The following is a 57671-nucleotide window of genomic DNA, read 5'->3' as shown; positions in this document are numbered from 1 at the left end:
CATTCTGACCGGCACCGTTGGTCCCGATGTTATCGACGTACGCGGCCTGACTGCCACCGGACGCTTCACATTCGACCCAGGCTTCATGTCTACCGCCTCATGCGAATCGAAGATCACCTATATCGACGGTGACAACGGCATTCTCCTGCATCGCGGCTACCCGATCGAACAGTTGGCCGAGCAATCGGACTACCTGGAAACCTGCTACCTGCTGCTCAACGGCGAACTGCCAACCGCCGAGCAAAAAGCCGAATTCGTCGTCACCGTGAAGAATCACACCATGGTGCACGAGCAACTGAAGACCTTCTTCAACGGTTTCCGTCGCGATGCCCACCCGATGGCCGTCATGTGCGGTGTGGTCGGCGCCCTTTCGGCGTTCTACCACGATTCCCTGGACATCAATAATCCGCAGCACCGGGAAATCTCCGCAATCCGCCTGGTCGCCAAGATGCCGACCCTGGCCGCAATGGTTTACAAGTACTCCATGGGTCAACCCATGATGTACCCGCGCAACGACCTCAGCTACGCGGAAAACTTCCTCCACATGATGTTCAACACGCCGTGCGAAATCAAACCGATCAGCCCGACGCTGGCCAAGGCCATGGACCGGATCTTCATCCTTCACGCCGACCACGAACAGAACGCCTCGACGTCCACCGTGCGCATGGCGGGCTCCTCGGGCGCCAACCCGTTTGCCTGTATCGCCGCCGGTATCGCCGCACTCTGGGGCCCTGCCCACGGTGGCGCGAACGAAGCTGTGCTGACCATGCTTGATGAGATCGGCGATGTGTCCAACATCGACACCTACATCGCCAAGGCCAAGGACAAGAACGATCCGTTCAAGCTGATGGGCTTCGGTCACCGGGTTTACAAGAACCGCGACCCGCGCGCCACCGTGATGAAGCAGACCTGCGACGAAGTCCTGCGCGAGCTGGGCATCACCAACGACCCGCAGCTCGAACTGGCCATGCGTCTCGAAGAGATCGCCCTGACCGACCCGTACTTCATCGAACGCTCGCTGTACCCGAACGTCGACTTCTACTCGGGCATCATCCTCAAGGCGATCGGCATCCCGACCAGTATGTTCACCGTGATCTTCGCCTTGGCGCGAACCGTCGGCTGGATTTCCCACTGGAAAGAAATGCTGTCGAGCCCTTACAAGATCGGCCGTCCGCGCCAGCTGTACACCGGCGAAGTGTCACGGGACATCGTTCCGCTGGCCGAGCGCAAGTAACTCGGTAGCACCGACGAAGACACAAAAAAGGCTGCCCTCGGGCAGCCTTTTTTGTGGTTGGCTGTGGCTCGCAAGCGAACCCGTCAGTTCTTCTCGGCACGCTCCTTGAGCGCCTTGAGCGTGTTGAACGGCGCGTCCACCACGAACTTGTTCGCCAGCCAGGACGGAACGCTGCCGCCAGGCTCGGTATGCACCTGGTAGGTGACCTCGGTCAGGTTGTCGCCCTTGGGTACGAATTTCCAGAACCCCTCGACCTGGGCCACCCGCACAAAGCCCTTCTCTTCCGGAATGTACTTTGGATCACCTTCCAGCTCACGGGTCACGCTGCCGTCGGCGCCCTCCACCGTGGTCACTTTCAGCACCGAATCCCTGGGCGTCACCGGCCACGGCGTATTGAACTGGGAGTAGGTCCAGGTCTTGTCGCCCTCGTGCTTGAGGATCTTCTGCAGCTTGCACTCGTGAATCCAGGCACAAGCGCTGACCACGTCTTCCTGCAAGGCACGGAGCTTGCCGATGCCCGCCTTGATGGTGGTCACACCCTGATAGGCCTTGTACTGGGAACCTGGAAATTCGCTGAGTGAGACCTTGATCCCCTCCTCGTTCTTCGCGACTTTCCACTCCTCAGCCTGTGCTGAAGCTGCCACCCATACAGTCAGCCCCAATCCGAAAGCAATGCGGTACAGCGAACTCATACGTTGTTCCTTATTGTTGAAGTTCAGTCGTGCCAAGGCCGCGATTCACGCGACCGATGTCATCTTTTCCCACCAGCCAATCAGACGGATCGCCTCCTCGGGATCGTTGCCACACACCTCAGGCTCAGCCGCGAACTGGCCGCACACCGCCGGCCTCCCCGGCTGCCCGAAAATACCGCAGAGCATGTCCAGCGAGAGGTGCAGGCAGCGCACCCCTGCGGGCTTGCCGTCGGGCATGCCGGGAATCGGTGAGGTAATGGACGGCGCTATGCAGCACGCGCCGCAGCCTGGACGGCATTCCATGAAGAGAACCTGTGTGTCATTGAGAACGATGGCCGGATCTTACGCGCTAAAACACACGTTTGAAAATCGGACGTTTTTGCACTGCCCGGCCAACATTACTGTTTGAATTTGAAATCCAAGGCAGCGCCTTCCACTTCCTTGCGCGCCTCATTGCGCAATTGCAAATCCATTTCATTGCTCAGCAAACGGCCATGCATCTGGAAATCAGGGTCGGCGTTCGCGTCGGGAAACATTTTCGGCAGGAGCGGCTTGGCACCGGAGGACTGGGCCTTGGTCTTCGACGCGGAGGTTATGACGTTAGCTGGCGGGGTCAGTTGCTTGACCATCTCGGGCGGCAGGCTCAGGTCAAGGGGCACCTTGTTCAGGCGCGTTTCCTTGACCACTTGAGACGCTGACTTGCTCTTGCTGGCAACGGGCGCCCGCCGAGCGACTTCGGCATTATCCGCTTTAACCTTGGCGGATTTGGCATTGGTGCCCGAGGGCTTGGCGTCAGCCGCTGTAACGTCAGTGACGTTTCTCGGCGCTACAACCGACGCCTTGCCCGACGCGACAACGGGCACGGTCGTGATATTCGGCGCGAGGGAATGGACCGCTGGCGCGTCCGCAACAGGCTTGTCCGCTGACGCAGGCGCAGACTCAGGTGCTGGCTCAGACCCAACGACGGACTTGGCAGCCTCTGGCAGTGCGTCGGAACGCGCGGCAGGCGCCGAAGCGGTGGCTTTCGCCGGCGGAGCGGGCGCTTTCTCGGCATCACAGCCGCTCAGCAACACCAACAACATCACACTTATACAACGCAGTGATTTCATAGTCTGAACGGCAGTAAGTAAGACAGGGGCCATATGCTGGCCCTTTGCACGGCGGCTGACAAGCTGTCCTGTCCGCCTCCCCCGTTTGTATGGAAAGCGGGTAACTCTACGAGTTCACCAGGATTGCCCGGCATCCTGGCATAACTGTTTAGCCAGCATGCCCACCGTCATCAACGCCCTTTCCGCTTCACGGTTCCACGGCAGCCCGCAATTCAGGCGAATGCAGTGATTGAACTGCTCCGTGTTACTGAAAATCAGGCCCGGCGCAATGCTGATGCCCTGCTCCAGGGCGCGCACGTGCAACTCCTGAGTGTTCACCCGTCCTGGCAGACTGATCCATAGAATGAATCCGCCCGCAGGCCGGCTGATCTGGGTGCCTTCGGGGAACATCTGCTGCACCGCCAGCTGAAACGCGCTCAGATTCTTGCGGTGCTCCTGACGGATAAAGCGTAAGTGCCTGTCATATCCGCCATTTTCAAGGTAGGACGCTACCGCCATCTGCGTCACGCTGCACGCCGAGTGGGTCGTGAAGGTTTGCAGGCGCTGGATTTCCGCCTGGTACTTGCCGGCGATCATCCAGCCAATCCGCACCCCCGGCGACAGGGTCTTGGAGAAGCTGGAGCAGTAGATGACATGGCCCAACCGGTCGAAGGCCTTCAACGCCTTGGTCTTGTTCTGGTCGTACATCAACTCGCCGTAGATGTCGTCTTCCACGATTTGAATATCAAAGTCCGAGGCCAGGCGCAGCAGGTGTTTCTGCCGCTCTTCCGGCATGGTGCTGCCCAAAGGATTGCTCAGCCGCGACGTCATCACCAGCGCCTTGATCGACCACTGGTTGGCCGCCAGTTGCAGCGCTTCCAGGCTGATCCCGGTATTGGGATCGCTGGGGATCTCAATCACTTTCAGGCCAAGCAGATCAGCCAGTTGCAGCAGGCCGTAATAGGTCGGGGATTCTGCAGCGATCAGGTCGCCCGGACTGGTCAGCACCCGCAGCGACATCTGCAGCGCATCGACGCAGCCATGGGTGATCACCACCTCCGAGGGGTCGATCACCACGCCAGCGTCACGCATGCGAATGGCCACCTGACGACGCAGCGGCTCGAAGCCTGGGCTGAACATGTAATTGAACGCGCGAGGGCTCTGAAAGCGGGTGACCTTGGCCAGTTGCTGATGCAACGCGCGCAGGGGCAGGTAATCGATATGCGGCACCGCAGCGCCGAACGCGAACACCCCTTCCCGTCGGGCTTCGACCAGCACCTGTTGAATGATGCTGGCGCGGGTGACCAGGCCGGGGCGCTCCACCCGGGCGATATCGGGGGTCGCCGCCGTGAGGGCCGGAGTTTGATGCACGTAGTACCCGGACTGCGGCCGCGCGCGGATCAAACCCTGGTCTTCAAGGTTGGCGTAGGCCTGCAGGACGGTGGCATGACTGACGTTGAGCTGGGAGCTCATCTTGCGCACGGAGGGCACGCGCTCGCCTGGCTGATACACGCCCCGGCGAATGTCTTCGGCCAGCTGTTGGGCGATGCGTTGGTACAGCAACAGACTGGTCATTTCGCGTCCCTCGATCCCGTGCTTTGATCATGCGTGCGGCGATCAGAGAAGCAGGATCACCGGAACAGTTCGGAAGTGTACGGTGACAGTTCCTGTTCCGGCTAGAGGGGTCGGTGTTTGAATAGCGGGATTGACAGCTTGGTTAGTTGCCGTAAGAGCCGGCTGGCTGGCGAATGCGGTAGATCACACCCCCTTTACGCGCCTGATCGAATGCGTTCGCCAGCAAGCCGGCTCCTTGACTCCGAAGCCGGGATACCCTGCAAAGCCGACAAAAAACACCACACGTTGAAAAGCCGGGCCAGCACCGTCAACCCTCTCAACGCGGCGCGCTGAGATGGCCCTTGTCGTCCGAGAAGACGATTTCGACACGGCGGTTCTGCGCACGTCCGCTTTCCGAGGTGTTCACGTCGACGGGGTACTGATCGCCGTAACCTTCAACCTGAATGCGGTCTTCCTCGATGCCCAGGTCAGACAGCACGTCAGCGACGGACTGGGCCCGGTCTTTCGACAGCGTGAGGTTTTCCTGAGCGTCGCCGGTGCTGTCGGTGTAGCCCTCGATGCGCACCACGCGCTTGGGATTGAATTGCAGGAACTGCACGACCTTCAGCACCGTGCGGTTGGCCGAGCTTTTCAGTTCGGCGCGACCGGTATCGAAGAGCATGTCGCCCAAGGTCATCACCAGCCCGCGCTCGTTCTGCTGCGTCGACAGGCTGATCACCTGATCTTCGGCCCACTTGCCCTGTTGCTGCGCGCCGGCCAGCTTGGCCTCACGCAAGGCCAGTTGCAGACGCTGGCGTTCCAGCTCCAGTCGCGCGAGCTTTTCCTGATTCAGCAGGAGCTTGCTGTGCTCGCGGGCGATCGCGCTGTAGCGGCTGCTCAGGTACGCGTAATGACTGACGTCGTCAGCGCTGCCGATGTAGCTCGACAGGCGCTCGGCCCGGCCCAGCAATTCGCCAGCGCGGATGACATCCTTCGGCGCGCTGCGCAGGACGTTGGTGTCTTCCCGGACCTGCTGGTAGTCGGCAATGGCCCCCTGCAACGCCTGCTCACTGCTCTGATGGCCGGCACAGCCAGCAAGACCGGCACTGGCCAGCAAGAGGCCCAGACTGAGGCTTCGCGCAACGGTATTCATTGGCCAGCCCCCAACTGCTTGCGCAGACGCTCGAGCCGGGTGTTGACCTGAGCCACCTGGGCGTCGCTCTTCTGCGTCAGCACTCGGGCCTCCGCCAGACGCGCGTCCAGCTCGGCCTGCTCCGCCTGCATGCGTGCGTCCTTGTAGGACTTTTCCGCCATGTCGGCGCGGGCCTGGGTCAGCTTTGTCTGCGCTGTCACCAGGTCCGCCTCTTCATCCGTAGCGCCGACCGCTGTGGCCTGGGCGACAGCCTGTTCGGTGAGTTTGAGTTGTTCGGTGGGCGCCGGGTCGTTGGCACAGCCGACGAGAGCGGCAAGCACGACAGCGGCGAATACAGGCTGGATTTTCAAAAGAAAGCTCAAAACACATTCCTACTGATGAAGGGCGCTACCGGACTGCTGCAACTGGATTTTCCACAGGTCCAGATTGCGCGTGACGGCTTCACTGGAGCGACCGGAAGCCGCCAATTCTGTCATTTTTTTCGCCAGCTGTCCGCGCAGCCATGGATCGTTGCAGGCGGAGTTGAACGACAGCGCCAGATAAAAGCCCGGGCGATCGAGGGGCATGGGCTGGGTTTGCAGGTCTTTGGCGATGTTCAGCGCCTGGGTCACAGCCATCCCGGCATAGCGACCGGCAAGGACGTAATCGACCTGCCCCGCCGCCAGTTTCTGAAAGGCCTGGGGAAGACTGGCCTGCTTCTCCAGCGTCAGGTGCGCCCTGATCGCCTCATCGAATCCCGCGGTTACCCGGGTTTTTTCGGACATGGCACCGGCACGGCCCTGCAGATCGGCCAACGAATTGAACGGCTGCTCATGGCCGTTGCGGGTCCAGACCATGATTTCGTTCTGGGCAATGGGCGGATGGATGAAATCCAGGGATTCCAGCTCGGCGCTGTTGAGCGGCGTGTCCGCCAGCATGTCCATGCGCCCGCTGCGCACTTCTTCAAGCGCCTGACTGCGCTTGCCGCCATACAGCAGCTCGACCTTGACGCCGATCTGCTGCGCGACCTCCTTGAGCAGGTCGGCATTGGCGCCCATCAGGTGTTTGGGGTCCTGAGGATCCCGCCACAGGTAAGGCGGCGCGTCCGGGCTGCCGGTGACGATCACCCGGTCACACTTGCCCGCAGACCAGCCCAGCGACGGCAGCAACAGCAACCCGCTCAGCAGTGAAGCCAGCGTCCGCTTTGGCGACAACATGAAAACGTCCTTTTTTTGCCCATAAAAAAACCCGTCAGCTCCGACTGCCTGAGCGCTGGCTCATCAAGTGAACGATGATCAGCGCTTGCGACAGCCCGAGCGAACGGGTTCTCTTTATAAGTCAGCGAAGTGGATTAAACCAGCTTCTCCAACTCGGGGATCGCTTCGAACAGATCCGCCACAAGGCCGTAATCGGCCACCTGGAAGATCGGTGCTTCTTCGTCCTTGTTGATCGCGACGATCACTTTGGAGTCTTTCATGCCGGCCAGATGCTGGATCGCGCCGGAGATGCCGACCGCGATGTACAGCTGAGGCGCGACGATCTTGCCGGTCTGGCCGACCTGCATGTCGTTGGGCACGAAGCCTGCGTCGACAGCCGCGCGGGAAGCGCCGACCGCTGCACCCAGCTTGTCAGCCAGGGTGTACAGGTGTTTGAAGTTGTCGCCGTTCTGCATGCCGCGGCCGCCGGAGACGACGATCTTGGCAGCGGTCAGCTCGGGACGGTCGGACTTGGCCAGCTCTTCGCTGACGAAGGACGACTTGCCGGCGTCGTGGGCTGCGCTGACGGCTTCAATGGAAGCAGAACCGCCTTCGGCCGCCACTGCGTCAAAGCCAGTCGCACGCACAGTGATGACTTTCACCGCTGCCGACGACTGAACGGTTGAAATAGCGTTACCGGCATAGATCGGGCGTTTGAAGGTGTCAGCGCTTTCGACCGAGATGATCTCGGAGATCTGATCGACATCCAGGTGCGCCGCAACGCGCGGCAGGATGTTCTTGCCGTTGGAGGTTGCAGCGGCCAGCACGTGGCTGTAGGCCGAAGCCAGCTCGACGACCAGCGGTGCGACGTTTTCCGGCAGCTGGTGTTCGTAGGCTGCATGGTCGGCCACGAGGACCTTGGACACGCCTGCGATTTTGGCAGCTGCTTCGCCAACGGCAGCAACGTTCTGACCCGCGACCAGGACGTGGATGTCACCACCGATTTTTGCGGCAGCAGCAACGGTATTCAGGGTGGCGGGAGCGATTGCGCCATTTTCGTGCTCAGCGATAACCAGGGTCGTCATCAGATCACCTTCGCTTCGTTTTTCAGTTTATCAACCAGTTCAGCAACCGACTTGACCTTGATGCCTGCACTGCGAGCAGCCGGCGCTTCAACTTTCAGGGTCTTGTTGGTGGACGCAGTCGAAACACCCAACGCATCAGGCGTCAGCACTTCGAGAGGCTTCTTCTTGGCTTTCATGATGTTTGGCAGCGACGCGTAGCGCGGCTCGTTCAGACGCAGATCGGTGGTGACGATGGCCGGCAGCTTGAGGGAAACGGTCTGCGCGCCAGCGTCGATTTCACGGGTGACGTTGACGCTGTCGCCGGACACTTCGACTTTGGAAGCGAAGGTGCCCTGGGCATAACCGCTCAGCGCAGCCAGCATCTGGCCGGTCTGGTTGTTATCGCTGTCGATCGCCTGTTTGCCGAGGATGACCAGCTGCGGCTGCTCTTTATCGACAACGGCCTTGAGCAACTTGGCCACGGCCAGGGAGGTCAGTTCGTCAGCGGACTCTACGAGGATGGCGCGATCGGCACCCAGTGCCAACGCGGTACGCAGTTGCTCCTGAGCGGTGGTCGGACCAATGGAAACGACGACGATCTCAGTCGCCACGCCTTTCTCTTTCAGGCGGACGGCTTCTTCCACAGCGATTTCGCAGAAGGGGTTCATCGACATTTTAACGTTGGCGAGATCGACGCCGGAGTTGTCCGCTTTGACGCGAACCTTGACGTTGTAGTCGACCACTCGTTTGACAGCTACAAGAACCTTCATGGATTCCTCGTTTCTCTCCGGTGAAAAGAAGTCGCCAGGCCTTGCCCGGCGATGGGTACTCGTCAGTGTAAAGAACACCTGTGAAAACAACGTATTCGTGGTTGCTGAATGCTGATGTCAGCAAAAGCGGCCACGCTACGGCGGCAATCCAAGCCAGACAGTGACCGCCCGTGTAAACTGCAGCGCGCCGCCGGCGTGGTGCTGGTGGTAGTGCTGACGACTGCGTGGGGGCGATGCTCACGTTGCTTTTACCGGTGTTCTGCTACCGACGGTCTGTGCGCTGCTGCAAACAATTGCGGGACTGACGAACGACCCGGAGCGAGCGCAAAACCGCCCGTATCTTGACCGCAACGCCGGGTCGGGTCAATACGACATAAACGCCAGTCACAAGCCGTCTCACCATGATTTATCAGGGTTTCGGCCGATTCAAACAAACGTTTGTATTGGACCTGCGAGGTGGTGTAGATATAATGCGCGCCTTCAAGATGACACCCCGGGGCAACGACCTTCCCGGTGTCGGTTTAAGCATCTATAAAAATACGCCTAAAAAATACGCCGTTGAGCCTTGAGTAGGAGATAGCCTGTGGAACGCGAATTTATGGAGTTCGACGTCGTCATCGTCGGAGCCGGGCCCGCCGGGCTGTCTGCCGCTTGCCGCCTGAAACAGAGAGCCGCTGACGCCGGTCAGGAAATCAGCGTCTGCGTGGTGGAAAAAGGCTCCGAGGTCGGTGCTCACATCCTCTCCGGCGCCGTGTTCGAACCCCGCGCCCTCAACGAGCTGTTCCCCGACTGGAAAGCCCTCGGCGCCCCGCTCAACACGCCGGTAAAAAGTGACGACATCTATGTGCTGACCGGTGCCGACGCCAGCCAGAAAGTCCCGGGCGCGTTCGTGCCCAAGACCATGCACAACGAAGGCAATTACATCATCTCGCTGGGTAACCTGTGCCGCTGGATGGCGCAGCAGGCCGAGAACCTCGGCGTCGAAATCTACCCGGGCTTCGCGGCTCAGGAAGCGCTGATCGATGAGAGCGGCGTGGTGCGCGGGATTCTCACCGGTGATCTGGGCGTCGACCGTGAAGGCAATCCGAAAGAAGGCCTGTACACCCCCGGCATGGAACTGCGCGGCAAATACACGCTGTTCGCCGAAGGCTGCCGTGGCCACATCGGCAAGCAGCTGATCAACCGCTTCAACCTCGACAGCGAGGCCGACGCCCAGCATTACGGGATCGGCCTGAAGGAAATCTGGGAAGTCGATCCGGCCAAACATCAGCTAGGCCTGGTGGTGCACACCGCCGGCTGGCCGCTGGACATCATGGCCACCGAGAACACCGGAGGCTCGTTCCTTTACCACCTGGAAAACAATCAGGTCGTGGTCGGGCTGATCGTCGACCTGTCCTACGCCAACCCGTACCTGTCGCCGTTCGATGAATTCCAGCGCCTGAAGCATCACCCGGTCCTCAAGCAGTACCTGGAAGGCGGCAAGCGCATCAGCTACGGCGCACGGGCCATCTGCAAGGGTGGCCTGAATTCGCTGCCGAAGATGGTCTTCCCCGGCGGCGCACTGATCGGTTGCGACCTGGGCACCCTGAACTTCGCCAAGATCAAGGGCAGCCACACGGCCATGAAGTCCGGCATGCTCGCCGCCGAAGCGGTGGCCGATGCGCTGTTCGCTGGCAACGAGGGTGGCGACGCTCTGAACGGCTATGTCGAGGGTTTCAAGGCCAGCTGGCTGCACGAAGAACTGTTCGCCAGCCGTAACTTCGGGCCCGCTGTCCACAAGTTCGGCGCGATCCTCGGTGGCGCGTTCAACTTCGTCGACCAGAACCTGTTTGGCGGCAAGATCCCCTTCACCCTGCACGACACCAAGCCAGACTACGCGTGCATGAAGCTGGCGGCCGACTCGAAGAAGATCGACTACCCGAAACCCGACGGCAAGCTGAGCTTCGACAAGTTGAGTTCGGTATTCATCTCCGGCACCAACCACGAAGAAGAGCAGCCGTGCCACTTGAAGCTGAAGGATCCGAGCATCCCGATCAGCGTCAACCTGCCCAAGTACGACGAGCCTGCCCAGCGCTATTGCCCGGCAGGGGTTTACGAGGTGGTGACCCAGGAAGATGGCGCCAAGCGCTTCCAGATCAACGCGCAGAACTGCGTCCACTGTAAGACCTGTGACATCAAGGATCCGTCGCAGAACATTACGTGGGTAGCACCGGAAGGCGCAGGCGGCCCGACCTATCCCAATATGTAAGAGAAGCGGCAAGCTTCAAGCTTCACGCTTTGAGCTGCAAGCTTCCCGGCTAAAGCCGGTCCTACTGACACTGCGCGCGTTCAGTGGGACCGGCTTTAGCCGGGAAGGCGTCAGTGGGCACGCTGCGAAATCGATGGTGATCACCGGCCTCTTCCCGGCTGAAGCCGGTCCCACAAAGACACCGCATAACCTTCGTAGGACCGGCTTTAGCCGGGAAGCTTTTGAGGTTCAGCAATCACCCTCACGCTGATATTTTCAGCCGCTCGCCCTCTTCCCCCGGATTGCGCTCGAAGTAGCGTTTGTACTCGCGGCTGAACTGCGACGTGCTCTGATACCCGACCTTGTGCGCCACTTGCGCCACACCCATGCCCTCGCCGATCAGCATCTGCTGTGCCTTGAGCAGCCGCACGCGTTTCAGGTACTGAACCGGCGACAGCAAGGTGCTGCGTTTGAAGTGTTCGTGGAAGGTCGAGGTGCTCATATTGGCGCAGCGAGCCAGATCCTCGACGCTCAAGGCCTGATCGTAATGGTCGCGAAGGTGCTGCAGCGACGCGGCAATGCGCGCAAAGTGGCCTGTCTGCTCGACCAGCGCCCGCAGCACCCCGGCCTGGGGACCGCGCAATGCGGCATACACCACCTCTCTGACCCGAGCCTGCCCCATCACTTGCGCGTCCAGCGGATCGTGCAGACAGCGCAGCAACCGCTCGACGCTTTCGCGCATTGGCGCATCCAGCTCGGCGGACGTCATGGATTCCGGCGTCTGCGCCTTGACCTTGACGTTCGGCGCCTCGCCCATGGCGTGCACCAGCTCGCTGAGCAGCGTGCGATCAATCGACACCGCGACGCCATACATCGGCGCCTCGGCCGTGGCGAAGGTCTCGCACATGAACGGCACCGACAACGCCTGCACCAGATAATGACCGGCACCGTACTCCAGCGTCCGCGGGCCCAGGCGGGCGAGTTTGCTGCCCTGGGCGATGATCACCAGGCTGGGTTCGTAGATCTGCGGGCTGCTGGCGACGTAGTAATCCCACGACATCGCCTGCACGCCCGGGACGAGGGTGTCGACGAAACCCGGGCGCGGTGCCAGTGGCTTGATGAGGGAGACCAACTCAGTGTTGGCATCGGAATGGGAAAGAGGAGACATGGGCAGCCATACGGAGGATTTGACACCGCTATCATCGCAGATCAGCAGCGTGACGCCCTACCCGATCTGTGAAATCCGGAGGATCAGGCATGACAGACGGAGGAATGACCATGGCCGCCGATGCCCTGCCTGAGGACAATGCATCGCCTCAACCGTTATCGTTTTTGCGAGGTTCTTCATGTACACAGCCATCGGTTACGCCGCCCAGTCCGCCACCGCACCCCTCGCCCCCATGACCTTCAGCCGCCGCAGCCCGCGGCCGGACGACGTGGCCATCGAGATCCTGTACTGCGGCGTCTGTCACTCCGACATCCACCAGGCGCGCAACGAGTGGGGCATCGCTGTATACCCGCTGATGCCGGGCCACGAGATCGTCGGCAAAGTCACCGAAGTGGGCGCCAACGTCAGCAAGCACAAAGTCGGCGATCTGGTCGGCGTCGGCTGCATGGTCGATTCCTGCCGTCACTGCGAAGCCTGTGCCCAAGACCTCGAGCAGTATTGCCTCGAAGGCCCGACCATGACCTACGCCACCCCGGACCGCGTCGACGGCAGCAACACCATGGGCGGTTACTCCAACAGCATCGTGGTCAGCGAGCACTTCGTCGTACGTATCCCGGAAAAACTCGACCTGGCCGCCGCAGCGCCGATCCTGTGCGCCGGCATCACCACCTACTCGCCGCTCAAGCATTACGGCGTCAAGGCCGGTGACAAAGTGGGCATCCTCGGCATGGGCGGTCTGGGCCACATGGGCATCAAGTTCGCCAAGGCCATGGGCGCGGAAGTCACCCTGTTCACCCGCTCGGCGAGCAAGGCCGAGGAAGGTCGTCGTCAGGGCGCCGATCACGTCATCGTCTCGACGGATGCAGAGCAGATGAAAGCCGCTGCCGGTCATTTCGACTTCCTGCTGGACACCATTCCGGTGCAGCACGACTTGAATCCCTACCTCGAAACCCTGCGTTTCGACGGCGTGCACATCCTCGTCGGTCTGATCGAACCCGTCGACCCGGCGCTGCATGCGGCCAATCTGGTGATGAAGCGCCGCGTGCTGGCGGGCTCACTGATCGGCGGCATCGCCGAGACCCAGGAAGTGCTGGATTTCTGCGCCGAGCACGGCATCACCTGCGACATCGAGATGCTGGATATCAAGAACATCAACGAAGCGTACACCCGCATGATTGCGGGCGATGTGAAGTACCGTTTCGTGATTGATATGGCCACGTTGAAGGCCTGATTCGCCGGTTCGCCCCGCGCAATGCGGGGCGACGCACTACCCGCCCAACTCCGCCGACAGCCGTGCCGCCGCGTCCTTGATCACCGGCACCAAGTCGGCCATCTTTTCCAGCGGCATGTACGGCACGGTGCTGGCGATGCTGATGCCGGCGACAATCTGCTTGCTGGCATCACGCACCGGCGCGGCCACGCAGCGGATCGACGGTTCGTTGTCTTCCAGATCAAACGCATAACCGCCCTTTACGTACTCGTGCATGCGCGCCTGCACCTGCTCCCAGGTTTGCTCTTCATGGGCCGGCCACAGCGGGTTCTTGCCGGTGGTCGGCACGCTGATTTCGTACAGCCGTTGCCATTCGCTTTCCGGACTGTCCAGCAGCAACGCCTTGCCGATGCCGGTGCGCGCCAGCGGCATGCGATGGCCCACCCGCGAACGCATCTCCGGGCCATTGCGACCAGGATTTTTATGCAGGTACAAGACCTCGTCGCCGTCGCGCATCGCCAGGTGCACGGTGTCGCCGGTGAGTGCCGACAGTTCGTCGAGAAAGGGTCTGGCCAGCACCAGCAGCGGCACTTCTTCCTGGGCCTGGAACCCCAGCTCGATCAGTTTGGGCCCCAGCACATAACCCGTCTGCGGCAACACCCGCAGGTAACGCTCCTCCACCAGACAACTGGCGAGCCGGTGGGTGGTGCTGCGGGTGGTGCCGATCAGCCGGGCGATTTCCTTGAGATCGCGAGCGCCGCTGGCGACCGCCTGAATCACGCCCAGGCCGCGAATCAGCGTTTGCGTGCCGGTGGGTGCAGGGTCTTTGCCAGTGACGGCGGTGTCGGATGCATCGTGCATGGCGCGCCTTATCGAATCAGAAAACCGGCGACATTATCGTCGCCAGGCTTGAAGCCTGTCCACGCGGGCACAGCTTCACCCAGTATCTGGAGGTGCATCGGTCTTGACAGCTCTTTTTTCTCCGTGGCAAACCTGCCCCCAGGGCTGATGACCGCTTTTCAACATAAACGGGTGCCCGCCGAACATAGAGCTGAGGGTTTGAACACGTTAGGGACGAAGTATCGCTTGCCGTGGCCGGCACTAATGGAAGTTGCGCGAACATAATCACTGCACCACTGTTTCGGGCACCCGGCCTGACCTTATCTAATACAACGGCTGCGCAGTGACGGCTTGCTCGAACGCCCGAGGTTACATGATGATGGCATTGTGACATGGCTAAATAATGGCTCAGACAAAGTTCCCGCTATTTATTACTTGAATATCTCCTTATTACCTGTCCCCCCGCAGGACCTATAACTGCGGAGGTCGCCAAGACCACTACGCCAGATCAATTAAAAAACAACTGATTCCTTGAAATGGAACTAAAAGGCCACTATCCCGCATTGCACCTTAGTTGTGCCTGGACCCTTCCAGATGCCTCATCAGGACGCATTATGCCCTGTGACCTGCGTATTCTCTCGCGGCTGGCTTTGTATCAAATTTGAAACAAATTAGTTGCCATCCCCTCCGCAGCGGACTATTTTCTTACGGCGCTCACTAGGGAGCTAATAAATAAAAAAGGTGTGCAGGGATGCGAAGGTTCAAGCCGTCCAATGCTGTCCGTTATTCCGTTAAACCCGCAACCACGACCGCACTTTGCGCGTTGTCTTTTACCTTTGGCTGCTCGGCTTATGCAGACTACGCAGAACAGGGAAAGTTAGGCAACGCGGCCAGTTGGCGCTCGGAAGAATTTCAGAGCGACTGGGGATTGGGCCGTATCCAGGCTGACCAGGCTTATGCTGCCGGTATCACCGGCAACGGCGTAAAAATCGGCGCGATGGACTCGGGGTTCGACCCCTCACATCCCGAAGCGAGCCCATCCCGCTACCATGCGGTAACGGCCAACGGCACCTATGTAAATGGTTCGCCTTTTAGCATCACAGGTGCCATCAACCCTAATAACGACACCCACGGCACCCACGTGACCGGGACCATGGGCGCGGCCCGTGATGGCGTTGGCATGCATGGCGTGGCATACAACGCGCAAATCTATGTGGCCAACACCAACCAGAGCGACAGCTTCCTGTTTGGCCCGAGTCCAGACCCGCAGTACTTCAAGGCCGCTTATGGCGCGCTGGCCGATGCCGGTGTGCGGGCGATTAACAACAGTTGGGGTAGCCAGCCGCCGGATGTGACCTACGCGACGTTGAAAGGCGTACAGGCCGCCTATGCCCAGCATTACAACCGGGGCACCTGGCTGGATGAAGCGGCTAACGTGTCGCGCAAGGGCGTGATCAACGTCTTCAGTGCTGGCAATACCGGCTATGCCAACGCCAGTGTGCGTTCTGCGCTGCCGTATTTCGAGCCGGACCTGGAAGGCCACTGGCTGGCGGTGTCTGGCCTCGATAGTGCCAATGCCCAGCGCTACAACCAGTGCGGCATTGCCAAATACTGGTGCATCACCACACCGGGGAGGCTGATCAACAGCACCGTGCCTGGCGGCGGCTATGCGCTCAAGTCCGGTACGTCCATGGCCGCGCCCCATGCCACCGGCGCATTGGCGCTGGTGATGGAGCGCTACCCTTACATGAACAACGAGCAGGCCTTGCAGGTGCTGCTCACCACCGCGACCCAGCTCGATGGTTCGGTCACCTGGGCGCCCAATGGTACTGTGGGCTGGGGTGTAGCCAACCTGGAACGGGCCATGCGCGGCCCAGGCCAGTTGCTGGGCACCTTCGATGCCACCCTGGGCGCCGGCCAAACCGATGTCTGGAGTAACGATATTTCTGATCAGGCGTTGATCCAGCGCCAGGCCGAGGACACTGCTGAACAGGCCGCCTGGCAGCAAACCCTGGTCAGCAGAGGTTGGCAGAACGGCGTGGCCAGCACCGCCAGCCAACAGGACCAGACCGACTACGCCGTGGGCACCGCCCGCGCTGCGGCAGCGGCTCAGCGCCAGTATCAAGGCAGCCTGATCAAGTCCGGCGCTGGCCGGCTGATCCTTGAAGGGAACAATACCTATCGCGGCGATACCCAGGTCAACGGTGGTGTGCTGTCGGTCAATGGCTCCCTGGCGTCCGCCGTGCAGGTCAATGCGGGTGGCACCTTGGGCGGCAATGGCCAGGTCGGTAACCTCACCGCGTTGAGCGGCGGGCAGGTTGCGCCGGGTAACTCCATCGGCACCTTGCAGGTGAACGGTGACTTAACCTTCGCGCCTGGCTCAACCTACGCGGTAGAGCTTTCGCCCACGGCCAGTGACCGCATTGTGGCCACCGGCAGTGCCACAGTGTCGGGGGCCAACATGACCCTGGCACTGGACCCGACGCCGATGGCCTTGAATGCCACGCCTGGCCAGACCCTGGTTGGCCGCCAGTACAACGTGTTGCAAACCGCCAACGGTGTGAACGGGCAGTTCGCCGCGGTCACCTCCAACTACGCTTTCATCGGCGGCCGGCTGGACTACGCCGCTAACGGCGTTGCGCTGAATATCGAGCGCACGGCGGCATTCGACAGCGTGGCGCAGACCCCTAACCAAGGAGCAGTGGCTTCGGCCGCCGAGCAATTGGGGGCAGGAAACGCGGTGTACGAAAACCTGCTGCTCGCGCAAAGTGGCGCCTCGGCCCGGGAAAGTTTCCAGCAGCTGTCGGGCGAGATCTACCCGGCAGTCGCCACCCAGTTGATCAACGACAGCCGCTATGTGCGTGATGCCGTAGGCGAGCGCCTGGGCGCCAGCGTGTTCGGTGCCGATGCCAATACCGCAGCGCAAGACAATGTGTGGTTCAAGGCCTTGGGCGCGTGGGGCAAAACGGATTCCCGCAGCGATACGGCTGGCTATACCTCGTCCATTGGCGGCTTGCTGGCGGGTGTCGACGGCGACGTAGGCGAAGCCACACGCCTTGGTCTGGTAGGCGGCTACAGCGACAGCTCGGTCAATATGGGCTCGGGTACCCATTCCCGTGCATCGGTAGACAGCTACCATCTGGGCGCCTACCTGGGTCATGAGATCGGCGCCTGGCGCCTGACCTTCGGCGGTGCCTACAGCTGGCACCGGATCGACGGCAGGCGCGATGTACAGGTCGGCGGCGCCAGTGGCCGGGAGAAAACCAAACACAATGCGCAAACCGCACAGGTTTTCACCGAAGCGGCGTACCGTATTCAGTTGCAGCCCGCAGTGCTTGAGCCCTTCGCCAACCTGGCCTATGTACACCTTGGCACGGATAGCTTCAGCGAGAAGGGAGATGCCGCAGCGCTTGCATCCGGCAGCGATACCCGTGAAGCCGTGCTCGGCACGCTGGGTGTGCGGGCGCTTAAAACCATCGCAATCAATGATCATCAGAAGCTGGACCTCTCCGGCAGCCTGGGCTGGCAGCACAACCTGAACGACACCGATTCAGAGCAGCACATGGCCTTTGCGGCAGGCGGCAGTAACTTCGGCATCGAAAGCTCGCCCCTGGTGCGTGACGCGGCCCTGGTGGGTGCCCATGCCCGCATGGCGCTGAGCCGTGAGGCCAGCGTCAGCCTGGACTACAACGGCCAACTGGCCAGCCGTGAAAAAAGCCACGGCATTGGCTTGAGCCTTAACTGGCAGTTCTAAACGCAAAGCGGCACGGCGAGCCAGGCCTTCGCCCGCCGCTTTCCTGAAGCTGAATGTTTCAACCTACCCAATGTTGGAAAAAGAACGACGCGGATGCCAAGACGGCATTCGCGCGGGGTTTTGTGTGCGCTAACTAAGGACAGTTGTATTTATGAAAAAGCCATCCACCACTCGACAGCTTGCTGTCAGCTCCATTCGGCACGCTATTCGGCAAGCCCATCGCGCTTCTTGCGGCGCCCTGGCCTGTTACCTGGCCACCCTCGGTGCAGCCCAGGCTGCGCCTTACGTAGAAGCCGGCCAGGCAGGGAATGTCGCCAGTTGGCGCAGCCCGGAGTTCACTGCGCAATGGGGGCTGGGCGCGATCAACGCCGACCAGGCCTACGCGGCCGGTTACACCGGCAAAGGCGTGAAGTTGGGGATTTTCGATCAGCCGGTGTACGTACCGCACCCGGAATTCGCCAGCCCGGATAAAGTGATCAACCTGGTCACCAGTGGCATTCGCGAGTACACCGACCCCTATATTCCGGTGAAGGCCGGCGATGCCTTTCGTTACGATGGGACCCCTACCCCTGACTCCAACGGCCGGCTGGGTAACCATGGCACCCACGTAGGTGGCATCGCGGGCGGCAACCGTGACGGCGGGCCCATGCACGGCGTGGCCTTCAACGCCCAGATCATCAGCGCCGACAACGGCGACCCAGGCCCGGAAGACGGCATTGTGCTGGGCAACGACGGCGCGGTTTACCAGGCTGGCTGGAACGCATTGGTCAGCAGTGGCGCGCGCATCATCAACAACAGCTGGGGCATTGGCATTACCGACCGCTTTGACCAGGGCGGTCGCGACCCGGCCTTTCCGCACTTTACCGTTCAGGATGCGCAGCTGCAGTTCAATCAGATCCAACAGATCCTCGGCACTCGCCCAGGGGGCGCTTATCAGGGCGCCATCGATGCTGCGCGCAGCGGCGTGGTGACCATTTTCGCCGCAGGCAACGACTACAACCTGAACAACCCGGACGCCATGGCCGGACTCGGGTATTTCGTGCCAGAGATCGCCCCCAACTGGCTGACGGTTGCTGCCCTGCAGCAAAACCCCAACGCCACGGCCGCTGGCGCCACGCCTTACACCTTGAGCACCTTTTCTTCTCGCTGCGGCTACACGGCCAGCTTCTGCGTGTCGGCGCCAGGTACGCGGATCTACAGCTCGGTGCTTAACGGCACCAGCCTGCAAGACCTGACCGTGGGCTGGGCCAACAAAAACGGTACCTCCATGGCCGCGCCCCATGTGGCGGGCAGCATGGCGGTACTGATGGAGCGCTTCCCCTACATGACCGGCGCACAGGTGGCCGACGTGTTGAAAACCACTGCCACCGACCTCGGCGCGCCTGGCGTGGACGCGCTCTATGGCTGGGGCATGATCAACCTGGGCAAGGCCGTCAACGGCCCGAGCATGTTCGTCACCGAGGCGGATATTCCCGCTGAGTTTCGTATCAGCGGCGCCTATGGCGACAGCCAGTTCGTGGCCAACCTGCCGGGGACAGGCGCGGTGGTCGATGCCGGTAAACCGACCCAGCGCCTCTGCAGCGGGCCACAATGCGGGCGGGACACGTGGAGCAATGACATATCCGGGCATGGCGGCTTGACCAAGACAGGTATCGGTACCCTGGTGCTGACCGGCGCCAATACCTACAGCGGCCCAACCCTGGTCAATGAAGGGCGCCTGGCGATCAATGGGTCGCTGGCCTCGGCAGTGACCGTCAACGACACCGGCATACTGGGCGGCAACGGCCGGGTCGCGTCCCTGGTCGCCAACCGCGGCGGTACGGTAGCGCCGGGCAATTCCGTGGGCACCTTACAGGTGGCGGGAGACCTTAACCTGGCGCCCGGCGCTGTGTATGCGGTGGAGTTGTCGCCCACTGGCAGCGACCGCATCATCGCCGGCGGACAGGCCACGGTCAGCGGTGCGACCATGGCCCTCTCGCTGGAAAACGGCGCCGGCTTCACCACAGGCGAGGTCAACAGCCTGATCGGCCGGCAGTTCAATGTGCTGCAAGCCGCTGGCGGCGTGCAGGGCCAGTTCGGGTCGGTGCTGGATAACTACGCTTTCCTGGATGGCAACCTGGCCTACAGCAGTACGGGCGTTGCCCTGGCCCTGGCGCGCAACGCGGACAGCTTCGCCAGCGCCGCGCAAACCGCTAATCAGGCCAGCGTAGCGGCTGCCGCCGAGCAATTGGGGGCCGGTAACGCGGTGTACGAAGAGCTGCTGTTGAGCCCTGATGCGGCTACCGCTCGGCGTGCCTACACCCAGCTGTCCGGCGAAGTGCATCCGGCCATCGCCACGCAGTTGATCAACGACAGTCGCCAGCTACGCGATGCCGTAGGTGATCGCCTGCGCGTCGACGGGCTGTACGACCAGCCTGCAGAGGGTGTTGAGGGCAACAACCTGTGGGTGAAAGGCCTGGGCGCCTGGGGCAAAAACGCCGGCAGCAGCGACAGCGCCAGTGCAACCTCATCCCTGGGCGGCCTGCTCGCCGGTGTGGACGGCTTGGTATCTGAGCACACCCGGTTGGGCGCCATGGTCGGCTATAGCGATACCTCGTTGGGCATGGGAGACGACACCCATTCCAGCGCCTCGGCCAATAGCTACCACCTGGGTGCCTACATTGGCCACGAGGAAGGGCCGTTGCGCCTGACCGCAGGTGCATCCCATAGCTGGCACCGCATCGACGTCAAGCGAGACCTGCAACTGGGCACCTCGGCCGACCGCCTCAAGGTCAAGCGCGACGCGCAATCGACCCAGGTGTTCACCGAAGCAGCCTATCGCCTGAACCTGCAGCCTTTGGCGCTGGAGCCCTTCGCCAACCTGGCCTATGTGCACTTCGACAGCGACAGCTTTACCGAGAAGGGCGGCGCCACGGCGCTCAAGGGGAAGGACGACACCCGCGACACCGTGCTGTCCACGCTGGGCGCGCGCGCCGGTAGCCGGTTCAACCTCACCGATACCCAGAAGCTGGACGTCTCAGGTACGTTGGGCTGGCAGCATAACCTGAGCGATACCTCGGCCGAGCAGCACCTGGCCTTCGCCAGCGGGGTGAATACCTTTGCCGTGCAAAGCGTGTCCATGGACCGGGACGCCGCCGTCGTGGGCGCCCGCGCCAGCCTTGTCTTGAACCGGGATGCGCGGATCAACCTGGACTACAACGGCCTGCTGGGCGCCCGGGATAAAACCCACGGCGTGGGGTTGTCGCTGAACTGGGATTTCTAACCTCTAGCGCTGCCTGAAAGCCTGCGCCAGCTTGGGTGCTCTCCCCCGATACTAAAACCGTTTGGAGGGTCGATTTTGTCCCTCCAAACGGTTCAGCAGCGATCCAGTGGAGCGCCTGAGCACCCTCTCGAAAGATTGCTCCCTTTGCTGTAGAGAACCTCCCAAGCCCGCTCCTATCAAGGCATCGGCGGCTGCCATGCCTTCCTCAAGAAACGTTCGTCACCGGGCACGTGATTGACGTCCCTCATTACGCATCGACAGGGTCATTACAGCTCGATGCGTTCCACCTTGCCCACCAGCAGGATGTAGGACAACGCCCCGAGCAGCGCCAGAACGGCGATGTAAGTGATCGCTGGCGCAAAGGAATCACCCGACGCCAGGAAGCCGATGACGATCGGCGTGGCGATCGCCGCCAGGTTGCCGATCAGGTTGAACGTGCCACCGGTCAGCCCCAACAGCCGCGCCGGGGCGAGGGTCGACACCAGCGACCAGGTGATCGACGCCAGGCCGTTGCCAAAAAACGCCAGGGCGAGGAAGGCGATCACCAGCGGGGTCGAGTCAACGTAGTTGGCGCCGATGATCGAGGTGGAGATCAGCAGGCCGGCGATGATCGGCGTTTTACGGGCGAAGCCCACGGTGTGACCGCGACGGATCAGCCAGTCGGAGAAGAATCCCGAGCAGAGCACGCCGACGAATGCGGCAAGGAACGGCAGCGAGGCCAGCAGGCCGGACTTGATGAAGTCCATGCCGCGGTATTTGACCAGGTAGGTCGGGAACCAGGTGAGGAAGAACCACAGCGTCGAGTTCAGGCAGAACTGGCCGAGGTAAATGCCCCATAACTTGCGCTTGGTCAGCACGATACCGAGGTCCTGCCAGCTGAAACCGGTTTTGCGTTTGGAGGCATCGGTCTGCATGTCGACCAGGCCACCGCCGTCCTGGATCAGGTCGATCTCGCCCTGGTTGATGCCTTTGAAATCGCGGGGTTCGCGGTAAACCATGTACCAGATCGCCGCCCAGAGCACGCCGACGCCGCCGGTGGCCACGAAGACCATGTGCCAGCCGTAGCGAGTCTGCAGCCACGCGAGCACAGGGGTCAGGAACGCTAGGCCGACGAACTGGCCTGAGGTGTAAAAGCCGACGGCGGTGGCGCGTTCCTTTTCCGGGAACCAGGCGGTGACGACGCGGCTGTTGATCGGATACGCCGGGGCCTCCAGCGCGCCGACGGCCATGCGCAGGACGAACAGGCCGATGAAGCTGCCAACGAAGCCGAGGAAGATGGTCGCGATGGACCACAACGCCAGCGCGACGGTGTATAGGATGCGTGGCGGGACGCGATCCACCAGCCAGCCACCGGGCAGCTGCATGGCGGCGTAGGTCCAGCCGAACGCGGAGAAGATCAGGCCGACATGCACCGGGTCGATGCCCAACTCGCTGGTCAGTGCGGGGGCGGCGATGGAGAGATTGCTGCGGTCGAGGTAGTTGATCACCACGGTGATGAACAGCAGCACCATGATGAAAAAGCGTTTGCGGGTCGGCGTGGCGGTGGTCGCCCGCGCTTGGGAAGCAGTCTGTGTGCGCAAGGGATGTGCCTCTTTTTATGGTTATCTGAGGTCTGGAGTTTTGTGTTTCGTGTGTTTGATTGTTCCCACGCTCTGCGTGCTAACACTGCTCTGGACGCTCTGCGTCAGGCAGTCGACGCCGAGCGTCGGGGATGCATTCCCACGCGGAGCGTGGGAACGATCAGTCGGGCTCAAAGCCGGGGAGCAATCACCACTCGGCAAAGCTGCCGTCGGCGTGGCGCCAGATCGGGTTGCGCCAGCGGTGGCCGATGGCGGCGCGCTCCTTGACGTACTCTTCGTTGATCTCGATGCCCAGGCCCGGGCCGTTCGGGATCTTCACCATGCCCTTGTCGTAGTCGAAGACTTCGGGGTTCTTGATGTAGTCGAGCAGGTCGTTGCTTTCGTTGTAATGGATACCCAGGCTTTGCTCCTGAATGAACGCGTTGTAGCAAACGGCGTCCAGTTGCAGGCACGCGGCCAGCGCGATTGGACCCAGCGGGCAATGCAGCGCCAGTGCCACGTCATAGGCTTCGGCCATGTTGGCGATCTTGCGGGTTTCGGTGATGCCGCCGGCGTGGGACGCGTCCGGCTGGATGATGTCGACATAACCTTCGCTCAACACGCGTTTGAAATCCCAACGGGAGAACAAACGCTCGCCCAAGGCAATCGGCGTGCTGGTCAACGGCGCCAGTTCCTTCAGCGCTTCGTAGTTCTCGCTGAGTACCGGCTCTTCGATGAACATCAGCTTGTAGGGGTCCAGCTCCTTCATCAGCACCTTGGCCATCGGCTTGTGCACGCGACCATGGAAATCGACGCCGATGCCGACATTCGGGCCCACGGCATCACGTACCGCGGCGACGTTGGCCAGGGCCAGGTCGACCTTGTCGAAGGTGTCGAGGAACTGCAGCTCTTCGGTGCCGTTCATTTTCACCGCAGTGAAGCCACGCTCCACCGCTTCTTTCGCCGCACTCGCGGTGTCAGCCGGACGGTCGCCGCCGATCCACGAATACACCCGAATCTTGTCCCGCACCTGGCCGCCGAGCAGGTCGCTGACAGACACGCCCAGCGCCTTGCCTTTGATGTCCCACAGCGCCTGATCTATGCCCGCCAGCGCGCTCATGTGAATGGCGCCGCCCCGGTAGAAGCCGCCGCGATAGAGCACAGTCCAGATGTCTTCGATGTTGCGTGGGTCTTTGCCGATCAAATAGTCGGACAGTTCCTCAACCGCTGCAGCCACGGTGTGCGCGCGGCCTTCGACCACAGGCTCGCCCCAACCGGTGACGCCCTGGTCGGTCTCGACTTTCAGGAAGCACCAGCGCGGCGGAACGATGTAGGTCGTGAGTTTGGTGATTTTCATGTCTTGTCTCTCTTATTCGTAAACACAAGCTCGTTGGCGCAACGAGCGGGTGGGTCACTGATTGTTGGCAGGCTTGTGCTGGTTCCAGGCATCAACGTAGGCCTTGGCGCTCTTGGCCACGTCGTCGGTGCTCATGCCGGGCTTGAACAGCCCCGAACCCAGGCCGAAACCGGACACGCCGGCGTCGAGGAACACTTTCATGTTGTCCGGGGTGATGCCGCCGACCGGGATCAGCGCCGTGCCGGCCGGCAACACCGCCAGCCAGGCCTTGACCACCGCCGGGCCCATTTGCTCGGCAGGGAACATCTTCAGCACGTCGGCGCCTTCGGCCAGGGCGGCGAAGGCTTCGGTCGGCGTCGCCACACCCGGAGACAGAAACATGCCTTCGGCCTTGGCCGCGCGCAGCACCTTCGGGTCACTGTGGGGCATGACGATGACCTGGCCGCCGGCTTCCTTGACCTGGTGCACTTGCTCCGGCGTCAGCACCGTGCCCGCACCGATCAGGCAATCGGCGGGCAGGCTTTGACGCAGCAGGCGGATGCTGTCGTACGGCTGCGGGGAATTGAGCGGCACTTCGATGACGCGGAAACCGGCGGTGTACAGGACATCACCGATGGCCGGCGCTTCTTCGGGGCGCAGGCCGCGCAGAATCGCGACCAGACCGTTTTGCACGAGGGCTTGCTTGAGCATGTCAGTTCTCTACATGAAGGGGCCGGGCAGCGGCCGAAGAGGAGGATTGAATCAGACCGGCCTGCACCGCGACCTGCCAGAGGCCACGCTCGGTGGCCTGCTCTGCCAGGGTCACCTGGGCAAAACCATTGGCATCGAGGGCGCGCTGGTAGCGTGCGATCAGGGCGTCGCTGCCGATCAGGATCACGGCGGGCAAATTCGCGTCGGTCTGGCGCAGCAATTGCGCCAGCGCGACGATTTCATGGCCGATCAACAGGCCGGACAAGTAATCGGACTGCGCGGTGCCGGACAGCACGCCGGTCAGGCCGAGGGTCCGGCAACTGAAGATAGTCGACAGCGGACCCGCCGCGCCATTGGCCGACCGCGACACCGCCACGCCTCGGTCAAACGCTTCGGCGTCGAAGGTATCGCTGCGCTGCATCGTGCGGCCGAGAATGGTGTGGCTGGACAGCGCGGCGTAGACCTCGCCGGTCATGAAAGTATCGAAATGCTCGATTCGGCCGTCCACCGCCCTCACCCACTTCGAATGGCTGCCGGGCAGGCCGATCAACAGGGGTCTGGCGGCTTCGCTGGCGGGCAGCGAGTCGAGAATGCCGAGGACCTGGGTTTCTTCACCGCGCATCACGTTGGGCGGCTCGGAGCGCTGCAGGATGCCGGGAATGATGTGAACGTCGACGCCGCGCACGCTGCGCACCGTGACCAACGCAGAGCTAAGCGCCGCAACGCTGGCGGGGGTCTGCTGATAAACCGCTTCGCGCCAGCCCTGGGCGCTGCCGACCATGCCGCAGGCAATCACCGGCAGCGTCGGTTCGTCGTCGAGCCAGTCGCCGCAGGCTTCGTCGAACGCCAGCTCGAATCCGTTGGAAACCTGCTGCCCGCTGATCGAACGAGGTGTCGATGGCAACTGCATGATGCCCGCGCTGAGCGAACGTTGTTCCAGTACCCGGCCGTGTTCGCCGAGTCGATACGCGCGAAGGGATGTGGTACCCCAGTCGAGCGCAATCAATTGCGCCTGCATGGCTTCACCTGATTGTTATTAATGAGTGAATGCGGGGCGGACTATAAACCGGTTTTCTGGATAATCTCAATATATAACGGCCAATCCCATATATAGGGATTTTACGTATTTTTGGCGCTGACACTTCGGCAGTTGCCTGTTCCGAACGGGGTGGCGGTTCGGGCATACTGCCGCCCGCCGTTGGCAAAACTTTCACGAACCCGGTGTTAGCCTTCGGCTACGAGCGTGCAGTGCGTCACCTCCTGTTCTCCAAACGCCCTCCGCCACTCATCAGCCTCAGTGCCGAAGGTGGTAACTTTCCTGTCTGTTCCTCCCTGTCTTGCCCTGCCCTGCACGCCTGCTGGCGCCGTTCGCGTGCCCGCACGCTTAACTCATCTGAAACAAGGATCATCAAGATGAAGCGATTCCCCGTGCTCGACAGCCTGCGCGGCCTTTGTGCCCTGACCCTGATCGTTCATCACTCGCACATCGAGCGAAGCATCACGGAGCTGTCGTTCTTCCGTAACGCCAGTCAGTTCGCCGGTCTGTTCTTCGTCCTGAGCGGCTTTCTGCTGTACCGGCGCTACGTCGGCACGCTGAACACCTCGCGGCAGCTGGGCGACTTCATGGTTGCCCGCGCCTGCCGGGTCCTGCCGCTGCACATCGCGGTGCTGTTGTTCTTCATCGGGTTCGAGTGTTTGAAGCTGGTGCTGGAGCGCTACGGGCTTCTGTTGAATTTCCCGGCGTTCAGTGGTGACCGCGCCCCTGGGGAGATCCTGCCCAATCTGTTGCTGATTCAGGCGTGGTGGCCGGGCTTCAATGCGCTGTCGTTCAACTACCCGTCGTGGTGGTTGAGTGTCGCGTTTTACCTGTGGCTGATCTTCGGGCTGGTCTGCTATGCGCTGCCAGGCATGGCGCGGATGATTTTCACGCTGCTGGGCGGGTTGGCGTTTGTCGGATTATTCGCGGATTCCGATCTGCTGACGCGCTATGTGTTGTGGGGCGCGGCCTGTTTTTTTGCAGGCACGGTGACGTATCGGTTGTACACGCGGTTGCGGAATTTCACGCCGGGGCTGGCGCTGGGCAGTGTGTTTGAGGTGGCGGTATTGGCGGCGATCGCCTGGCTGATGGTGGACGGCGAAGCCCCGCTGACGATTGAGCTGGCGCTGCTGTTTTGCCTGGCGATTCTGGTGTTTGCCTGGGAGGCCGGGGTGGTTTCGCGGCTGTTGCAGGTGCGGGTGTTTCCGGCGCTGGGGCGGTTGTGGCTGTCGATCTACCTGACCCATGCGGCGGTGATTTTCGTCATTGCGACCGGGCTGACGGTGGCAGTGAAGTTTGGCGGTTATCCGTTGTTGGTGGATAAGCCCGGTGAGATTCCGGGGTCGCTGGTGCGGTATCTGAGCACGGGCAGTGCCCTGAACGACAATCTGTTATTGCTGTTGGTGGTGGTGGCGGTTGTGGTGGTTTCGATGGTGGTTCATCGGTATATCGAAGTGCCGGGCATGCGGTTTGCTGCTGTCTTAAGATCAAGATCAAATTCAAGATCAGAGGCATCTGCCTAGGGGCAGATTGTTTCGCCTTCGGCGAGTTACTTTTAAAAAGCACTAAAAGTAACCAAAAGTGCCTGCTCTCGGTTTGGCCCGACTGCGTCGGGTTCCCTCACTCCGACGACGCTCCGTGGGCCCGCGCCGAACGGACATCCATGTCCTGACGGCGCTCTCGCCGCATCCCTGCGGCTCGGCCCACTCCGCGTCGTCTGCGTTCGGCCTGCACCAAAGTCGCGTTTTGCGGTGTCTGGGCTTTTTGCGTAGGAAGATCAAGAGCAGATCAAGTGCAAGGTCAAAAGCTTCCCGGCTAAAGCCGGTCCCACAGGTGTGCGCGGTGTTTGATCGTTCCCACGCTCCGCGTGGGAATGCATCCTGTGACGCTCCGCGTCAGATAGGTGACTTGATGCCCATCTTCTGCAGGACGCAGAGCGTCCGAAGCGGCATTACCACGCAGAGCGTGGGAACGATCGGTAATCGATCGTGAATGATCCGGCCCCTTCCCGGCTAAAGCCGGTCCCACTAACAGACCGCCCGCACCCGTAGGACCGGCTTCAGCCGGGAAGCTGTTGATCTTGATCTTCTACGCAGGAGTCCAGACGACACAAATCGCGACTTGGGTGCAGGCTGAACGGAGGTCTCGCGGAGTGGGTCGAGCCGCAGGGATGCGGCGAGAGCGCCGTCAGGGCATGGATGCCCGTTCGGCGCGGGCCCACGGAGCGGGACCGGAGTGAAGGAACCCGACGAAGTCGGGCCAAACCAGGAGCAGGCACTTTTGGTTACTTTTGGTTGGTCCGGCTCCCGGCTTTTTAAAAGTAACTCGCCGAAGGCGAAACGTCTGCCCCCAAGGCAGACGCTCTTGATCCTGGCGTACTAACTCACGCCGCAGATCCGGGGACAGATTAATTTACGGTGAAGCTATGTAAATAAATCAGTCCCCTACGAGCAGTGATTACCGCTCGAGCAAAATCCGAAGCATCCGACGCAACGGCTCGGCCGCGCCCCACAGCAACTGATCGCCCACGGTAAACGCGCCCAGATACTGCGAACCCATGTTCAACTTGCGCAAACGCCCCACCGGAATATTCAACGTCCCGGTCACCGACGTCGGGCTCAGCTCCTGAATGCTCGCTTCGCGATTATTTGGCACCAGCTTCACCCAAGGGTTGTGCTGACTGATCATCCCCTCGATATCCGCGATCGGCACATCCTTGTTCAGCTTGATCGTCAGCGCCTGACTGTGGCACCGCATCGCACCGATGCGCACGCAAATACCATCGACCGGAATCGGGCTCTTGAAACGACCCAGAATCTTGTTCGTCTCCGCCTGCCCTTTCCACTCCTCGCGGCTCTGACCGTTCGGCAGCTCCTTGTCGATCCACGGGATCAGACTGCCCGCCAGCGGCACACCGAAGTTCTCGGTCGGAAAACCCTCGCCACGCATCGCGTCAGCCACCTTCCGATCGATGTCCAGAATCGCGCTGGCAGGGTTCGCCAGCTCGTCGGCCACCGACGCATTGATCGCGCCCATCTGCTTGATCAGCTCACGCATGTTCTGCGCACCGGCGCCGGAAGCGGCCTGATACGTCATGACGTTCATCCACTCCACCAGACCGGCCTCGAACAGCCCGCCCAGGCCCATCAGCATCAGGCTGACGGTGCAGTTGCCGCCGATGTAATTCTTGGTGCCGGCGTCCAGTTGCTGGTCGATGACCTTGCGGTTGACCGGATCGAGGATGATTACCGCATCATCCTGCATGCGCAGGGACGACGCCGCGTCGATCCAGTAACCCTGCCAGCCCGCTTCGCGCAGCTTGGGGAAGACTTCGTTGGTGTAGTCGCCGCCCTGGCAGGTCAGCACCACGTCCAGGGTCTTGAGCTCGTCGATGCTGTAGGCATCTTTCAGCGGCGCGACGTCCTTGCCCACCGACGGGCCTTGGCCGCCGACGTTGGAGGTGGTGAAAAAAACCGGCTCAATGAGATCGAAATCCTGCTCTTCCAGCATGCGCTGCATGAGCACGGAACCGACCATCCCGCGCCAACCGACCAGACCTACACGTTTCATCGCAACTACACCTTAATTAAAAGTGGGGCCCCGACCGCAGAGAGCCAATGGGCTCAACCTGACAGTCGTGGGCCCGAGATATTACAGATTGCGCAGCGCGGCGACTACGGCGTCGCCCATTTCCTGCGTCCCGACCCGGGCATTGCCTTCGGACCAGATGTCGCCGGTGCGCAAGCCCTGGTCCAGCACCAGGCTCACGGCTTTCTCGATGGCGTCAGCGGCGGTGTGCTCGTTGAAGCTGTAACGCAGCATCATCGACACCGACAGAATCGTCGCCAGCGGGTTGGCCACACCTTTGCCGGCGATGTCAGGCGCCGAACCGTGGCAAGGCTCGTACATGCCCTTGTTCTTCGAATCCAGCGATGCCGACGGCAGCATGCCGATGGACCCGGTCAGCATTGACGCCTCATCGGAGAGGATGTCGCCGAACATGTTGTCGGTGACGATCACGTCGAACTGCTTCGGTGCGCGGACCAGCTGCATGGCAGCGTTGTCAACGTACATGTGGCTGAGTTCGACGTCCGGGTAATCCTTGGCCACCTGCTCGACGATTTCGCGCCACAACTGACTGGACGCCAGCACGTTGGCCTTGTCCACCGAGCAGAGTTTCTTGCCGCGCACGCGGGCCATGTCGAAGCCGACGCGGGCGATGCGACGGATCTCACTCTCGCTGTAGGGCAACGTATCGTAGGACTGGCGCTCGCCGTTTTCCAGTTCGCGGGTGCCGCGTGGTGCGCCGAAGTAGATGCCACCGGTCAGCTCGCGGACGATGAGGATGTCCAGGCCGGCCACGATCTCAGGCTTCAAGCTGGAGGCATCGGCCAGTTGCGGATAGAGAATTGCCGGACGCAGATTGGCGAACAGGCCCAGTTGCGAGCGGATCTTCAGCAGGCCCCGCTCCGGACGAATGTCGCGCTCGATGGCGTCCCATTTCGGGCCGCCTACGGCGCCGAGCAGCACCGCGTCAACGGCGCGAGCGCGCTCAAGGGTCTCATCTGCCAGCGGCACACCGTGCTTGTCGATGGCCGCGCCGCCGATGACGTCGTGGCTCAGTTCGAAACCCAGTTGATATTTCTCGCTGGCCAGTTCCAGAACCTTGACCGCCTCGGCCATGATTTCCGGACCGATGCCATCACCTGGGAGAATCAGAATCTGCTTGCTCATAACGTCCTCGTTTCAAAATAGATGTCGGCCCGGAAAACGAGGCCGACTCGGCAGCGGCAAGCTTCAAGCGGCAAGCCACGAGTGATGCAGCGCCTGGCTCGGAATTTCTTGCAGCTTGAAGCTTGTAGCTTGCAGCTTGCAGCTTGAAGCTTGCAGCTTGTAGCTTGTAGCTTGTAGCTTGCAGCTTGCAGCTTGCAGCTTGCAGCTTGCAGCTTGCAGCTTGCAGCTTAAGACTGCCCCTCAGCGAAACAGCCAAGGCTGCGAAGCCCGATGCTTGCTCTCGAACGCCGCAATCGCCTCGCCATCCACCAGGGTCAGGCCGATGTCGTCCAGGCCGTTGAGCAGGCAGTGCTTGCGGAAGGCGTCGATTTCAAAGCGGTACACCTTGCCATCTTCGCGGGTCACGGTCTGCGCTTCCAGGTCCACGCTCAACTGATAGCCCGGTGTGGCTTCAACCACTTTGAACAGCTCATCGACTTCGCTTTCGCTCAGGATGATCGGCAGCAGGCCGTTCTTGAAGCTGTTGTTGAAGAAAATGTCCGCGTAGCTCGGCGCGATGATGCTGCGAAAACCGTACTCTTCCAGCGCCCAGGGCGCGTGTTCGCGGCTCGATCCGCAGCCGAAGTTTTCCCGGGCCAGCAAGACACTGGCGCCTTGGTAACGCTCGGCGTTGAGCACGAAATCCGGGTTCAGCGGACGCTTGCTGTTGTCCTGATACGGCTGGCCCACGTCGAGGTAGCGCCACTCGTCAAACAGGTTCGGGCCAAAGCCGGTCCGGCGGATCGACTTGAGGAACTGCTTGGGGATGATCTGATCGGTGTCGACGTTGGCGCGGTCCAGCGGAGCGACCAGACCGGTGTGTTGGGTAAAAGGCTTCATACGGGCTCCTTATGCCTGGCTCATGGTGCGAACGTCGACGAAACGGCCGTTGACTGCCGCAGCTGCCGCCATCGCCGGGCTGACCAGGTGAGTACGCCCACCGGCGCCCTGACGGCCTTCGAAGTTACGGTTCGAGGTCGATGCGCAGTGCTCGCCGCTCTCGAGGCGGTCCGGGTTCATCGCCAGGCACATCGAGCAGCCTGGCTCACGCCATTCGAAGCCGGCTTCGATGAAGACCTTGTCCAGCCCTTCCCGCTCGGCCTGTTCTTTCACCAGACCCGAGCCCGGCACGACGATCGCCTGCTTGATGGTCGACGCCACTTTGCGGCCTTTGGCGATGTCCGCCGCGGCGCGCAGGTCTTCGATCCGCGAGTTGGTGCAGGAACCTATGAACACACGATCCAGCTGAATATCGGTGATCGCCTGATTGGCTTTCAGGCCCATGTACTTCAACGCACGCTCGATGGAGCCACGTTTGACCAGATCGGTTTCCTGCGCCGGATCCGGCACGTTCTGATCCACGGCCACGACCATTTCCGGGGACGTGCCCCAGCTGACTTGCGGTTTGATCTGGGTCGCGTCGAGTTCAACCACGGTGTCGAACACCGCGTCGTCGTCGGACACCAGGTCTTTCCACGCTTCGACGGCTGCGTCCCACTGCCCGGCAGTCGGTGAGAAAGGACGCCCCTTCACGTAGGCAATGGTCTTTTCATCGGTCGCCACCAGACCCACACGGGCACCCGCTTCGATGGACATGTTGCAGATGGTCATGCGGCCCTCGACGGACAGGTCGCGAATGGCGCTGCCGGCAAATTCGATGGCATGGCCGTTACCGCCGGCGGTGCCGATCTTGCCGATGATGGCCAGGACGATGTCCTTGGCCGTGACGCCGAACGGCAGCTTGCCTTCGACCTTCACTTGCATGTTCTTCATTTTCTTGGCGACCAGGCACTGGGTCGCGAGGACGTGCTCGACCTCGGACGTGCCGATGCCATGGGCCAGCGCACCAAACGCGCCGTGGGTGGAGGTGTGCGAGTCGCCGCAGACCACGGTCATGCCCGGCAGTGTCGCGCCCTGCTCCGGGCCGATGACGTGAACGATGCCCTGACGGATGTCGTTCATCTTGAATTCGGTGATGCCGTACTCGTCACAGTTGTCGTCCAGTGTCTTGACCTGCAAGCGCGACACCTGATCGACGATGGCGTCGACGCCGTCCTTGCGGTCCGGGGTGGTCGGCACGTTATGGTCGACGGTGGCGACGTTGGCGTCGATGCGCCACGGTTTGCGACGGGCCAGGCGCAAGCCTTCGAAAGCCTGAGGCGAAGTCACTTCGTGGATGATGTGACGGTCGATGTACAGCAGCGCCGAGCCATCGTCGCGCTGCTTGACCAAATGCGAATCCCAGAGCTTGTCGTAGAGCGTTTTGCCGGCCATCAGACGGTTCCTCATCAGCGTATTTCTATGCCCCGGCCGCCGATGTCGCAATGACACCGCAAAGACCCTTGGCTTGTGGGGGTGATGCTATGGAATATGCTTAAATAACTCAAATTCATATTTTTCATGCTTTGCATAACCAACGGGAATCTGAGATGGATCTGGCTAATCTCAACGCCTTTATTGCCATCGCCGAGATGGGCAGCTTCTCGGCCGCCGGCGAGCGTCTGCACCTGACGCAACCGGCAGTCAGCAAGCGCATCGCCGGTCTGGAGCAGCAACTGGACGTGCGGCTGTTTGATCGGCTGGGCCGCGAAGTGAGTTTGACCGAAGCCGGGCGCGCCCTGCTTCCCCGCGCTTATCAGATCCTCAATGTGCTGGACGACACCCGTCGTGCGCTGACCAACCTGACCGGGGAAGTCACCGGGCGCCTGACCCTGGCGACCAGTCACCACATCGGACTGCACCGGTTGCCTACGCTGTTAAGGGCGTTTACCAAAACCTACCCGGACGTTGCGCTGGACATTCAGTTTCTCGATTCGGAAGTGGCCTACGAAGAAATCCTTCACGGTCGTGCCGAACTGGCAGTGATTACCTTGGCGCCGGAACCCCACGGACTGGTGAAGGCCGTGAAGGTATGGGACGACCCGCTGGACTTCGTTGCCGCGCCCGAGCATCCGCTGGCGACTCAGGCCGACGTCAGCCTGGCCGACCTCGCCCGCTACCCGGCTGTGTTTCCGGGCGAGAACACCTTCACCCACCACATCGTCAGCGAGCTGTGCGAATCGCAGGGGCTGAAGCCGAATATCGCCATGAGCACCAATTACATGGAGACGATCAAGATGATGGTGTCCATCGGCCTGGCCTGGAGCGTGCTGCCCCGGACCATGCTCGACGAACAAGTCACAGCCATCCCGTTGCCGGGTGTCCAGTTACGGCGGCAACTGGGGTACATCGTCCACACCGAACGTACGCTTTCAAACGCCGCGCGGGCGTTCATGTCGCTGCTCGATGCGCAGGCCGCGGAGTTTCAGCAACGGTAGAACCCGGCTTGCTGGCGAACGCGGTTCGGCGATCCCACTTCGGTGAATGACACCCTGCATTCGCGGGCAAGCGCGCTCCTACACCGGTTTTCGGAAAATGATCAGTCGTGGCTGATCGCGAAATCCGGAGCCGGCTTGCTGGCGAACGCGGTGGGCCATTCTGCGCTGCGTCATCTGGAAGATTGCATTCGCGGGCAAGCGCTCCTACAGGTTGTGCGGGGGTCCGGGATTGGTTGGGTGTCAGGTTGAGCTTTTGATTCTGCCCGGAGGGCGTAGGAGCGCGCTTGCCCGCGATCGGCTGCGCAGCAGTCGTGAATTGTGACCGGCGCCCCACTCACAATGGGCATGCGACGGACACAAAAAAGGCGCCCCGCAGGGCGCCTTCCCATGCTGACTCGGGATCAATGAGTCAGGGTCTTCTGTGCATTGATTTCGATGCGTTTTGGCTTGGCCTCTTCAGGCACCAGACGCAGCAGGTCAATGTTCAACAGGCCATTGGCCAAAGCAGCGTTCTTGACCTCAATATGGTCAGCCAGGCGGAACGACAGCTTGAAGGCACGCTGGGCAATGCCCTGGTGCAGGAAGGTCACGCCTTCCGCGGTGTTCTCACGCTTGTTGCCCGTGACGGTCAGTACGCCCTTCTCGACTTGCAACTCCAGATCGTCCTCCTGGAACCCCGCCGCCGCGATGACAATGCGGTATTGATCATCAGCGTGTTTTTCGACGTTGTAGGGAGGGTAGCTGCTGGCCGACTCGTTTCGCGCCGCCGACTCGAACAGGTCGTTGAAGCGGTCGAAGCCAACCGAGTGACGGAACAGTGGAGCCAGGGAAAATGCAGTAGTCATCTGAAAATCTCCTGATAAATCAGCAAGTGGTTATCTCCGCGACCCGACTTCGGCGTCGCGTAATCCCAAAGTAGGGACGGCCATTTGCGTTTCAAGAGCCCTTCAAAAAAAATTTTCAGGCGGCTTCCGGCATGCTCACACCGAGCATCCGGCTGATCCGCTCGCAGTCGGTTTCGCGGCGCAGGGCATCGAACAGCACGGTCGCTTCGGGGTAGCTTTTGGTCAGCAGGACCACCCATTGCTTGAGCCGGCCCGGTGCCTGGACGCGAGTCATCTTGGCCATGGCCTGCAGCCAGAAATCACGCAGCAGCGGCTGCAGTTCGGCCCAGGTCATGGGGATGATGTCACGCCCGGCTTGCGCGGCCGCGATCTGCCGGCCCAGGTCCGGACGCGCCACCAGCCCGCGACCTATCATGATGTCCCGAGCGCCGCAGATTTCGCGGCAGCGGCGCCAGTCGTCCACGGTCCAGATCTCGCCGTTGGCAATGATCGGAATCTTCACCACGTCCTGAATCTTGCCAATCCATTCCCAGTGCGCCGGCGGCTTGTAGCCGTCGACCTTGGTCCTGGCGTGGACGACGATGTGCTCGGCGCCGCCCGCTTCCAGGGCCCGGGCGCAATCAAGGGCCGGCTCGGTGCTGTCATAGCCCAGGCGCATCTTGGCGGTGACCGGGATATGCGCGGGCACGGCGCGGCGTACGTGGCTAAGAATCGTGTGCAGCAGCTCCGGCTCCTTGAGCAACACCGCCCCGCCCCGGGACTTGTTGACCGTCTTGGCCGGGCAGCCGAAGTTCAGGTCAATGACCGGGGCGCCCAGTTCGGCCGCGAAAGCTGCATTCTCGGCCAGGCACACCGGGTCCGAACCCAGCAGCTGCACACGCAGCGGCACGCCGGCGCGGGTTTTCGAGCCCTGTAAGAGCTCGGACGCGAGCTTGTGGAAGTAATGCTCCGGCAACACGCGCTCGGTCACCCGGATAAATTCTGTCACACACCAGTCGATGCCGCCGACTTGGGTCAGCACGTCGCGAAGGATGTCGTCGACCAGGCCTTCCATGGGCGCCAAAGCAATTTGCATGGGTCACACTCGAAAAAAAGTCCGGCAGTTTACGCAGAGGCCGGCGGATTGGATACGGATTAAGCGTGCCGGACGTCAGGAGATCGCGCTGTGGAGGCCGGCGGCGTATCCGTCGATGAACTCGCTCGGCATGCGCTTGGGTTTGCCCGACGAGAGTTCGATGCAGACGAAGGTGGTTTGCGCGCGCAACAAGGTCACGCCGTCACTGGGACGTTTCAGCTGAAAGCGCCGGGTCATTTTCAGGCGCTGATCCCAATCGACGATCCAGGTCGCCAGCTGCAGTTCGTCATCCTGATAGGCGCTGGCCAGGTAGTCGATTTCGTGACGCACAACGGCCATGGCCCGGTCCAGCCGACGGTACTCGGTCAGGTCCAGGCCCAACTGCTGGGAATGCCGCCACGCGCAGCGTTCGAGCCAGGTGACGTACACGGCGTTGTTGGCGTGACCCAGGCCGTCGATATCCTCCTCGCCCACCTGCAGATCGATGACGAACGGCGTTGCCAGATCCCAGACCATTTCTTCCTGCCCTATCAAATTCATTACCTGGGCAGTGTAACCAAAAGCATCGGGCAAAACTGAAGGCGGTCTTGCATGACCAGAAGCTGCGGGTGCCCACACCGGCCTCTTCCCGGCTGAAGCCGGTCCCACTGACTGACCGCGTGCATTTAGTGGGACTGGCTTTAGCCGCGAAGGCGTTGGATGTCACGGCTCAGAATTGAGGCGCATGCGCTGGCCCCTTCCCGGCTGAAGCCGGTCCCACTGACTGACCGCGTGCATTTAGTGGGACTGGCTTTAGCCGGGAAGGCGTTGGATGTCACGCCGCAGAATGGAGGGTGCCTGCACTGGCCTCTTCCCGGCTGAAGCCGGTCCCACTGACGGACCGCGTGCATCTAGTGGGACTGGCTTTAGCCGGGAAGGCGTTGGATGTCACACCGCAGAATGGAGGGTGCCTGCGCTGGCCTCTTCCCGGCTGAAGCCGCTCCCACTGACGGACTGCGTGCATTTAGTGGGACTGGCTTTAGCCGGGAAGGCGTCGGATGTCACACCGCAGATTGGAGGGTGCCTGCACTGGCCTCTTCCCGGCTGAAGCCGGTCCCACTGACGGACCGCGTGCATCTAGTGGGGACTGGCTTTAGCCGGGAAGGCGTTGGATGTCACGCCGCAGAATGGAGGGTGCCTGCGCTGGCCTCTTCCCGGCTGAAGCCGGTCCCACTGACTGATCGCGTGCATTTAGCGGGACTGGCTTTAGCCGGGAAGGCGTCGGACGTCACGGCTCAGAATTGAGGTGCCTGCGCTGGCCTCTTCCCGGCTGAAGCCGGTCCCACTGACTGACCGCGTGCATTTAGTAGGACTGGCTTTAGCCGGGAAGGCGTTGGATGTCACGGCTCAGAATTGAGGGTGCCTAGACTGCCCCCTTCCCGGCTGAAGCCGGTCCCACTGACTGACCGCGTGCATGTAGTGGGACTGGCTTTAGCCGGGAATGCGTCGGATGTCACGCCGCAGAATCGATGGTGCCTAGACTGCCCTCTTCCCGGCTGAAGCCGGTCCCACTGACGGACTGCGTGCATTTAGTGGGACCGGTTTTAGCCGGGAAGGCGTCGGACGTCACGGCTCAGAATTGATGGTGCCTACACTGGCCTCTTCCCGGCTGAAGCCGGTCCCACTGACTGACCGCGTGCATTTAGTAGGACTGGCTTTAGCCGGGAAGGCGTTGGATGTCACGGCTCAGAATTGAGGGTGCCTGCGCTGGCCTCTTCCCGGCTGAAGCCGGTCCTACAACGGCATCAGAGCACTGCCGACTTCGCCGCCCTCAGCACGCGATCCGACAGCTCGCCGGGGCCCAGGGCTCGGGCGAGTGCCAGCCCGCCGACCATCAATGCGATGTCCGCCAGGGTCTTGTCGGTTTCTTCAGGGCTGGCAGCGAGCTGCGCCACCATCAGTTCGACGTGTTCCGCCAGTGCGTTGCGGAAGTCGTCGGACAGACGCGCCATCTCCCCGATCGCCGTCGGCAACGGGCATGCGCGGTCTTGTGCATCGCGGTGCCTTCGCGACAGGTAGAACGCCGCCAGCAGCGCACGGCGCTCTTCACCCGGCAATCGGTCGTCGATGCTCGCCACCATCTCGCGGCGTTCGGCCAGCAACTGGCTGAACGCTTCAAGCATCAGCGCTTCCTTGCTGTCGAAATGCGCGTAGAAGCCGCCCACCGTCAGCCCGGCTGCGCCCATGATCTCGTTGACGCTGGGCTCGATCGGGCCGCGCGCGATCAATGCGGTGCTGGCAGCAGTGAGAATACGTTCGCGGGTCTGTGCTTTTTTGTCATTCATGACCGCCTCCGGGAGGATGGCGATAATATTATCTTCATCATGTGCCTTGGCAAGAACGCATCGGGCATTTGATATGACTGACAGGCGGACGGGATGAGAGATGAACGAAGACGAGATCAACCAAGAAGGGACTGAGAACTCAAACCCCGAAAAAACAAAAGGGCCATTCAATAATCGAATGACCCTTGGTCTCGCAGAGCGAGAAATCGTGGCGTCCCCTAGGGGACTCGAACCCCTGTTACCGCCGTGAAAGGGCGGTGTCCTAGGCCACTAGACGAAGGGGACGCAAAACCTTCAGTCAGGTTCGTCGAACAACAATGACGAACCTTGGCGAAATTGGTGGAGCTTAGCGGGATCGAACCGCTGACCTCCTGCATGCCATGCAGGCGCTCTCCCAGCTGAGCTAAAGCCCCGACTTTACGCCTCTCGGCGGAGATCAGCTCTAACAACGGCCTCACTCGGTGAAACTGGCGTCCCCTAGGGGACTCGAACCCCTGTTACCGCCGTGAAAGGGCGGTGTCCTAGGCCACTAGACGAAGGGGACGTAACCCTTGTGTACCGCACCGGTGCTGGTTCCGATGCGGGACAAACTTCAAGGCATTGAAACTAACCTTGAAGCTTCTAATTTGGTGGAGCTTAGCGGGATCGAACCGCTGACCTCCTGCATGCCATGCAGGCGCTCTCCCAGCTGAGCTAAAGCCCCACAATGCACTTACGTAGAACGCCGCGTTACCGCGTGTTTCTGCGTTGCCGTGTGGACGGGGCGCATATTAAGTGCGACCCACAAAGCTGTCAAACTCTTTTTCAAACAAATCCAAAAGAATTTTCCGGGATAACAATCACTTACCGCCTCCCGGAAAACCGCCGCACGCCGGGCCATCGGGCGATCGCTCAACGGCCCGGGCTCGCCCAGGTAGCCAATCAGCCGATGGCGCCGAGCAGCTTTTCCCACTCTTTGTTCTCTTTCTTGGACACGCCGCCCAGCATATCCAGCGCCTGGCGCAGACGGAAACGGGTCAGGTCCGGGCCCAGAATCTCCATCGCGTCGGTGACCGATACCGAGTTCGCCTGACCGGTAATGGCCGCGAACATCAGTGGCATGGCGTCACGCAGCTTCAGTTCCAGGTGCTCGACCACTGCCTGAATGCAACCGGTGATCTTGTCCTTCTCCCACTGACGCAGGGATTCCAGCTTCCACAAAATCAGCTGAATGACCTGGCGCACCTGTTCCGGCGACAGCTTCTTGTGCTCGAACAGCTTGGCGTCCGGCGTCACGCCACCGGCGAAGAAGAAGCCGCCCAGCGGTGCGATCTGGCTGAAGGTCTCGACCCGGCCCTGAACGTGGGGGGCGATCTTCATCATGTAGTCGCTGTTGAACGCCCACTTCTGTACACGGGTGGCGAACTCTTCCACCGGCAGTTCACGCAGCCACTGACCGTTGAGCCACGACAGTTTCTCGATGTCGAAAATCGGGCCGCCCAGGGAGACGCGGGTCAGGTCGAAGTGCTCGACCATTTCGTCCAGCGAGAACTTCTCGCGCTCGTCGGGCATCGACCAGCCCATGCGACCGAGGTAATTGAGCATCGCTTCCGGCATGAAGCCCATGCGCTCGTAGAACGTCACCGAGGTCGGGTTCTTGCGCTTGGACAGCTTGCTCTTGTCCGGGTTACGCAGCAGCGGCATGTAGCACAGCGCCGGTTTTTCCCAGCCGAAGTATTCGTAGAGCAGGATCAGCTTGGGTGCCGACGGCAGCCATTCTTCGCCGCGCAGCACGTGGGTGATGCCCATCAGGTGGTCGTCGACGACGTTGGCCAGGAAGTAGGTCGGCAGGCCATCGGTCTTCATCAGGACCTGCATGTCCATGCGGTCCCACGGGATTTCGACTTCGCCACGGAGGATGTCCGGCACCACACAGACGCCTTCGCTCGGGACCTTCATGCGGATCACATGGGGTTCGCCGGCGGCCAGGCGGCGCTCGACTTCTTCTTTCGACAGCAGCAGCGCGCGGCCGTCGTAGCGCGGGGTTTCACCGCGGGCGGTCTGCTCGGCGCGCATCTGGTCAAGCTCTTCAGCGGTGCAGAAGCACGGGAAGGCATGACCGGCATCAACCAGTTGCTGCACGTATTTCTTGTAGATGTCACCGCGCTCGCTCTGGCGATACGGGCCATGGGGACCGCCGACGTCGGGGCCTTCGCTCCACTCGATGCCGAGCCAGCGCAGCGCGTCGAAAATCTGTTGTTCGGACTCGCGGGTCGAGCGCAGCTGATCGGTGTCTTCAATGCGCAGGATGAATTCGCCGCCATGCTGTTTGGCGAAGCAATAGTTGAACAGCGCGATGTAGGCCGTGCCAACGTGGGGGTCGCCGGTGGGCGATGGCGCGATGCGGGTGCGAACGGTGGTCATGGAAAATCCCGAATAGGTCGAACAAGCCGCGAATATTAACAGGCGCGGCCTGCGCGGCTCCAGCACCGGCGCTTGATGGACCGCAGAATCGTGGCGATGGCAGGACAAGCGGCCCCGCCCTCGGCGCCCGGCACCGGTTGCGACGCGTCTCGCAACGAATGCCTCGCCATCAGTGGCGGTCATGATCGCGACGATGGCTAGGTGCCAGAGCCGTAACCCTGATAAATTTGCTTACATTCCAATAATTCAGAACGCCCATGCCCGCCCAACTCAAGCGCCGCCTGTTCATTTTCTTCGTGGTGGTCCTGCTGATCGCCCTCGCCTTCTTCGCCCAGTGGTACCTGAAGGGACGCTTTCACGAGTCCACCGACAACGCCTACGTGCAGGGTGAAATCACCCGGGTGTCCAGCCAGCTCGGCGCGCGGATCAACGAGGTGTTGGTGCAGGACAACCAGCACGTGGAAAAAGGCCAGTTGCTGGTGCGGCTTGAGCCGGATGATTTCCGCCTGGCCATCGACCGGGCTCAGGCGACACTGGCAACCCGCGAGGCCGAGCGCCTGCAGGCCCAGAGCCGTCTGACCCAGCAGTCGAGCCTGATCGCCGCCAGCGACGCGCAGGTGCAAGCGAATCAGGCGACCCTCGGGCGCACGCAACTGGACCTGGCGCGGCTGCAAAAACTGCGCACGCCGGGCTTCGTTTCGGAAGCCCAGGTCACGACCATGACCGCCGACAGCAACGTCGCCCGCTCCCAGGTCACCAAGGCCCAGGCCGACGCCCAGAGTCAGCGCCAGCAGGTCAACGCGCTGAACGCCGAGATCAAGCGCCTCGACGCGCAGATCGCCACCGCTCGCGCCGACCTGGCCCAGGCGCAGATCAATGTGCAGCGCACCGAAATCCACTCGCCCCTCAGCGGGCTGGTTGGCCAGCGGGCGGCGCGCAATGGCCAGTTCGTTCAGGCCGGCGCGTACCTGTTGTCGATCGTGCCGGACGAGGACATCTGGGTGCAGGCCAATTTCAAGGAAACCCAGATCGAGCACATGGAGATCGGTCAGGTCGCCCAGCTGACGTTCGACAGTTTTCCCGGCACGCCCATCGACGGCCGCGTCGACAGTCTGTTTGCCGCCTCTGGTGCCCAGTTCAGCCTGCTGCCGCCGGACAACGCCACGGGCAACTTCACCAAAGTCGTGCAGCGCATACCGGTCAAGCTGACGTTCGCGCCGGACAACCCGCTGCACGGCAAGATCCGCCCGGGCATGTCGGTGACCGTTTCAGTCGATATCCGGCCGCCGAACGACGCCCGACATGGCCAGTGACGAGCTGATCCGCCCGGTCGGCGAACCGACCCGGCGCGACTGGATTGCCGTGATGAGTGTGATGCTCGGCGCGTTCATGGCGGTCCTCGATATCCAGATCACCAACTCGTCGCTCAAGGACATTCAGGGCGCGCTGTCGGCGACCCTGGAAGAAGGTTCATGGATTTCCACGTCGTACCTGGTGGCGGAAATCATCATGATCCCGCTGACGGCCTGGCTGGTGCAGCTGCTCTCGGCGCGGCGCCTGGCGGTGTGGGTGTCGGTGGGGTTTCTGCTGTCGTCCCTGCTCTGCTCGATGGCCTGGAGCCTGGAGAGCATGATCGTCTTTCGCGCCATGCAGGGTTTCACTGGCGGCGCGCTGATCCCCCTGGCGTTCACCCTGACCTTGATCAAACTGCCGGAGCATCACCGGGCCAAGGGCATGGCGCTGTTTGCCATGACCGCCACCTTCGCCCCCTCCATCGGCCCGACCCTGGGCGGCTGGCTGACGGAGAATTTTGGCTGGGAATACATCTTCTACATCAACATCCCGCCGGGGCTGGTGATGATTGGCGGCCTGCTGTACGGCCTGGAGAAAAAGGCAACCCACTGGGAATTGCTCAAGAGCACCGACTACGCCGGCATCCTCACCCTGGGCGTCGGACTGGGCTGCCTGCAGGTGTTTCTTGAAGAGGGGCATCGCAAGGATTGGCTGGAATCGAACCTGATCGTCGGCCTGGGCAGCATTGCGCTGGTGAGCCTGATCAGCTTTGTGATCATTCAGTTTTCCAAGGCGAAACCGCTGATCAACCTGGGCATTCTCGGCAACCGCAATTTCGGTCTGTCGAGTATTTCCAGCGTGGGCATGGGCGTCGGCTTGTATGGCTCGATCTATCTGCTGCCGCTGTATCTGGCGCAGATTCAGGGCTACAACGCCCAGCAGATCGGCGAGGTGATCATGTGGATGGGCGTGCCCCAGCTGTTTCTGATTCCGCTGGTGCCGCAGCTGATGAAGATTATCTCGCCGAAGCTGCTGTGTACGCTGGGATTTGGCTTGTTCGGGCTGGCGAGCTTTTCGTCCGGCGTGCTCAATCCGGATTTCGCCGGGCCGCAGTTCAATCAGATTCAACTGGTGCGGGCGCTGGGTCAGCCGCTGATCATGGTGACTATTTCCCTGATCGCCACGGCGTTCATTCAGCCCCAGGACGCGGGGTCGGCGTCGAGCCTGTTCAACATTCTACGCAATCTGGGCGGCGCCATCGGCATTGCGCTGCTGGCAACGTTGCTGGATGCGCGAACCAAGACCTACTTCGACTATTTGCGCGAATCGATCTCCCCCGCCAACCCGCAAGTCGCCGAACGCATGGCAATGCTCACCGACCGGCTGGGCAGCGAAACGGCGGCCCTGGGCAAGCTCAGCGAGATCGCCCATCAACAGGCAGCGATCATGGCCTACAACGACGCGTTTCATTTTGTCGGGATTGCCCTGGGGGTGAGCATGGTGGCGGTGTTGCTGACGCGGAAGTTGCCGTCGGGGGTCAAGAGTGGCGCGGCGCACTGACACGCGCCGCCCCTTGAATCAAACTGCCAGCAAGCGCTCTCGAAGTTTGCCGATCTCGTCCCGCATCTGTGCTGCGGCTTCGAATTCCAGGTCGCGGGCCAGTTGGTACATCTTCTCTTCCAGCTGACGAATGCGTTTGGTGATTTCGCTCGGCGAGCGCAGTTCGGCTTCGTACTTGGCGTTTTCCTCGGCGGCTTTGGCCATGCCTTTGCGCTTCTTGCTGCGCGAGCCCGGCACGGTGGCGCCTTCCATGATGTCGGCGACGTCCTTGATCACGCTTTTCGGCGTAATCCCGTTGGCCAGGTTGAAGGCAATCTGCTTCTCGCGACGACGATCGGTTTCGCCAATCGCCCGCTCCATGGAGCCGGTGATGCGGTCGGCGTACAGGATCGCACGGCCGTTGAGGTTACGCGCGGCGCGGCCGATGGTCTGGATCAGCGAGCGCTCGGAACGCAGGAAGCCTTCCTTGTCGGCATCGAGAATCGCCACCAGCGACACTTCCGGCATGTCGAGGCCCTCGCGCAGCAGGTTGATCCCCACCAGCACGTCGAAGGTGCCCAGGCGCAGGTCGCGGATGATCTCGACGCGCTCGACGGTGTCGATGTCCGAGTGCAGGTAACGCACGCGCACGCCGTGGTCGGCCAGATAATCGGTGAGATCTTCGGACATGCGCTTGGTCAGCGTGGTCACCAGCACACGCTCCTCGATCGCCACGCGCTTGTGGATTTCCGAGAGCAAGTCGTCGACCTGGGTCAGCGCCGGACGGATTTCGATCTGCGGGTCCACCAGACCGGTCGGTCGCACCACCTGCTCGACGATGCGGCCCGCGTGCTCGGCCTCGTAGTTACCCGGCGTCGCTGACACGAAAATAGTCTGCGGGCTGACATTCTCCCACTCATCGAAACGCATCGGCCGGTTGTCCAGCGCGGACGGAAGGCGGAAACCATATTCCACCAGCGTCTCTTTACGCGAACGGTCGCCCTTATACATGGCGCCGACCTGGGGCACGCTGACGTGGGATTCGTCGATCACCAGCAGCGCGTCAGCCGGCAGGTAGTCGTACAGCGTCGGCGGCGGCGCGCCGGAAGGACGGCCGGACAGGTAGCGCGAGTAGTTTTCGATGCCGTTGCAGTAACCCAGTTCGAGGATCATCTCCAGGTCGAAACGGGTGCGCTGCTCCAGACGTTGCGCCTCCACCAGCTTGTTGGCGCCGCGCAGGTATTCCAGACGCTCCTGTAGCTCGACCTTGATGCCTTCCATCGCGTCCAGCAGGGTTTCCCGCGGGGTCACGTAGTGGCTCTTCGGGTAGAAGGTGAAGCGCGGCAGTTTGCGAATGACCTCGCCGGTCAGCGGGTCGAACGCCGAAAGGCTTTCGACTTCGTCATCGAACAGCTCGATGCGGATGGCTTCCAGATCAGATTCAGCCGGAAAAACGTCGATGACGTCGCCGCGCACCCGAAAGGTCGCCCGGGCGAAATCCATGTCGTTGCGGGTGTACTGCAGGTCGGCCAGACGGCGCAGCAAGGCGCGCTGATCAAGCTTGTCGCCGCGATCCACATGGAGAACCATGCGCAGGTAGGTTTCCGGACTACCCAGACCGTAAATGCACGACACCGTGGTGACGATGATCGAGTCTTTGCGCTCCAGCAGCGCTTTGGTCGCGGACAGGCGCATCTGCTCGATGTGGTCGTTGATCGACGCATCCTTCTCGATGAAGGTGTCCGACGACGGTACGTAGGCTTCCGGCTGATAGTAGTCGTAGTAGGAAACGAAGTATTCGACCGAGTTGTTCGGGAAAAACGCCTTGAACTCGCCGTACAGCTGGGCAGCCAGGGTTTTGTTCGGCGCCAGCACCAGGGTCGGGCGCTGCACTTGCTGAATGACGTTGGCGATGCTGAAGGTTTTGCCCGAACCGGTTACACCGAGGAGGGTCTGGTGCGACAGGCCGGCGTCGATGCCTTCAACCAACTGACGAATCGCCTCCGGTTGATCGCCGGCCGGCTCAAAACGGGTAACGAGCTGAAACTCGGACATAACGTACCTCTGGAGGGGCCACTGCCAGATACATCCGGCAGCAACGCAATTGAGCACGAACGGCTGATCCCGCCAGGGAAAAGACGTACATAAAAGAAGTGATGGGACTACAAGTGGAGTCGACGGCTCCACCTTTCAAGCCACCCTGCGAAGATTAGTCCGCGGCGCGGGACTAACGGTCGAAAAATTTCGCGAAATATCCGGAAAAACCTGCCCGGGACTGTCGCCCGCACTGGCGCAGGCCTTTATACTTGCTCCCCGTTTGTGCACCGCTCTAGTGCAATCGGCTGGAGCGACGCGACCCATTCACTCCCCACTCAGAGCCCCCGCACAATGAGCCTGTTCTCCGCTGTCGAAATGGCACCACGCGATCCTATCCTGGGCCTCAACGAAGCATTCAACGCCGATACCCGTACGACCAAGGTCAACCTGGGTGTAGGCGTCTACAGCAACGAAGAAGGGAAAATTCCGCTGCTGCGCGCCGTTGTCGAAGCGGAAGAAAACCGGGTGGCTCAACACCTGCCCCGCGGCTATCTGCCGATCGATGGCATCGCTGCCTATGACAAAGCTGTGCAAACCCTGCTGTTTGGCGCCGAGTCGCCGCTGCTGGCCTCGGGCCGGGTGATGACGGTCCAGGCGGTTGGCGGCACTGGCGCTTTGAAAATCGGCGCTGACTTCCTCAAGCAGCTCTCCCCTGACGCCGTCGTGGCGATCAGCGACCCGAGCTGGGAAAACCACCGCGCGCTGTTCGAAACTGCCGGTTTCTCGGTGCAGAACTACCGTTATTACGACGCCGCCACCCATGACGTGAATCGCACGGGGATGCTGGAAGATTTGCAGAATCTGCCGTCCGGCTCGATCGTCGTGCTGCACGCCTGCTGCCACAACCCGACCGGCGTTGACCTGACCCTGGAAGACTGGAAGAAGGTCCTAGAGGTACTCAAAGCCAAGGGGCATGTGCCGTTTCTGGACATGGCCTATCAGGGCTTCGGTGACGGCATCGACGAGGACGCTGCGGCGGTACGTTTGTTCGCGCAGAGCGGCATGACGTTTTTTGCTTCCAGTTCGTTTTCGAAGTCGTTTTCGCTGTATGGCGAGCGGGTCGGTGCGTTGTCGATCGTGACCGATTCGAAAGAAGAGACGGCGCGGGTGTTGTCGCAGGTGAAGCGTGTGATCCGCACGAACTATTCGAACCCGCCGACCCATGGTGCCTCGATTGTGGCGACGGTGTTGAACAGCCCTGAGTTGCGTGCGAAGTGGGAGGCGGAGCTGGGCGAGATGCGCCTGCGGATTCGCGGGATGCGTGAGGAGATGACGCAGCGTCTGGCGAATAATGCGGCGGGGCAGGATTTCAGTTTTGTTGCGCGGCAGCGGGGGATGTTTTCGTATTCGGGTCTGACGACGGCGCAGGTTCATCGTCTGCGCAATGAGTTCGGGATTTATGCGTTGGATACCGGGCGGATTTGTGTGGCGGCGTTGAATCAGGGGAATATCGGGGCGGTTACAGCGGCGATCCTGGCGGTTATCTAAACCGCTGAACATTTAAGATCAAGAGCGTCTGCCTAAGGGCAGACCGTTTCGCCTTCGGCGACTTACTTTTGAAAAGCACCAAAAGTAAGCAAAAGTGCCTGCTCTCGGTTGGGCCCGACTTCGTCGGGTTCCTTCACTCCGGTCTCGCTCCGTGGGCCCGCCGCCATCCGCCATCCATGGCGGGGGGCGGCTCTCGCGGCATCCATGCCGCTCGGCCCACTCCGCGAAACCTGCGTTCAGCCTGCACCCAAGTCCCGATTGGCGGTGTCTGGACTTTCTGTGTACGAAGATCAGAAGCAGATCAGAAGCAGATCAGAAGCAGATCGACAGCTTCCCGGCTGAAGCCGGTCCCACAGGGTACGCGGTGTTTAGTGGGACCGGCTTTAGCCGGGAAGGCGTCGGTGGGCACGCTACGAAATTGCCGATCAGCACTTTGATCGAACCCTTGCCCTTAGTTGCCCTCGATATCTGTAAGTCCTGTGAACGGGATATGACAGAAGAGGTGCATATGGCTACTCAGAACAATGATCAAACCGTCAACCGCAACGATCCGGCGATCAATTCAGAGACTCCGGACAGTAGCCTGGCGCAGAACGATGCGTTGAGGAACCAGGGCGGGTCGCAGAGCCAGTCCGAGGACGGCGCGCAGAGTCAGGAGAACAATGGCAACCTGACGGGCGAGAACAGTTTCACACCTGATTTCGAGCCTGAAGAGCATGAGTCTCCGGACACCACCAAAGAGGAACGGCAGACCGGCGAGCTGGATAAAGACATCGATACAGCGGGGGGTTGAGGTGATTCTCTGAATGCTTGCCTGATCCCACCCGTAGGAGCCGGCTTGCTGGCGAATGCCGAGTGTCAGCCGACCGTTTCATAACTGAACTGACGCGTTCGCCAGCAAGCCGGCTCCTTGTCAGGTGGAGCGCAGCCATTCCCGCACATCCGCAACCTTGTGCCGTCGCCATCCGCTCACTCTCGCGGATCTTTCATTGCGTAGCACCCTAACAAAACGGCACCATCACGCCTTCGTCTGCGCCCGCAGACCTGCCTGAAGTTCATCCCCGGAGCGTTGTCGATAATGGTCCAGCCCGCCACTCAGGATGCCCCGCGCGTCGGTAATAAGCTCACGCCCCGCGAGTTTCGCGGCATGGCGGCGATTCTGATGTCCATCGCCTTGGCCACCCTCGACACCGCCATCGCCAACACTGCCCTCCCCGCCATCGCGGCTGATTTGCACGCCTCACCTGCCGCGTCGGTGTGGATCATCAACGCCTACCAGCTCGCCGCCGTCGCCACGCTGTTGCCGTTTGCGGCGCTGGGCGGCGTGCTTGGCCATCGCAAAGTGTATCTGGGCGGGCTGATTCTGTTCGTGGTGTCTTCAGCACTGTGTGCGCTGTCCTGGTCATTGCCGACGCTGACCATCGCCCGCGTCCTGCAGGGCATCGGTGCCAGCGCGATCATGAGTGTCAACGCCGCGCTGATCGGCTCGATATTTCCCCACGAACGGCTGGGCCGCGGGCTAGGCATGAATGCGCTGGTGGTGGGCACCTCGTTTTCCATCGGCCCGACCGTGGCCTCGCTAGTGTTGTCGGTAGCGAGCTGGCCGTGGCTGTTCGCGATCAACCTGCCCATTGGGATGTTCGCCTTGGTGTTTGCCTGGAATTCGCTGCCCGCCACCCGTCTCGGCACCCTGACGTTCGACCGCTTCACCGCCGTGCTCAACGTCATCACCTTCGGCGCGCTGATCTTTGCCCTGAGTCAGGCGGCGCAACTGGGTTCCATGGCCAGCGTGCTGATCGCTCTGGCGATTTTTCTGGTGGGCGGCGCATTGATGCTCAAGCGCGAGGCCGGGCACCCTGCGCCGATGTTTCCCCTGGATTTGCTCAAGCGGCCGCTGTTTGCGCTGTCGGCACTGACGGCGTTCTGTTCGTTCGCCACCCAAGGACTGGCGTTCGTCTCGCTGCCGTTCTTTTTTGAAAGCACCCTGGGCCGCGACCCGATCCAGACCGGGTTTCTGATGACGCCGTGGTCGGTAGTGGTGGCGATGATCGCGCCGTTCGCCGGGCGCCTGTCTGACCGTTACGCCCCTGGGCTGCTGGGCGGGATTGGCCTGGCCATGCTCTGCCTGGGAATGATTTCCCTGGCGACGATGCCGGCAGACGCCAGCGTAATCTCCATCATCGCGCGGATGATGCTGTGCGGCATCGGCTTCGGTTTCTTCCAGGCGCCGAACCAGAAAGCGTTGATGACCAGCGCGCCGAAGGAACGCTCCAGCGGCGCCAGCGGCACGATTGCAACGGCACGCCTGATCGGCCAGGCCACGGGCGCGGCGCTGGTGGCCTTGAGTTTCGGCATTTCCAGCACCCACGGCCCCGTGCTGGCCTTGAGCATCGGCGCGGGCTTTGCCGCAGTGGGGAGTGTCGCAAGCGGTTTGCGTCTGGTGACCAAAAACACCGCCAACCCGCGGGTGTGAAGTGCAGGCCTTCTGCACCTTGTAGGAGAGAGCTTGCTCGCGATCGCGGTGTGTCAGTTGATTCACCTGTAACTGGCACGCCCTGATCGCGAGCAAGCTCACTCCTACAGGATGACCGGCAGTTGCGCCGGGGCAGCGCCCGGCCAGCGCAGGATCAGGCAATCATCGCGTAGGACTGGGTGATCGGTTTGGCGCGCAGGGTTCCTACCATGGGGGACTTCAAGCATCGACCATCGATCAACGGCTTCGGCCCCGAGAGGAAACCCACAATGAGCACATCAAAAACCCTGTTCATCACCGGTGTCAGCAGCGGCTTCGGTCAAGCGCTGGCGCAACAGGCGCTGGCGGCGGGTCATACGGTGATCGGCACCCTGCGCAATGAAGACGCCGTGCATGCATTTCAAGCCCAGGCACCCGGTCGCGCCCACGGCGTGCTGTTGGACGTCACCGACTTCGACGCCATCGACCGCGTGGTGGCCGAGGCCGACACCGCGTTCGGGCCCATCGACGTGCTGGTCAACAACGCCGGCTATGGTCACGAAGGCATTTTGGAAGAGTCGCCGCTGGAGGATTTGCGTCGGCAGTTCGACGTCAACGTGTTTGGCGCGGTGGCGATCATCAAGGCCTTCGTGCCGCTGTTCCGCCAGCGCCGCAGCGGGCACATCCTCAACGTCACCTCCATGGGCGGCTTCATTACGATGCCGGGGATTTCCTACTACCACGGCAGCAAGTTCGCCCTGGAAGGCATTTCCGAATCCCTGAGCAAAGAGCTGAAGCCTTTCAATGTGTTTGTCACGGCGGTGGCGCCGGGTTCGTTTCGCACGGACTGGGCCGGCCGCTCGATGCAGCGTACGGCGCGGCAGATTACCGACTACGACGCCAGCTTTGACCCGATCCGCAAGGCCCGTGAAGAGCGCAGTGGGAAGCAGCCGGGGGATCCGGTCAAGGCTGCCGACGCGATGCTCAAACTGATCGACAGCCCCAACCCACCGGCGCATCTGTTGCTGGGCAGCGATGCGCTGAAGCTGGTGCGGGAAAAGCTCGCGCAGCTGGAAGCCGAGTTTGCGGAATGGGAAGAGGTGTCGCGGTCGACGGATGGGTGAGGTTCGATGAAAGGGCGTCGGCCTAACGGCCTCGGGTTTCGCCTTCGGCGACTTACTTTTGAAAAGCACCAAAAGTAAGCAAAAGTGCCTGCTCGTGGTTTGGCCCTTCCTTCGTCAGGGTTCCTTCACTCCGGTCTCGCTCCGTGGGCCCGCGCCGAACGGGCATCCATGCCCTGACGGCGCTCTCGCCGCATCCATGCGGCTCGGCCCACTGCGCGAGACCTCCGTTCAGCCTGCACCAAAGTCGCGATTTGTGGTGTTTGAACAATCGCGGTGGAAGATCAAGATCAAGATCAAGATCAAGATCAACGCCGAAGCTTCCCGGCTGAAGCCGGTCCTACAGACCTACTGCGTACCCACTGTAGGACCGGCTTTAGCCGGGAAGAGGCCAGCAAGAGCACCATCAATTTTTGGCAAACGCCACCCATGCGGGAGCCATCAACCGGGGATGGTGGCGTAGCTTCAAGAAAGCTAAACCCCGCCACGGCTGAATATCCGGATGACTTCATCCAGATGCTCCGCCATCGCCTGCCTCGCGGCTTCTGCATCACGGTTTTGCAGGGCGTCGAGGATCAGGCGGTGTTCGTGTTCGGAGCGGAACGGCATGTCGTCGGAGGTGTAGTGCGCCTGCAAGCGCTGGAACATGCTGCCGTACTGATGCCCGAGCAGGTGCTTGATCATCAGCGCATAGGCCGGATTGCCCGAGGCCTGGGCGATGCGGATGTGGAACAGGCGATCGCCGGGGTGGGTGTGGGAATGCTCGCGGTTGTCCCGGGCGTTGCGTTCGAAGGCCTCGCGGATCGCGTCGAGTTCTTCATCGCTGGCGTTTCGCGCGGCAAGCGCCACCGCTTCCGGTTCGATCAGCCGGCGCGCCTGAAGCAGGGCAAACGGCGGGATCTCCGCGCTGAAATCCACCTCTATGCCCAGCTCCGGGTCGACGTCCTTCCACTGATCCCGGGTGACCTGGGTCATCACCGGTTCATCGGACAACTTCTGCCCCGGCGGTTCGCAGACCAGCACGCCATTACCGACGCGCACATCCACCAGCCCGATCACCTCCAGCGCGATCATCGCCTCGCGCACTGACGCCCGGCTCACCCCCAGCATCTTGGCCAGTTCACGTTCGGCCGGCAGGCGGCTGCCCGGCGGAAATTCACCGCTGTCGATCAGCGCGCGCAGCTGATCGGCGATCTGGCGATAAAGTCTCTGGTTATCAATTACTTGGATTGGCATCGGGCATCGGCTCGGAAATTTTCAGCGCAGTGGATCGACAAATGGCCTTGTTGCGGTCAAAGACAAGTGCTAAAAACAGGACCAATGGCCTGACCATTGGAGCGCTGCAGTGAGCGGAGCATAGCAAAACCCAACGAGGTTCGGCGTGTTTCAGATCCAACTCGATGCGCTGCACTGGTTCGATCAACAGACCTCGAAAGCCCCGTACGCAGACAGGTCGTCTCAACAATAAAAACAAGGGATCAACATGGACCTCACCGGTAAGCGAGTGCTCATCACAGCCGCCGCCCAGGGCATCGGTCAAGCCAGCGTCGAGGCGTATCTCAAAGCCGGCGCGGAAGTCTTCGCCGTCGACATCAACGGTGCAGCGCTGGACCACATTCAGGGCGTGCACAAACGTGTGCTCGACGTCACCGATCACGCCGCCATCGAACGGCTGGCCGCCGAAGTAGGCGCGCTGGACGTGCTGTTCAACTGCGCTGGCGTGGTGCACAGCGGCAATATCCTCGAATGCTCCGAAGACGACTGGCGCTTCGCCTTCGACCTCAACGTCACTGCGATGTACAAGATGATCCGCGCGTTTCTGCCGGCGATGCTGGCCAACGGCGGCGGCTCGATCATCAACATGTCGTCGGTCGCCTCGGCCATCAAGGGCGTGCCCAACCGCTTCGCCTACTGCGCGAGCAAGGCCGCCGTCATCGGCATCACCCGCTCGGTCGCCGCCGACTTTGTCGGGCAGAACATCCGCTGCAACTGCATATGCCCCGGCACCGTGGAATCCCCTTCCCTGCGTCAGCGCGTGGCCGATCAGGCGGCGCGCGAGGGCCGTGAGGAGGCCGAGGTGTACGCGGCGTTCGAATCGCGCCAGCCCATGGGACGCCTGGGCACGCCCGAGGAAATTGCCCAATTGGCGCTGTACCTCGGTTCGTCCGCCAGCGGTTTTACCACCGGCACTGCGCAAATCATCGACGGCGGCTGGAGCAACTGAGCATGGCTGCTGATCACACTTAACGGCAGGAGTGAGCCGGGTCCGTTTTGCATCCGGACGATAACGAGGTGTCGGTCGACCGATGAGCGCGCGTCGCGTCGGATCGCGAGCAAGCTCACTCCTACAACATCAACGAATCTGATCAATCACCTTTAGAGGACACCCCATGAAATTGCTGCGTTACGGCGAACCCGGTCAAGAACGCCCTGGCCTGCTGGACAGCACCGGCCGCATTCGCGATCTCACCGATCTCATCGGTGACCTGTCGGGCACTGCGCTGAGCCCGGAAAGCATCGCGCACTTGCAGTCCCAGGACGTCAACAGCCTGCCGCTGGTGGAAGGCAGTCCGCGTATCGGCCCCTGCGTCGGCCAGATCGGCAAGTTCATCTGCATCGGCCTCAACTACGCCGACCACGCCGCTGAAACCGGCGCCGACATTCCGAAAGAGCCGATCATTTTCAACAAGTGGACCAGCGCCATCGTCGGCCCCAACGACAATGTGGAAATCCCGCGCAATTCGAAGAAGACCGACTGGGAAGTCGAGCTGGGCGTGGTCATCGGCAAGGGCGGTCGTTACATCGACGAGGCCGATGCGCTGGAACATGTGGCGGGTTATTGCGTGATCAATGACGTCTCCGAGCGTGAATTCCAGCTCGAACGCGGCGGCACCTGGGACAAGGGCAAGGGTTGCGACACCTTCGGGCCGATCGGTCCGTGGCTGGTGACCCGCGATGAAATCGCCGACCCGCACCAGCTCAACCTGTGGCTGGAAGTCGACGGCAAGCGCTACCAGAACGGCAACACGCGAACGATGATTTTTCAGATCCCCAAACTGGTCAGCTACCTGAGCCAGTTCATGAGCCTGCAACCGGGCGACGTGATTTCCACCGGCACGCCGCCGGGCGTGGGCCTGGGCATCAAGCCGGAGCCAGTGTTCCTGCGCGCCGGCCAGACCATGCGTCTGGGGATTGAAGGGTTGGGTGAACAGCAGCAGCTTACTGTCGACGCATGACCTATAGGAGTGACCGGTGTGGCGCTCCACCTTGCTCCTACAGGTCATCGGGTCAAAATTCGGGGCACACGCAAATCCACTGTAGGAGCAATCGGAGGTTACGACGGTCGCGAAAGCTATGGGTCTGGCGCATCCGTGTTGCCTTATCCACAGCGTTCGCGAGCAAGGTGGAGCGCCACCCCGGTCACTCCTAAAAGGATCTCCATCGCCCGGAGATCCATGGGGTGCCAAGTAGACAGATTTTTCCCGAATGCCAAAGCAAACCGCGCTGCCCATAACAATGCCAAAGGGACCCGCCATGACCACCATCACCGCCTTGCGCGTTGAAGACATTCGTTTCCCCACCTCGCAATTGCTCGACGGCTCCGACGCGATGAACCCGGACCCCGATTACTCGGCGGCCTACGTTATCCTTGAAACCGATCACCCTACCCTGCAAGGCCACGGCCTGACGTTCACCATCGGGCGCGGCAACGAGATCTGTTGTGCCGCGATCAATGCACTGGCCGGCGTGATGGTCGGCTTGAAGCTGGAGTGGATAGCCGAAGACATGGGCCGGTTCTGGCGCCACGTCACCAGCGACAGCCAGTTACGCTGGATCGGCCCGGACAAGGGCGCGATTCACCTGGCGACCGGCGCCGTGGTCAATGCCACCTGGGACCTGTGGGCCAAGTCCGAGGGCAAACCGGTGTGGCAACTGGTGGCGGAAATGACCCCGGAGCAACTGGTGCGCTGCATCGATTTCCGCTACATCACCGACTGCCTGACGCCGGACGAAGCCCTGGTCCTGCTGACCGAGCGCGCCGGGGGCAAGGCGCAACGGCTGCGGACGCTGCTCGCCGACGGTTACCCCTGCTACACCACCTCCGCGGGCTGGCTGGGCTACCCGGACGACAAGTTGCGCCGACTGTGTCAGGAAGCGGTCGATGGCGGTTTTTCCCACATCAAACTCAAGGTCGGTCGCGACCTGCAGGACGACATTCGCCGCGTGCGCATCGCTCGGGAAGTGCTGGGGCCGGATCGTCAGTTGATGATTGACGCCAATCAGGTCTGGGAGGTCGAAGAGGCCATCGACTGGGTCCGCGAGCTGGCGTTCGCCAAGCCCTGGTTCATCGAAGAGCCGACCAGCCCCGACGACGTCGAGGGCCATCGCACGATTCGTCTTGGCGTCCACCCGGTGAAGGTGGCGACCGGCGAGATGTGCCAGAACCGCATCGTCTTCAAGCAACTGATCATGCGCGGCGCCATCGACGTGGTGCAGATCGACGCCTGCCGCCTCGGCGGGGTCAATGAGGTGCTGGCGGTGATGCTCATGGCTGCCAAATACCAGCTGCCGGTCTGTCCCCATGCCGGCGGCGTCGGCCTGTGCGAGTACGTGCAGCACCTGTCGATGATCGACTTTCTGTGCATCGCCGGCACCCATGAAGGTCGGGTGGTGGAGTACGTCGACCACCTGCATGAGCACTTTGAAGACCCGTGTGTGATTCGCGATGCGGCGTATCTGCCGCCGGCCGCACCGGGTTTCTCGATTCAGATGAAGGCCGCTTCGCGGGAGCGGTATGCGTACGTGAAATGAGCATAAATCTCTGTGGGAGCCGGCTTGCTGGCGAATGTGTGCGTTCAGACGCTGCCGGGTCGCCTGGCCCATCGTATTCGCCAGCAAGCCGGCTCCTGCAAATGCGTGCCCGCGCGGAACTTGCGCCAGGCATGAAACGGACGGAGTACAACAACAATGTCGTCCCGACACTCAAGCGTTCCGGCACCGCCCTTGCGGGTGGATGCCCACCAGCATTTCTGGACTTACGAAGCCAGGGATTACCCTTGGATTGACCAGCGCCATGCCGCGTTGCAGCGGGATTTTCTGCCGGGGGATTTGAAACCGCTGCTCGATCAGCACGGTATCGACGGCTGCATTGCGGTGCAGGCGCGGCACAGTGCCGATGAGACGGATGCACTCCTGACCCAGGCGGCTGAGCATCCGTGGATCTTCGGCGTGGTCGGCTGGGCGGATCTGCGCGCGGATGATCTCGACGTGCAACTCGCACGCTGGGGCGACCCTCATAAAGGCGCGCAAAAACTGGTCGGCCTCCGTCACCTGGTCCAGGACGAACCGGCGCCCTCGCTGTTTTTGCAGGACCCGGCGTTCGCCCGAGGCATGGTGCAGTTACAAGCCCACGGGCTGACGTACGACGTGCTGATAAAAGACAAAGACCTGCACGCCGCCACTGACTTCTGCCGGCGGCACGATCAGCATCACTTGATCCTCGATCACCTCGGCAAACCCGACCTGTCCCTTGAAGATCCCATCGCCTGGGCCGATCGGCTCGCCCCGCTGGCCGCCCTGCCCCACGTCGCCTGCAAACTCTCCGGGTTGATTACCGAAGCCGACTGGCAACGCTGGCGACCGGTGGAACTGCTGCCGTATTTCTATCTGGCGCTGGAATTGTTCGGGCCGCAGAGACTGATGTTCGGTTCCGACTGGCCGGTCTGTCAGCTCGCCGGCAGCTACAGCGACGTTCACCAGCTGTTTGAATCCGCCATCAGCACGCTCTCCGTCCATGAGCAAAACGCGCTGCGCGGCGGTGCCGCCATTCGCCTCTATGGCCTGCAAGGAAACTGCCCATGAATCTGCACCTGCAAGACAAAATCATCATCGTCACCGGCGGCGGCTCGGGGATTGGCGCGGCCATCTCGCTGGGGCTGGCCGAAGAAGGTGCGATCCCGGTGATCTTCGCCAATCAGCCGCTGCCGGCCGAATTGGCCGCCGAGCTGGACAGACGCCAGCCGCAGACCCTGTTCGTCCAGGTCGAGCTGCGCGACGAGGCCGAATGTGCGGCGGCGGTGAGCAAGGTGCTGGAGCGTTTCGGGCGCATCGACGGGCTGGTCAACAACGCCGGGGTCAATGACAACGTCGGACTGGAGGCCGGTCGCAGCGCCTTTATCGAGTCGCTGGAGAAGAACCTCATTCACTACTACGTCATGGCCCATTTGTGCGTCGACGCGCTGAAGGCCAGCAAGGGTGCCATCGTCAACATCGGCTCCAAGACCGCCCTCACCGGTCAGGGCGGCACCAGCGGCTACACCGCGTCGAAAGGTGCGCAACTCTCGCTGACCCGGGAATGGGCGGCGTCTTTGTTGAGCGATGGCGTGAGGGTGAACGCGGTGATTCCGGCCGAAGTCATGACGCCGCTGTACGAGCGCTGGATTGCCAGCTTCGACAACCCTGACGCGAAGCTGGCGAAGATCGTCGAAAAAATCCCCCTCGGCCAGCGCATGACCACGCCCACGGAGATCGCCGACAGCGTGCTGTTTCTGCTGTCCCCGCGGGCGTCCCACACCACCGGGCAATGGCTGGTGGTCGACGGCGGCTATACCCACCTTGACCGGGCACTGACATGAGTACCGGCATGGCTGCGCAGCGGTTCTGTCTGGCCCTGGACCTGGCCGATGACGAGGCGTTGATTGCCGAGTATGAGCAGTTGCATCGGCGCATCTGGCCGGAGATTGCCGGGCACCTGCGCGGCCAGGGCGTGCTGGACATGCAGATCTGGCGGCTAGGCACGCGGCTGTTCATGGTCATGGACACGGCGCCGGGCTTCAGCGCGGACGCGATGGATCAGGCGTCAGCGGCCCATCCCAAGGTGCAGGAATGGGAGGCGTTGATGTGGCGGTTTCAGAAGCCGACGCCGTGGACCGAGCCGGGGAATAAATGGCAGCCCATGGCGCAGATTTTCAGCCTGGCGGATCAGCCGCCTTGAAGCGCCTCAATTGTAGGAGCGGGGGGGGGGGGGGGGGGGGGGGGGGGGGGGGGGGGGGCGGGGGGCGGGGCGGGGGGGGAGGGGGGCGGCCCCGGGCCGCCGCGCGCCGGGGGGGGG

Annotated in this window: 45 protein-coding genes and 4 tRNA genes (1 of these 49 running past the window's edge); 19 read left to right on the top strand and 30 right to left on the bottom strand. The window is 61.7% G+C overall.

Going from position 1 to position 57671, the window contains the following annotated elements:
* Nucleotides 1–1234: the 3' portion of a citrate synthase gene (gltA, locus tag ACYAR8_RS13920; protein WP_037009384.1), read on the top strand. The gene continues 56 nt to the left of window position 1, outside the view; only the last 1234 of its 1290 coding nucleotides appear in the window; its start codon lies off the left edge, out of view; the stop codon is at nt 1232–1234.
* A gap of 83 nt (nt 1235–1317) precedes the next feature.
* Here the strand turns inward: gltA and ACYAR8_RS13915 are convergent, their stop codons facing one another.
* From ACYAR8_RS13915 to ACYAR8_RS13875, 9 genes are all read right to left on the bottom strand, one after another.
* Complete coding sequence (locus tag ACYAR8_RS13915) at nt 1318–1926, bottom strand: START domain-containing protein (RefSeq protein WP_074884983.1); 609 nt, start codon at nt 1924–1926, stop codon at nt 1318–1320.
* Nucleotides 1927–1971: 45 nt separating this feature from the next.
* Entirely contained in the window at nt 1972–2229 is a 258-nt protein-coding gene (locus tag ACYAR8_RS13910; RefSeq protein WP_074884986.1) for a YkgJ family cysteine cluster protein, read from the bottom strand.
* 95 nt (nt 2230–2324) lie between these two features.
* A complete protein-coding gene (locus ACYAR8_RS13905; protein WP_463580191.1) occupies nt 2325–3008 on the bottom strand; it encodes a translation initiation factor 2 in 684 nt (227 codons plus the stop codon).
* Nucleotides 3009–3149: 141 nt separating this feature from the next.
* The gene (locus tag ACYAR8_RS13900; RefSeq protein WP_074884992.1) at nt 3150–4589 is read right to left on the bottom strand and encodes an aminotransferase-like domain-containing protein; all 1440 of its coding nucleotides are present in this window, start codon (nt 4587–4589) and stop codon (nt 3150–3152) included.
* A 316-nt stretch (nt 4590–4905) separates the two neighbouring features.
* Nucleotides 4906–5721, bottom strand: a complete 816-nt coding sequence (locus ACYAR8_RS13895; RefSeq protein WP_463580190.1) for an OmpA family protein — start codon at nt 5719–5721, stop codon at nt 4906–4908.
* On the bottom strand, nt 5718–6071 hold the full coding sequence (locus ACYAR8_RS13890; RefSeq protein WP_463580298.1) for a DUF4398 domain-containing protein: 354 nt from the start codon (nt 6069–6071) through the stop codon (nt 5718–5720). Before ACYAR8_RS13890 ends, ACYAR8_RS13895 begins: the two co-directional genes overlap by 4 nt.
* Nucleotides 6072–6092: 21 nt before the next feature.
* Entirely contained in the window at nt 6093–6914 is an 822-nt protein-coding gene (locus tag ACYAR8_RS13885) for a substrate-binding periplasmic protein (RefSeq protein WP_463580297.1), read from the bottom strand.
* Between the two features lie 137 nt (nt 6915–7051).
* Nucleotides 7052–7981, bottom strand: a complete 930-nt coding sequence (locus ACYAR8_RS13880) for an electron transfer flavoprotein subunit alpha/FixB family protein (protein WP_074885002.1) — start codon at nt 7979–7981, stop codon at nt 7052–7054.
* Complete coding sequence (locus ACYAR8_RS13875) at nt 7981–8730, bottom strand: electron transfer flavoprotein subunit beta/FixA family protein (protein ID WP_282372558.1); 750 nt, start codon at nt 8728–8730, stop codon at nt 7981–7983. Before ACYAR8_RS13875 ends, ACYAR8_RS13880 begins: the two co-directional genes overlap by 1 nt.
* Nucleotides 8731–9313: 583 nt before the next feature.
* Here ACYAR8_RS13875 and ACYAR8_RS13870 point away from each other — a divergent pair.
* Nucleotides 9314–10978 carry an electron transfer flavoprotein-ubiquinone oxidoreductase gene (locus tag ACYAR8_RS13870; protein ID WP_463580189.1) on the top strand — a complete coding sequence of 555 codons (1665 nt, stop codon included), beginning with the start codon at nt 9314–9316 and terminating at the stop codon, nt 10976–10978.
* A gap of 241 nt (nt 10979–11219) precedes the next feature.
* Here ACYAR8_RS13870 and ACYAR8_RS13865 read toward each other — a convergent pair whose 3' ends face one another.
* A complete protein-coding gene (locus ACYAR8_RS13865) occupies nt 11220–12125 on the bottom strand; it encodes an AraC family transcriptional regulator (RefSeq protein ID WP_074885010.1) in 906 nt (301 codons plus the stop codon).
* 178 nt (nt 12126–12303) lie between these two features.
* Here ACYAR8_RS13865 and ACYAR8_RS13860 point away from each other — a divergent pair, with 178 nt between their 5' ends.
* The gene (locus ACYAR8_RS13860; protein ID WP_463580188.1) at nt 12304–13356 is read left to right on the top strand and encodes an NAD(P)-dependent alcohol dehydrogenase; all 1053 of its coding nucleotides are present in this window, start codon (nt 12304–12306) and stop codon (nt 13354–13356) included.
* A gap of 36 nt (nt 13357–13392) precedes the next feature.
* Here the strand turns inward: ACYAR8_RS13860 and ACYAR8_RS13855 are convergent, their stop codons facing one another.
* A complete protein-coding gene (locus ACYAR8_RS13855) occupies nt 13393–14196 on the bottom strand; it encodes an IclR family transcriptional regulator (protein ID WP_463580187.1) in 804 nt (267 codons plus the stop codon).
* Nucleotides 14197–14926: 730 nt separating this feature from the next.
* Here ACYAR8_RS13855 and eprS point away from each other — a divergent pair.
* Complete coding sequence (eprS, locus tag ACYAR8_RS13850) at nt 14927–17929, top strand: autotransporter serine peptidase EprS (protein ID WP_463580186.1); 3003 nt, start codon at nt 14927–14929, stop codon at nt 17927–17929.
* Between the two features lie 151 nt (nt 17930–18080).
* Nucleotides 18081–21191, top strand: a complete 3111-nt coding sequence (locus ACYAR8_RS13845) for an autotransporter domain-containing protein (RefSeq protein WP_463580185.1) — start codon at nt 18081–18083, stop codon at nt 21189–21191.
* A gap of 266 nt (nt 21192–21457) precedes the next feature.
* Here the strand turns inward: ACYAR8_RS13845 and ACYAR8_RS13840 are convergent, their stop codons facing one another.
* The 4 genes from ACYAR8_RS13840 to ACYAR8_RS13825 form a co-directional block, all read right to left on the bottom strand.
* Complete coding sequence (locus tag ACYAR8_RS13840) at nt 21458–22702, bottom strand: MFS transporter (protein WP_463580296.1); 1245 nt, start codon at nt 22700–22702, stop codon at nt 21458–21460.
* Between the two features lie 256 nt (nt 22703–22958).
* On the bottom strand, nt 22959–24107 hold the full coding sequence (gene dgoD / locus ACYAR8_RS13835; RefSeq protein WP_463580184.1) for a galactonate dehydratase: 1149 nt from the start codon (nt 24105–24107) through the stop codon (nt 22959–22961).
* Nucleotides 24108–24161: 54 nt separating this feature from the next.
* A complete protein-coding gene (locus tag ACYAR8_RS13830) occupies nt 24162–24797 on the bottom strand; it encodes a 2-dehydro-3-deoxy-6-phosphogalactonate aldolase (protein ID WP_463580183.1) in 636 nt (211 codons plus the stop codon).
* A gap of 1 nt (nt 24798) precedes the next feature.
* Nucleotides 24799–25815 (bottom strand): 2-dehydro-3-deoxygalactonokinase, encoded by a 1017-nt coding sequence (locus ACYAR8_RS13825; protein ID WP_463580182.1) that lies wholly within the window; start codon nt 25813–25815, stop codon nt 24799–24801.
* A gap of 395 nt (nt 25816–26210) precedes the next feature.
* On the opposite strand from ACYAR8_RS13825, the gene ACYAR8_RS13820 reads away from it, so the two are divergent.
* Nucleotides 26211–27356, top strand: a complete 1146-nt coding sequence (locus ACYAR8_RS13820; protein WP_463580181.1) for an acyltransferase family protein — start codon at nt 26211–26213, stop codon at nt 27354–27356.
* 934 nt (nt 27357–28290) lie between these two features.
* On the opposite strand, the gene asd is transcribed toward ACYAR8_RS13820, so the two are convergent.
* From asd to leuC, 4 genes are all read right to left on the bottom strand, one after another.
* Entirely contained in the window at nt 28291–29403 is a 1113-nt protein-coding gene (asd, locus tag ACYAR8_RS13815; RefSeq protein ID WP_065986059.1) for an aspartate-semialdehyde dehydrogenase, read from the bottom strand.
* 81 nt (nt 29404–29484) lie between these two features.
* Nucleotides 29485–30567: a 3-isopropylmalate dehydrogenase gene (gene leuB, locus ACYAR8_RS13810; protein WP_463580180.1), complete on the bottom strand. Its 1083-nt coding sequence runs from the start codon at nt 30565–30567 to the stop codon at nt 29485–29487.
* Between the two features lie 240 nt (nt 30568–30807).
* Complete coding sequence (gene leuD / locus ACYAR8_RS13805) at nt 30808–31446, bottom strand: 3-isopropylmalate dehydratase small subunit (RefSeq protein WP_074885036.1); 639 nt, start codon at nt 31444–31446, stop codon at nt 30808–30810.
* Between the two features lie 9 nt (nt 31447–31455).
* The gene (gene leuC, locus ACYAR8_RS13800; RefSeq protein WP_463580179.1) at nt 31456–32880 is read right to left on the bottom strand and encodes a 3-isopropylmalate dehydratase large subunit; all 1425 of its coding nucleotides are present in this window, start codon (nt 32878–32880) and stop codon (nt 31456–31458) included.
* 155 nt (nt 32881–33035) lie between these two features.
* On the opposite strand from leuC, the gene ACYAR8_RS13795 reads away from it, so the two are divergent.
* Entirely contained in the window at nt 33036–33923 is an 888-nt protein-coding gene (locus tag ACYAR8_RS13795; RefSeq protein ID WP_463580178.1) for a LysR family transcriptional regulator, read from the top strand.
* Nucleotides 33924–34324: 401 nt separating this feature from the next.
* On the opposite strand, the gene ACYAR8_RS13790 is transcribed toward ACYAR8_RS13795, so the two are convergent.
* The 9 genes from ACYAR8_RS13790 to gltX form a co-directional block, all read right to left on the bottom strand.
* Nucleotides 34325–34768: an Hsp20 family protein gene (locus ACYAR8_RS13790; protein ID WP_074885044.1), complete on the bottom strand. Its 444-nt coding sequence runs from the start codon at nt 34766–34768 to the stop codon at nt 34325–34327.
* A 115-nt stretch (nt 34769–34883) separates the two neighbouring features.
* Entirely contained in the window at nt 34884–35843 is a 960-nt protein-coding gene (locus ACYAR8_RS13785; RefSeq protein WP_463580177.1) for a tRNA dihydrouridine synthase, read from the bottom strand.
* A gap of 75 nt (nt 35844–35918) precedes the next feature.
* On the bottom strand, nt 35919–36359 hold the full coding sequence (locus ACYAR8_RS13780) for an acyl-CoA thioesterase (RefSeq protein WP_074885048.1): 441 nt from the start codon (nt 36357–36359) through the stop codon (nt 35919–35921).
* Between the two features lie 1268 nt (nt 36360–37627).
* Entirely contained in the window at nt 37628–38167 is a 540-nt protein-coding gene (locus tag ACYAR8_RS13775; protein WP_463580176.1) for a TetR/AcrR family transcriptional regulator, read from the bottom strand.
* A gap of 209 nt (nt 38168–38376) precedes the next feature.
* A tRNA-Glu gene (locus ACYAR8_RS13770) sits at nt 38377–38452 on the bottom strand.
* Nucleotides 38453–38504: 52 nt separating this feature from the next.
* Nucleotides 38505–38580, bottom strand: a tRNA-Ala gene (locus ACYAR8_RS13765).
* 55 nt (nt 38581–38635) lie between these two features.
* A tRNA-Glu gene (locus ACYAR8_RS13760) sits at nt 38636–38711 on the bottom strand.
* Between the two features lie 83 nt (nt 38712–38794).
* Nucleotides 38795–38870: transfer RNA gene (locus ACYAR8_RS13755), tRNA-Ala, on the bottom strand.
* A 218-nt stretch (nt 38871–39088) separates the two neighbouring features.
* Complete coding sequence (gene gltX, locus ACYAR8_RS13750) at nt 39089–40570, bottom strand: glutamate--tRNA ligase (RefSeq protein WP_463580174.1); 1482 nt, start codon at nt 40568–40570, stop codon at nt 39089–39091.
* A 257-nt stretch (nt 40571–40827) separates the two neighbouring features.
* Between gltX and ACYAR8_RS13745 the strand changes: the two genes are divergently transcribed.
* Both ACYAR8_RS13745 and ACYAR8_RS13740 read left to right on the top strand, forming a co-directional pair.
* Complete coding sequence (locus tag ACYAR8_RS13745) at nt 40828–41883, top strand: HlyD family secretion protein (protein ID WP_074885055.1); 1056 nt, start codon at nt 40828–40830, stop codon at nt 41881–41883.
* Entirely contained in the window at nt 41873–43423 is a 1551-nt protein-coding gene (locus ACYAR8_RS13740) for an MDR family MFS transporter (RefSeq protein WP_463580173.1), read from the top strand. The genes ACYAR8_RS13745 and ACYAR8_RS13740 overlap by 11 nt, the downstream gene beginning before the upstream one ends.
* Nucleotides 43424–43441: 18 nt before the next feature.
* Here ACYAR8_RS13740 and uvrB read toward each other — a convergent pair whose 3' ends face one another.
* Entirely contained in the window at nt 43442–45457 is a 2016-nt protein-coding gene (uvrB, locus tag ACYAR8_RS13735; RefSeq protein WP_074885065.1) for an excinuclease ABC subunit UvrB, read from the bottom strand.
* A gap of 333 nt (nt 45458–45790) precedes the next feature.
* Here uvrB and ACYAR8_RS13730 point away from each other — a divergent pair, with 333 nt between their 5' ends.
* From ACYAR8_RS13730 to ACYAR8_RS13715, 4 genes are all read left to right on the top strand, one after another.
* Nucleotides 45791–46987 carry an amino acid aminotransferase gene (locus ACYAR8_RS13730; protein WP_463580172.1) on the top strand — a complete coding sequence of 399 codons (1197 nt, stop codon included), beginning with the start codon at nt 45791–45793 and terminating at the stop codon, nt 46985–46987.
* A gap of 508 nt (nt 46988–47495) precedes the next feature.
* Nucleotides 47496–47780, top strand: coding sequence for a hypothetical protein (locus tag ACYAR8_RS13725; RefSeq protein ID WP_463580171.1), 285 nt, complete (start codon nt 47496–47498; stop codon nt 47778–47780).
* Nucleotides 47781–48134: 354 nt separating this feature from the next.
* Complete coding sequence (locus ACYAR8_RS13720; RefSeq protein WP_463580295.1) at nt 48135–49460, top strand: MFS transporter; 1326 nt, start codon at nt 48135–48137, stop codon at nt 49458–49460.
* Nucleotides 49461–49729: 269 nt separating this feature from the next.
* A complete protein-coding gene (locus ACYAR8_RS13715; RefSeq protein WP_463580170.1) occupies nt 49730–50563 on the top strand; it encodes an oxidoreductase in 834 nt (277 codons plus the stop codon).
* 471 nt (nt 50564–51034) lie between these two features.
* Here the strand turns inward: ACYAR8_RS13715 and ACYAR8_RS13710 are convergent, their stop codons facing one another.
* Entirely contained in the window at nt 51035–51796 is a 762-nt protein-coding gene (locus ACYAR8_RS13710; RefSeq protein WP_463580169.1) for a FadR/GntR family transcriptional regulator, read from the bottom strand.
* 247 nt (nt 51797–52043) lie between these two features.
* Here ACYAR8_RS13710 and ACYAR8_RS13705 point away from each other — a divergent pair, with 247 nt between their 5' ends.
* The 6 genes from ACYAR8_RS13705 to ACYAR8_RS13680 all read left to right on the top strand — a co-directional run bounded on the left by ACYAR8_RS13705 (nt 52044) and on the right by ACYAR8_RS13680 (nt 57554).
* Nucleotides 52044–52784 (top strand): SDR family oxidoreductase, encoded by a 741-nt coding sequence (locus ACYAR8_RS13705; protein ID WP_463580168.1) that lies wholly within the window; start codon nt 52044–52046, stop codon nt 52782–52784.
* 166 nt (nt 52785–52950) lie between these two features.
* Nucleotides 52951–53796 (top strand): fumarylacetoacetate hydrolase family protein, encoded by an 846-nt coding sequence (locus tag ACYAR8_RS13700; RefSeq protein WP_463580167.1) that lies wholly within the window; start codon nt 52951–52953, stop codon nt 53794–53796.
* A gap of 298 nt (nt 53797–54094) precedes the next feature.
* Nucleotides 54095–55372 (top strand): L-fuconate dehydratase, encoded by a 1278-nt coding sequence (locus tag ACYAR8_RS13695; protein WP_463580166.1) that lies wholly within the window; start codon nt 54095–54097, stop codon nt 55370–55372.
* A gap of 156 nt (nt 55373–55528) precedes the next feature.
* Nucleotides 55529–56422, top strand: coding sequence for an amidohydrolase family protein (locus ACYAR8_RS13690; protein ID WP_463580165.1), 894 nt, complete (start codon nt 55529–55531; stop codon nt 56420–56422).
* A complete protein-coding gene (locus ACYAR8_RS13685; protein WP_463580164.1) occupies nt 56419–57195 on the top strand; it encodes an L-fucose dehydrogenase in 777 nt (258 codons plus the stop codon). The genes ACYAR8_RS13690 and ACYAR8_RS13685 overlap by 4 nt, the downstream gene beginning before the upstream one ends.
* An 8-nt stretch (nt 57196–57203) precedes the next feature.
* Entirely contained in the window at nt 57204–57554 is a 351-nt protein-coding gene (locus ACYAR8_RS13680) for an L-rhamnose mutarotase (RefSeq protein ID WP_463580294.1), read from the top strand.
* Nucleotides 57555–57671 lie beyond the last annotated feature (117 nt).

The sequence above is a fragment of the Pseudomonas sp. HP_01 genome (genome assembly GCF_055284355.1).
The sequence above is the reverse complement of the archived record's forward strand: the minus strand, read 5'-3'. Positions and strand labels throughout refer to the sequence as shown.

Coding starts and splice junctions, on each gene's coding strand:
- ACYAR8_RS13855 (WP_463580187.1), bottom strand. CDS start 14,196: ATGCACGATGCATCCGACACCGCCGTCACTGGCAAAGACCCTGCACCC.
- ACYAR8_RS13695 (WP_463580166.1), top strand. CDS start 54,095: ATGACCACCATCACCGCCTTGCGCGTTGAAGACATTCGTTTCCCCACC.
- ACYAR8_RS13915 (WP_074884983.1), bottom strand. CDS start 1,926: ATGAGTTCGCTGTACCGCATTGCTTTCGGATTGGGGCTGACTGTATGG.
- ACYAR8_RS13865 (WP_074885010.1), bottom strand. CDS start 12,125: ATGTCTCCTCTTTCCCATTCCGATGCCAACACTGAGTTGGTCTCCCTC.
- ACYAR8_RS13845 (WP_463580185.1), top strand. CDS start 18,081: ATGAAAAAGCCATCCACCACTCGACAGCTTGCTGTCAGCTCCATTCGG.
- ACYAR8_RS13730 (WP_463580172.1), top strand. CDS start 45,791: ATGAGCCTGTTCTCCGCTGTCGAAATGGCACCACGCGATCCTATCCTG.
- ACYAR8_RS13705 (WP_463580168.1), top strand. CDS start 52,044: ATGGACCTCACCGGTAAGCGAGTGCTCATCACAGCCGCCGCCCAGGGC.
- ACYAR8_RS13905 (WP_463580191.1), bottom strand. CDS start 3,008: ATGTTGTTGGTGTTGCTGAGCGGCTGTGATGCCGAGAAAGCGCCCGCT.
- ACYAR8_RS13900 (WP_074884992.1), bottom strand. CDS start 4,589: ATGACCAGTCTGTTGCTGTACCAACGCATCGCCCAACAGCTGGCCGAA.
- ACYAR8_RS13690 (WP_463580165.1), top strand. CDS start 55,529: ATGTCGTCCCGACACTCAAGCGTTCCGGCACCGCCCTTGCGGGTGGAT.
- uvrB (WP_074885065.1), bottom strand. CDS start 45,457: ATGTCCGAGTTTCAGCTCGTTACCCGTTTTGAGCCGGCCGGCGATCAA.
- ACYAR8_RS13785 (WP_463580177.1), bottom strand. CDS start 35,843: ATGCAAATTGCTTTGGCGCCCATGGAAGGCCTGGTCGACGACATCCTT.
- ACYAR8_RS13895 (WP_463580190.1), bottom strand. CDS start 5,721: ATGAATACCGTTGCGCGAAGCCTCAGTCTGGGCCTCTTGCTGGCCAGT.
- ACYAR8_RS13780 (WP_074885048.1), bottom strand. CDS start 36,359: ATGGTCTGGGATCTGGCAACGCCGTTCGTCATCGATCTGCAGGTGGGC.
- ACYAR8_RS13745 (WP_074885055.1), top strand. CDS start 40,828: ATGCCCGCCCAACTCAAGCGCCGCCTGTTCATTTTCTTCGTGGTGGTC.
- ACYAR8_RS13880 (WP_074885002.1), bottom strand. CDS start 7,981: ATGACGACCCTGGTTATCGCTGAGCACGAAAATGGCGCAATCGCTCCC.
- leuC (WP_463580179.1), bottom strand. CDS start 32,880: ATGGCCGGCAAAACGCTCTACGACAAGCTCTGGGATTCGCATTTGGTC.
- ACYAR8_RS13795 (WP_463580178.1), top strand. CDS start 33,036: ATGGATCTGGCTAATCTCAACGCCTTTATTGCCATCGCCGAGATGGGC.
- ACYAR8_RS13840 (WP_463580296.1), bottom strand. CDS start 22,702: ATGGTGCTGCTGTTCATCACCGTGGTGATCAACTACCTCGACCGCAGC.
- ACYAR8_RS13740 (WP_463580173.1), top strand. CDS start 41,873: ATGGCCAGTGACGAGCTGATCCGCCCGGTCGGCGAACCGACCCGGCGC.
- ACYAR8_RS13820 (WP_463580181.1), top strand. CDS start 26,211: ATGAAGCGATTCCCCGTGCTCGACAGCCTGCGCGGCCTTTGTGCCCTG.
- ACYAR8_RS13825 (WP_463580182.1), bottom strand. CDS start 25,815: ATGCAGGCGCAATTGATTGCGCTCGACTGGGGTACCACATCCCTTCGC.
- ACYAR8_RS13715 (WP_463580170.1), top strand. CDS start 49,730: ATGAGCACATCAAAAACCCTGTTCATCACCGGTGTCAGCAGCGGCTTC.
- dgoD (WP_463580184.1), bottom strand. CDS start 24,107: ATGAAAATCACCAAACTCACGACCTACATCGTTCCGCCGCGCTGGTGC.
- leuB (WP_463580180.1), bottom strand. CDS start 30,567: ATGAGCAAGCAGATTCTGATTCTCCCAGGTGATGGCATCGGTCCGGAA.
- ACYAR8_RS13710 (WP_463580169.1), bottom strand. CDS start 51,796: ATGCCAATCCAAGTAATTGATAACCAGAGACTTTATCGCCAGATCGCC.
- ACYAR8_RS13685 (WP_463580164.1), top strand. CDS start 56,419: ATGAATCTGCACCTGCAAGACAAAATCATCATCGTCACCGGCGGCGGC.
- ACYAR8_RS13680 (WP_463580294.1), top strand. CDS start 57,204: ATGGCTGCGCAGCGGTTCTGTCTGGCCCTGGACCTGGCCGATGACGAG.
- ACYAR8_RS13725 (WP_463580171.1), top strand. CDS start 47,496: ATGGCTACTCAGAACAATGATCAAACCGTCAACCGCAACGATCCGGCG.
- ACYAR8_RS13875 (WP_282372558.1), bottom strand. CDS start 8,730: ATGAAGGTTCTTGTAGCTGTCAAACGAGTGGTCGACTACAACGTCAAG.
- asd (WP_065986059.1), bottom strand. CDS start 29,403: ATGAAACGTGTAGGTCTGGTCGGTTGGCGCGGGATGGTCGGTTCCGTG.
- ACYAR8_RS13720 (WP_463580295.1), top strand. CDS start 48,135: ATGGCGGCGATTCTGATGTCCATCGCCTTGGCCACCCTCGACACCGCC.
- ACYAR8_RS13830 (WP_463580183.1), bottom strand. CDS start 24,797: ATGCTCAAGCAAGCCCTCGTGCAAAACGGTCTGGTCGCGATTCTGCGC.
- eprS (WP_463580186.1), top strand. CDS start 14,927: ATGCGAAGGTTCAAGCCGTCCAATGCTGTCCGTTATTCCGTTAAACCC.
- gltX (WP_463580174.1), bottom strand. CDS start 40,570: ATGACCACCGTTCGCACCCGCATCGCGCCATCGCCCACCGGCGACCCC.
- ACYAR8_RS13700 (WP_463580167.1), top strand. CDS start 52,951: ATGAAATTGCTGCGTTACGGCGAACCCGGTCAAGAACGCCCTGGCCTG.
- ACYAR8_RS13790 (WP_074885044.1), bottom strand. CDS start 34,768: ATGACTACTGCATTTTCCCTGGCTCCACTGTTCCGTCACTCGGTTGGC.
- ACYAR8_RS13910 (WP_074884986.1), bottom strand. CDS start 2,229: ATGGAATGCCGTCCAGGCTGCGGCGCGTGCTGCATAGCGCCGTCCATT.
- ACYAR8_RS13775 (WP_463580176.1), bottom strand. CDS start 38,167: ATGAATGACAAAAAAGCACAGACCCGCGAACGTATTCTCACTGCTGCC.
- ACYAR8_RS13860 (WP_463580188.1), top strand. CDS start 12,304: ATGTACACAGCCATCGGTTACGCCGCCCAGTCCGCCACCGCACCCCTC.
- leuD (WP_074885036.1), bottom strand. CDS start 31,446: ATGAAGCCTTTTACCCAACACACCGGTCTGGTCGCTCCGCTGGACCGC.